Origin of the sequence: Ensifer sp. ZNC0028, from assembly GCF_000799055.1 — a bacterium.
Classification (GTDB): domain Bacteria; phylum Pseudomonadota; class Alphaproteobacteria; order Rhizobiales; family Rhizobiaceae; genus Ensifer.
The window spans coordinates 1-52,109 of record NZ_JTLA01000092.1 but is presented as its reverse complement, the minus strand read 5'-3'; the positions used below and the strand labels follow the sequence as shown (position 1 = coordinate 52,109).

The window sequence follows — 52,109 nt, the reverse complement described above, 5'->3', positions numbered from 1 at the left end:
GACATTCCCGCCGGCACGGCCGTGCGGTTCGAGCCGGGCCAGACGCGCCAGGTGACGCTGATACCGCTTTCCGGCAAGCGCGAGGTCTATGGCTTCCGCCAGCAGGTGATGGGCAAGCTATGAGGGCGCTTCCGGTTCTCGGGCTGCTTCTGCTGCTTGCTGCGCCGGCGCTCGCCGAGGGCGAGCCGGACGCGGATTGTGCGAATGCGATCACTCAGCCGGATCTGAATGACTGCGCCTACCAGGAATATGAAGCGGCCGACGCGGAGCTGAATGCAGTCTACCGGCAGGCGATGACGGCGGCGCAGAATGTCGACAAGGAGCTGGAAGGCGCCGATATTGGCGCGGTCGAGGCGCTGAAGACGGCGCAGCGCGCCTGGATCGGCTATCGCGACGGTCAATGCGAGTTTGCCGGCTTCCAGGCCCGTGGCGGCCAGGCGGAGCCGATGCTGGTTTCGGGCTGCCTTGCCCAGCTCACGCAGAAGCGCACCGCCGAACTCAACGAATTTCTCGAAACCCAAGGGAACTGATCATTGCAGGCTCGCCGCGTCATCATGATCGTGGGCAATGGCGAGGTGCCTGACGGCGCCGGCGCGACGATCGATGGTGCCGATCTCGTCGTGCGCTTCAACGATTGCCGCTCTGTCGGCTCCGGCGGCCACAGGACCGATATCGTCGCCGTCTGCAACACCGGGCGACCGGGGATTTCCATGCTGGGCGGTGGCCGCTGGAAGACGAATGCCGCGGTGCGCCAGGCGCGGGAGATCTGGTGCGTTCGTTCCGGCGCGAAGTTTGCCGCGATGCGCGCCGGGCTTGCGGAAACGCATCCGGACCTCGACGACTTCTGCGACGATTACACTGTCGGTTTCGAGAGCTTCGCCCGCTCGACCAACCGCGGCTTTCGCGTCGTTCCGGTCGATGTGCACGAGCAGGTGGAGCAGGATCTCGCCGGCTTTTCGCCAGATCCTTACGTCGTTCCGTCGAGCGGGATGATCGTCATTGCCGATATCCTCGCGCATCTTGCGACGCCTGACGACGATGTCGTTCTTGCCGGCTTTGGTCATGTCGGCTGGGAATGGCATCCCTTCGCCGCCGAGCGCCGCCATGTCGACGCGCTTGCGGCTGGCGGCCGTCTTCGCCGCCTCCATCTCGTTTCTTCTTCGTCCCAAGGAGCCTGAACCATGCCCTACAAGATGTCGCGCGCGGCCTATGCCAACATGTTCGGCCCGACGGTCGGCGACAAGGTGCGGCTCGCCGATACCGAACTCTTCGTCGAGGTGGAAAAGGATTTCACCACCTATGGCGAGGAGGTGAAGTTCGGCGGCGGCAAGGTCATTCGCGACGGCATGGGGCAGAGCCAGATGACGCGCGCCGAGGGTGCCGTCGACACTGTCATCACCAACGCGCTGATCGTCGACCACTGGGGCATCGTCAAGGCGGATATCGGCCTCAAGGACGGACGCATCGCCGGCATCGGCAAGGCCGGCAACCCGGACACGCAACCGGGCGTCACCGTCATCGTCGGTCCCGGCACGGAGGTCATTGCGGGCGAAGGCAAGATCATCACCGCCGGCGGCATGGACAGCCACATCCACTACATCTGCCCGCAGCAGATCGAGGAAGCGCTGGTGAGCGGGCTGACCACCATGCTCGGCGGCGGCGCCGGGCCGGGGCATGGCACGCTTGCAACCACCTGCACCTCCGGTCCCTGGCATCTCGCCCGCATGATCGAGGCGGCCGATGGCTTCCCGATGAATATCGCCTTTGCCGGCAAGGGCAATGCTTCGCGGCCGGGTGCTCTGGTGGAAATGGTGCTTGCCGGCGCCACCTCGCTGAAGCTGCACGAGGACTGGGGCTCGACGCCGGCGGCGATCGACTGCTGCCTCGGCGTTGCCGACGAATACGACGTTCAGGTGATGATCCACACGGACACGCTGAACGAGAGCGGCTTCGTCGAGGATACGATTGCGGCGATCAAGGGCCGCACCATCCATGCCTTCCATACGGAAGGGGCGGGTGGCGGCCACGCGCCTGATATCATCAAGATTTGCGGCCAGCCGAACGTCATTCCGTCGTCCACCAACCCGACGAGACCCTACACCAAGAATACGCTGGCCGAGCATCTGGACATGCTGATGGTCTGCCATCACCTGTCGCCGTCGATCCCCGAGGACATCGCCTTTGCCGAGAGCCGCATCCGCAAGGAAACGATCGCGGCCGAGGACATCCTGCACGATATCGGTGCCTTCTCGATCATCTCGTCGGACAGCCAGGCCATGGGCCGCGTCGGCGAGGTGGCGATCCGCACCTGGCAGACCGCCGACAAGATGAAGCGCCAGCGCGGGCCGCTGCCGCAGGAAACCGGCGACAACGACAATTTCCGAGTGAAGCGCTACATCGCCAAATACACGATCAATCCGGCGATCGCCCACGGCCTCAGCCACGAGATCGGCTCGATCGAGGTCGGCAAGCGTGCCGATCTCGTCCTCTGGAACCCGGCCTTCTTCGGCGTAAAGCCCGACTTCGTGCTGCTGGGCGGCTCGATCGCGATGGCGCCGATGGGCGATCCGAACGCCTCCATTCCGACGCCGCAGCCGGTGCACTACCGGCCGATGTTTGCCGCTTATGGCAAGAACCGCACCAGCTCCTCCGTCACCTTCGTGTCGCAGGCCTCGCTCGATGCCGGCCTTGTCGCCAAGCTCGGCGTCGCCAAGCAACTCGTGGCTGTCCGCAACACCCGCGGCGGCATCGGCAAGGCGTCGATGATCCACAACAACCTGCTGCCGCATATCGAGGTGGACCCGGAGACCTACGAGGTGCGCGCCGACGGCGAACTTCTGACCTGCGAGCCGGCGACGGTCGTGCCGATGGCACAGCGCTACTTCCTGTTCTAGAGCAGGCAGGGACGGGGAATGAAGCGTGGCCTGAAATGGGCTTTCCTCGGCTTGATGGCGGCGGTACTTGCCGTCGTCGCGGGAACCCTGCTGCCGCGGCCACTCCTGCCGGTTTCCGCCGCTGCGGCTGGAACGGGGGGCACCCGCATCCTTCTGCTTTCCGGCCCGATCCACACGGACATCGCCATACCTCTGACGGACGAGACCCGGGCGCGGTTCGGGTTTGTCGAGGCGGCCGGCGTACCGCTTGCGCATCCGCAGGCCGAATGGCTGATCTTCGGTTGGGGCGGGCGCTCCTTCTATCTGGAAACGCCGACCTGGTCGGAGCTGAAGGCCGGGCCGGTGTTCAAGGCGCTGACGCTCGACCGCTCGGTCATGCATGTGGATATCGCCGGCCGGATTGTAGAACCGCAGGCGGCCGTCGCCGGCTTCGAGCTGAACGCAGCGGGATACGATCGGCTGCTCGACTTTGTGGCCGAGAGCTTCACCCGCGAGGCCGGAGCCGTCGTTCCGGTCGAGGGCTTTTCCTACAATGGCAACGACCGCTTCTTCGAGGCTGGCGGCAGCTTCAACGCGCTCTTCGGCTGCAACACATGGACGGCGCGGGCGTTGCGAGAGGCGGGCTTGCGAACCGGCCTGTGGAACCCGGTTCCGCCAAGTCTTGGGTTGTCGCTGCGGCTCCATAACTGAGCAATGACGGGCCGATTGGAGCCATGCGGTCACCGCATGGCTGCCATGCTTGCATGTGAATTGGGGCCTTTCGTGCTGCGCCGCAGCGCAAGATCCGATAGGAAGACAGCTGACCTTCCTCGGTTGCCAGCAATCCTCCCAAGACCTGCCGACCGAGAGCTGCGCCAGAGCGGCTTGCGGTTTCCCGCATGTATCCCGCTCTAACTTACAAGAGACGATCACGTTGATGATTTTGGTCGAGCCGACCCAGATCATCGTGGTCCAAAGGAGATGACGATGCTTGGCAGAAAAGTACCCGCTGTAACGTTCCGCACCCGCGTTCGCGACGAGGCCGTTGGCGGCTCGAACCCGTTCCGCTGGGAGGACGTGTCCTCCGACGATTACTTCGCAGGCAAGCGCGTCGTGCTGTTCTCGCTGCCGGGCGCGTTCACGCCGACCTGCTCGACCTTCCAGTTGCCCGATTTCGAGAAGCTGACGGCCGATTTCCGCGCCGAAGGCGTCGACGAGATCTACTGCATCTCGGTCAACGATGCTTTCGTCATGAACGCCTGGGGCAAGTCCCAGAGCCTCGAAAACGTCAAGCTGATCCCGGACGGTTCGGGTGAGTTCACCCGCAAGATGGGCATGCTCGTTGCCAAGGACAACCTCGGCTTCGGCATGCGCTCCTGGCGCTACGCTGCCGTCGTCAACAACGGCGTTGTTGAGCAGTGGTTCGAGGAAGAAGGCTATTCCGACAACTGCGACAGCGACCCCTATGGCGTTTCCTCGCCGCAGAACATTCTGGAGACACTGAAGTCCCAGAAGCTCGCCGCCTGATGGCAGCGACCTATCGTTCCTGATTGGAAAGAGCCCGAAGATCGGATCCGGTCTTCGGGCTTTTTCTTGCGCGGTCCCAGTCGCCGCAGGCGTGTGAAAAGCCGTGCTCCCCGCTGGCGCCAGTGCTTTTTCTTGCTAAAGTAGCCGACAGAAAAGATATCGAGGGTTCAATGGTTTACATTATCGCCTACCTGACCGCACACCCGGGCAAGGGGGAGGAAGTGGTGTCGCTTGCAGCACCGCTGATCGAGGCCACGCGGCGCGAAGCCGGCTGCATCACCTACGATCTCTACCGCAAGCCGGCCGAGCCCGATGCGCTGGTTTTTGTCGAAACCTGGAAGGATAAGGCAGCCGTCGACGCGCATTTCGAGGAACCGCATCTGAAGGCCTTTCAGGCGGCGATGGCCGACCTGCTGGTCGAGGCGCGCATCGAACTCGTGACGCCGGAAAAGGTCGAGGTTCTCTGACGATGCCCTATCGTTCGACGGAGGTTCTTTCGCCCGGCCCTGCCGAAATTGCGCCGCTTCATAGCGTGACATTGACGCATGACGCGCGGCATCTGCGCCGCAAGTTGCTGCATCTCGAAAACGACGATGTGGTGATGCTCGATCTCAAGGAAGCGGTGATGCTTGCCGATGGCGACCTCCTGGTGCTTGAGGGCGGCGGCCATATCCGCATCGTCGCGGCACCGGAAGCGCTCTATGAAATTTGCCCACGCGACGCGATGCATCTGATCGAGCTTGCCTGGCATCTCGGCAATCGCCATTTGCCGGCACAGTTCGAAGAAAACCGCATCCTGATTGCCCGCGATCCGGTGATCCGCCAGATGCTCGAAGGCCTGGGCGCGGCGGTGAGCGACGTATCGTTGCCTTTCCATCCGCTGCGCGGCGCCTACCATGCCGGCGGCCACAACCATGGCCATAGCCATCACCACCATGGCTGAGCGGGTCGACACGCAAGCGCTGCTTCGCCTCGCGACATGGATGTCGCCGGCCTTTCCGGTCGGCGCCTTTTCCTATTCCAGCGGGCTCGAGCAGGCGGTTCACGACCTTCTGGTGACCGACGCCGGCGCGCTTCGTACCTGGCTTGAGACCGTCGTCTCTCAGGGCTCCGGCTGGAACGACGCGCTGCTTCTGGCCGAGAGCTATCGCGCCGTGAACGACCATGCCCGTCTGGCTGCGGCGGCAGAGCTTGCCGAAGCCCTGGCGGGAGGCCGAGAGCGCCATATGGAAACCATGCTGCAGGGCCAGGCGTTTCTGGCAGCGGCGCGCTCATGGCCGCATCCGGTTCTCGATGCGCTGCCTGAAAGTGTCGCCTATCCGGTCGCAGTCGGTGCCGTCGCCGGCGCCCATGAAACGGGCCTCGAGCCGGCGCTTGCCGCCTATCTCAACGCCTCGGTCTCGAACGCCGTCTCGGTGGCGATCCGTTGCGGCGTGACCGGCCAACGCGATGGCGTCGGTGTCATCGCAGCGCTCGAACCGGTCATCGCGGCGACAGCCGTCAAGGCCGCCGGCGCCTCGCTCGACGATCTCGGCTCGGCCACGATGACAGCGGATATTTCGGCGCTCAGGCACGAGAGCCTGCATTCGCGGCTCTTCCGTTCGTAATCTATAGAACTGCGCAATTTCAGACGGAAAGCTGCTTCACACTTTCCCGGAATTGCTTCCACCTTGAAAGGACATCCAGATGGCATCGAAGAACGGTCCCCTTCGCGTCGGCATCGGCGGGCCGGTGGGCTCGGGCAAGACGGCGCTGACCGACAAGCTCTGCAAGGCGATGCGGGAGAAGTACTCCGTCGCCGTCGTCACCAACGATATCTACACCAAGGAAGATGCCGAGGCGCTGGTGCGCATGCAGGCGCTGCCGTCCGATCGCATCGTCGGGGTGGAGACCGGCGGGTGCCCACACACGGCGATCCGCGAGGACGCCACGATCAATCTTCAGGCGATCGCCGATCTCAACCGCCGCATCCCCGATCTCGATGTCGTCTTCATCGAATCCGGCGGTGACAATCTCGCGGCGACCTTTTCGCCTGATCTCGCTGACCTGACGATCTATGTCATCTCGGTCTGCCAGGGCGAGGAGATCCCGCGCAAGGGCGGGCCGGGCATCACCAAGTCCGACCTTCTGGTCATCAACAAGAAGGATCTCGCCCCTTACGTCGGCGCCGATCTCGACGTGATGCAGCGGGACGCGACGCGCATGCGGGCGGAAAAGCCCTTCGTCTTTACCGACATGAAGCGCGGCGACGGCATCAACCGGATCGTCGATTTCCTGACGCTGCACGGTGGGCTTTGACGCTTTCCGCTTTTGTTGCTTCTGGCGCCTGAGCTTGTCAGTGCGTCAGAAGCGCTCCAGCGCCTGCCGGTCGTGGATCTCGATGACGCGACCCTTGACGGTGACGCCGGAGCGGCGAAGGGCCGAGAAGGCGCGCGAGAGTGCCTCGGGCGCCAGGCCAAGCTTGCCGGCCAACACATTCTTCTGGAAGGGCAGGCGGAAGGAAAAGTTGGTGATGCCATCGGGGCAATTGCCGAGAATATAGCTTGCGACCCGCTGCGGCGCCGTCAGCAGCCGGTCTTCGGCCAGGCAATCCTCGGCCATTTGCGCGTGCCGGCACAGAAGCTGCATCAGCGCGTCGGCGATCTCGGGTGACTGTTCGGCCAGCTTGCGGAGCCTGCGGCTGTCGATGCGGGCGAGCATCGTCGTCTCGATCGCCTGGGCGTTGGCGGTGGCGCGGTTGCCAAGGAACATCGCGCTTTCGCCGAACAGCTCGCCCTTCGGGAAGACGGCGATATCCGCTTCGCGACCGTCCTTGCCCAGCCGGTAAAGCCGCACCAGGCCGGAAAGCACGAAGAAGACATGGTCCAGCGCCTCGCCCTGGCCAAACAGTATGTCGTGCTCCTCGTGGGTGGAAACCACGATATCATCGAGAATGGCGCTCGATGCCGCCGCCGGCAGCTTTTCGAAAAAGCAGGAGCCGAGCAGCACCGCCCTGTCGTTCGAGTTCAATCGCAACGTCTTCATCGTACCCGTCCTGAGTAAAATCCGGTGTCAGGGTAGTGGGCTTTGCGGATCGTGGTTTGACCTCGATCAAATAGAAACAACAAAAAGCCCGCGCTTGCAGGGCGCGGGCTTGCTTTGGAATTGTGGCAGCCCAGGGTGGAGGGCCACGCCGCTGACGATTTACTCGGCTGCGAGCGCCGGATGATTGATGACCTTGCCGCCGGACCGTGCCTTGGCCTGGTCCGTTTCCAGGGTCTTCAGCCGGTCTTCCAGGCCCTCGATCGTCTTGCCTTGTTCGTGCACGAGGCCCGTGAGGGCTTCGCGGTCGAGCGGCAGGTTTTCCTCATCCTTCTTGCCGACGAAGCGTCCGAAAGCCCAGGCGAGCAGGCGCGACAGGTCGTCCATGATCAGGAAGAACGATGGTACCACGACGAGGCTGAGGACCGTCGAGACGATGATGCCGCCGATCACTGCGATCGCCATCGGAGCGCGGAACGAGCCGCCTTCGCCGACGCCAAGCGCGGAGGGCAGCATGCCCGCCGACATGGCGATCGATGTCATGATGATCGGGCGGGCGCGCTTGCGGCCCGCTTCGATCATCGCCTGCGTCCGGTCCATGCCGTGATGCATCATCTCGATACCGAAGTCGACGAGCAGGATGGCGTTCTTGGTGACGATGCCCATCAGCATCAGGATGCCGATCAGCACCGGCATCGACAGCGAGTTCTGGGTCAGGATCAGTCCGGCTGCCACACCACCCATGGCAAGCGGCAGCGAGAACAGGATGGTGAACGGCTGGATCACGTCCTTGAACAGGAGGATCAGCACCACCAGAACCAGCATCAGGCCGAGTAGCATCGCATTGACGAAGCTTTGCTGCATCTCCTCCTCGACCTCCGCGTCACCGCTCTTCAGCAGCTGAACCGTGGACGGCATCTTGGCTTCGTCGGCAATCTGCAGAAAGCGGGCGGAGGCGGTGTTGAGCGCCACGCCGATCGGCAGGTCAGCGCCGAGCGCCACGACGCGGTTGCGGTCGTAGCGTTTGATCGAGCTCGGGCCTTCGGAATAGTTAATGTCGGCGACACTCGACAACGGTACCGTCAAGCCAGAAGCGGTCTGGATCTTCAGATTGCGGATCGCGGCGATATCCGTGCGGAAGTCGCGGTTGATCTGCACGCGGATCGGGATCAGCCGGCCGTCAAGGGCGATCTTCGTCAATGCAGCGTCGATATCGCCGATGGTGGCGACGCGGATCACTTCGGAGATCTGTGCCGTGGTGATGCCGAGGCGCGACATCTGCTCGTCGCGCGGACGGATCTGCAACTCGGGACGCGGAAGGGCGCCGTCCGGGCTGACATTGGCCAGCAACGGATCGCTGCGCAGCTTTCCTTCCAGAATGCCGACCGCCTTGTCGAGATCGGCTTCGTTGTTGGACAGCAGATTGAACGACAGTTCCCGCTCGCCGCGGTCGTTGAGCTTGATTACCCGGACATCCGGCAAATCGCGAACGCGGGCAAAGATTTCCTTCTCGATCTGCGACTGCGGAATGATGCGGCCCGATGGCGGCAACTTCGGCAAATATGGGCCAACGACCGGCAGTTTGCCGAAGACGTCGTTGACCACCTTGTTGAGGAGCGAGTGGTCGCGCTTTTCGAGCAGCACCGTCACGGTGGCTCGGCGCAGTTCCAGGTCACCCTTGGGCGAGGCGCCGCCAAGCACGAACACGCTTTCCACGCCGTCCAGGTCCTTGACCCTTTCGTAGATCTGCGCGGTCGTCCGGTCGGTGTCTTCCAGCATAGCGTCAGGCGCCAGTTCGACCGACAGGCTGACTCGCGACGTGTCGTCCGGAGGCAGGAACCCGCCGGGTACAAACATGAACAAGGCGGCCACGGAGGCCACGGTGACCCCGATCGCGATGAGCACCGTCAGGTAGCGCATGTACCAGCGTTTCGTCGTCGCATGAACCAGACGCGTGTAGCCGCGCATCAGGGTGCCGTCTTCGGCATGATGCCCGTCAAGTTTGGACGGACGCATCATATAGGCGGCCATGACCGGCGTAATCAGGCGTGCAACGAGCAGCGAGAAGAAGACCGAGACGGCGACGGTTAGGCCAAACTGGATGAAGTACTGGCCAACAATCCCCGGCATGAACGACACCGGGATGAAAACCGCGATGATCGTGAACGTGGTTGCGATCACCGCGAGGCCGATTTCATCCGCCGCTTCGATCGCTGCCCTGTAGGGCGACTTGCCCATATGGATATGCCGCTCGATATTCTCGATCTCGACGATGGCGTCGTCGACAAGGATGCCGGTTGCGAGCGTCAGTGCGAGGAAGCTGACGAGATTGAGCGAGAAGCCGAGCAGTTCCATGACCCAGAAGGTTGGAACGGCCGACAACGGCAGGGCGACGGCGCAGATCAGCGTGGCGCGCCAGTTGCGCAGGAACAGCATGACGACGATGACGGCGAGCAGCGCGCCTTCCATCAGCGTGTGCAGCGCCGCTTCGTAGTTGCCGTAGGTGAAGTAGACGGAATCGTCGACCATCTCGATGGTGACGTCCGGGTTCGCCGCGCGGATCTTCTCGAGCGATTTGGCGACCGTCTCGGCGACGCTGACTTCCGAGGCGCCCTTGGCGCGGAAAACTGCGAAGGTCACGCCGGGGGTGCCGTTGAAGCGCGAGAAGGAGCGTGGCTCCTCATAGGTGTCTGTGACCGTGCCCAGATCGGACAGCCGCACGAAACGGCCGCTCGGGACCGAGATCATCGTGTTGGCGAGTTGGTCGACATTGCGGGCGTCGCCGAGCGTGCGGATCGCCTGTTCGCTGCCGCCCACCTGGCCGCGGCCGGAGCCGAGGTCCATGTTCATGCGGCGCAGCTGGCCATTGACGTCGGCGGCGGTGATGCCGAGCGAATTCAGCTTGTCTTCGTTGAGTTCGACACGCACTTCCCGATCGGCTCCGCCGTAGCGATCGACGCGGCCGATGCCGCTCTTGCCCTGGATTTCACGCTTGATGACGTCGTCGACGAACCAGGAGAGCTCTTCGAGCGACATGCCGGGCGCCGAGACGGAGAAGGTCTGGATCGCCTGGCCTTCGACATCGACCTTGGAGACGATCGGCTCTTCGATCGAGGTCGGCAGGTCGCTGCGGATACGGTCGATCGCATCCTTCACGTCCTGCACAGCCTGGGTTGTCGGCACTTCCATGCGGAAGATCACGGCGGTGGTCGATGTGCCGTCGTTGATCGTCGACTGGATATGGTCGACACCGGTGACGCTGGCGACCGCGTCCTCGATTTCCTTGGTGACCTGCGTTTCAAGCTCGGCAGGCGAGGCACCGCTCTGGGCCACGCTGATCGAGACGATCGGCACGTCGATGTTGGGGAAGCGGGTGATAGGCAGGCTATTGAACGACTGATAGCCGAGAACCATCAGCACGAAAAAGGCAAGGATCGGTGCGATCGGATTGCGTATGGACCAGGCTGAGAAATTCATGGTCACGGTTCCTGTCAGTTTGTCGCTGGTTCAGCAGACTTGACGGGGTTGATGTGGTCGCCGTCGCGGACATAGGCGCCGGCTCTTGCCACGACTTCCTCTCCCGCCGTCAGGCCTTCGAGCACCTCGACGAACTTGCCGTCCGAGATCCCTGTCTTGACCGGCAGAATACGGATGACGCCGTTTTCGACCTTGCGAACGATGGTGCGGCCATCCTCGTTGGTAACGGCTGTCTGCGGCAGGACCACCGCCCGCTTCTGCTCGGCGGTAATCAGCGCGCTTGCATACATGCCCGCGCGTGCCTTCGTGGTGTCGTTGAGGCTGATGAAGACGGTGCCGAGCCGGCTCACCGGATCGACCGTCGGAGCGATCAGTCGGATCGATCCTTCGACTTTGGTGTTGCCGCCCGCAAGGGTCACGGTCGCAGGCTGACCGACCGCGAGCTTGATGATATCGGCCTCGGCAACGTCTGCCTTCATTTCGATCGCCCCGTCGCGGATCATCGCAAACAGCGGCTCGCCGCTGCCATTGGCAATGGCGCCGATCTTGGCGTTCTTGGCAGAAATCACGCCGGCGACCGGGGCTTTCACTTCCGAGCGCGTCAAGCGAAGGTCGATGTCTTCGATCTGCGCCTCAGCCACCTTGATGTCGGCGGTTGCGACAGCGACCGCCTGCTCGGCGGAACGAACCCTGGCCTGCATCGCGATGTAGAGCGCCCGGACCCGATCCGCTTCGGCGGTCGAAACCGTTCCGTTCTTGGAGAGCCCGGCGGCGCGATCGCTGACCCGCTTGGCTTCGTCGTTGTTGGCCCTGGTTTCGGTGAGCTGGGCGTTCAATTGCGCCAGTCCGGCCTCGGCCTTGGCGAGCGCCGCCTCGAGCTCACTTTTTTGCAGGCGAAGCGCGTCGTCGTTGAGAACCACCAGCACGCTGCCGGCCTCGACCTTGTCGCCGACGTCGACATTGAGCGAACGAATGGAGAGGCCGTCGACCATCGGCGCGACATAGACCTGCTCGACCGCCTGTATGGTGCCAGTTGCAACCACCCGGTCGCTGATCGGCTTGTCGACCGCCGCCGTCACGACGATGGAGGGAAGGCTCGGCGCTGGTTTCGGTTGCGCTGCTTCCTCCGCCCGGGCGAAGGAAAGCGAACCAAGTGTCATCGCAGCGCACACGCTGAGAACAGGCAATACTTTTTGAGCCATCGGCTTTACAGTCCCGGCAATGGAAACAACATCGAGCGGATCACCGCTTAAGGCAGGATCCACGGGCAATCAGGCGATTTTATCGCGCCGACATCGCGCCCCGTCGATTGCACGGGGACAGAAGACTGCGCTTCTCCTCACTTCGCGCTCCGCGTGCACGGTATCAGACCGTAGACGCGGGCGGAACTGGGACCGGTTACCGCAGGCATGGCACTGGAAAAAGGACGTCCTCCATCATGCCTGCCTCCAACAAACATCGTCGCCTATGTAATCTCGGCCTTGCACGCTTACAAGAGTGCTCGAAGCGATGGTGCCTCAATATTCAGTTCGTTCTGCGGTTATGGTTGCGATCTTGACACGATCTTGACAGTGGCAAGCAAAGGTAGCGCCGTTGCTTGCCGCGTTACCACCCCCACGCCCGGTACCCGGCAGCAGCTTGGCGGATGCGAACGACCGCTAAGAAAACGGAAGAGGGCCGCACGATACTGAGCCGTGCGACCCTCTTTTGCTTTGTGGAAACAGGTCCTATTTCAGCGCGGCGTCGGTGATCTCGTGGGTCCAGGCGCCCTCAGGCTCCTTGGAAATCACGGGATCGGAACCGCCCGAAAGCAGCGACTGCACGGTGCGCTTGTAGTCTGCCTCGTCGAGCGAACCGTTGGAGCCGGCGGTGAGCTTCGCCACTTCGCTCATCATGCGCTTCTGGTGCTTCTCCGTCTGGGCGCCGGTGGAGTCGTTCTCAAGAACGATATCGGCGGCCTCGTCTGGGTTCTGCTCTGCGTACTTCCACCCCTTCATCGAGGCACGGACGAACTTGACCATCTTGTCCTTGAAAGCCGGATCCTTGAGCTTGTCCTCAAGCACGTAAAGGCCGTCTTCAAGCGTCGCCACGCCCTGGTCTTCATACTTGAAGGTCACCAGGTCGTCCGGCTTGATGCCGGCGTCGATGACCTGCCAGTACTCGTTGTAGGTCATGGTCGAGATGCAGGCGGCCTGCTTCTGGATCAACGGGTCGACGTTGAAGCCCTGCTTCAGCACGGTGACGCCGTTCGGCCCGCCGTCGGTCGGGATCTTCAGGTGTGACATCCAGGAGAGGAACGGATATTCGTTGCCGAAGAACCAGACACCCAGCGTCTGGCCCTTGAACTTGTCGGGGCTGGTGACGCCGGTTTCCTTCAGGCAGGTCAGCATCATGCCCGATTTCTTGAACGGCTGGGCGATGTTGACGAGGGCCACGCCCTTTTCGCGGGTCGCAAGGGCCGACGGCATCCAGTCGACGATGACGTCGGCGCCGCCGCCAGCGATCACCTGGGCCGGTGCGATGTCCGGACCGCCGGGCTTGATGTCGACGTCGAGGCCTTCTTCTTCGTAGAAGCCCTTGTCCTTTGCGACGTAGTAGCCGGCAAACTGCGCCTGGGTCACCCACTTCAGCTGCAGCGTCACCTTTTCGGCGGCTTCAGCCTGGAACGCTGCGAGCGAAAAGACGCCTGCGGCGAGAAGCGATGCAAGTCTTTTGTTCATGTCAGTTCCCTCTTGTTTTTACTTCGTTTTATTTAAGTTCTTCAAGCAGGCTCAGGCGCGCCCTCCGCGGATGGAGGGATGCCAGAAGGTGACGGCGCGCTCGATGAGTGCGACCACCCCGTAGAAGGCGGAACCGGCGACCGCCGCAACGGCAATCTCGGCCCAGACCATGTCGACATTCATGCGTCCCACTTCCGTGGAAATCCGGAACCCCATGCCGACGATGGGGGTCCCGAAGAACTCGGCGACGATGGCGCCGATCAGCGCCAGCGTCGAATTGATCTTGAGCGCGGTGAAGATGAACGGCCAGGCGGCCGGCAGGCGCAATTTGACCAGCGTCTGCCACCAGGAGGCGGCATAGGTGCGCATCAGGTCGCGTTCCATGTGGCTGGCGGCGGCGAGGCCGGCAACCGTGTTCACCAGCATTGGGAAGAAGGTCATGATAACGACGACGGCAACCTTCGACTGCCAGTCGAAGCCGAACCACATGACCATGATCGGGGCGACGCCGATGACGGGAAGGGCCGAGACGAAATTGCCAAGCGGCAGGAGGCCCTTCTGCAGGAAGGGCGACCGGTCGATCAGGATCGCGACGGCAAAGCCGAGACCGCAGCCGAGCGCATATCCGATCAGCACCGCCTTCAGGAAGGTCTGGCGGAAATCGGCGCCAAGCGTCGGCAGCGAGTTGATCAGCCTCTGCCAGATCATCGAGGGCGCCGGCAAAAGCACGGACGGAACCTGGAAGCCGCGCACGATGCCTTCCCAGAGGACGAGGATGGTGATGCCGAAAAGCAGGGGCACGGCAAAGCGGGCGGCGCTGTTGGCGATATCGCTTTCAAATTTCTGGCGTACCAGCCATTCGTTGAAGGCCCAGGCGGCGAGCCAGAAGATGATCGCAGCAGCAAGGACGGGGAGGTTCATGGCTTGGCTCCCATGCGCTTGAGGACGGCGGTGTGGGCGAAGCCGACGATCATGACGAGAACGGCTGCAAGAGCCGCCGCCATGAACAGCGCCGCCCAGATCTGGACCGTCTGGCCATAGTAGGAGCCGGCAAGCAGCCGCGCGCCGAGGCCGGCGACAGCACCGGTCGGCAATTCGCCGACGATGGCGCCGACCAGCGAAATGGCGACGGCGACCTTCAGCGAAGTGAAGAGATAGGGCATCGACGACGGCCAGCGCAGCTTCCAGAAGGTCTGGGCCGAGGAGGCATTGTAGGTGTGCATCAGGTCGAGCTGGATCGTCTCCGGGCTGCGCAGGCCCTTCACCATGCCGACGACGACAGGGAAGAAGGAGAGATAGGTCGAGATCAGCGCCTTCGGCAACAGCCCGGAAATGCCGATGGCGTTGAGGACGACGATAATCATCGGCGCGATTGCGAGGATCGGGATCGTCTGGCTGGCGATGACCCAGGGCATCAGCGAGCGGTCCATGGCGCGGTTATGCACGATGCCGACTGCCAGGAGGATGCCGAGTGCTGCACCGATGCCGAAGCCGAGCAGGGTCGCCGAGAGCGTGATCCAGGCGTGGTAGACGAGGCTGCGCTTGGAGGTGATCGCCTTGTTGAAGGTGGTGTCCCAGATTTCGGCGATCACCTGGTGCGGCGCCGGCAGGACCGGACGTTCTTGCACCATGGTGTTGCGCACGATGTCGGAAAAGCTGATCTCGGTGCCGGCGCGGGCTGCCGTATCACGCTCGAACGGCGCGTTGAGGAAGACGACCGCGACATACCAGATGGCGATCAGCAGCAGGACGACGGTGCCGACCGGCACCAACTTGTCCCTGATGAAACTTGGTTCCTGCATCGTCACGCCTTTCCGCTTGCGGGCAACAACATCAGGCCCATGGCGACGATGCCGAGAAGCACGCCGGCGGCCTGGGTGAGGCTCAGTCGTTCGCCGAACACCGTGAAGGCGATGACATTGACCATCACGAGCTGCACGATCGCCGACAGCGAGATGGCAAGGCCGAGGCCGCCCTCGCGCATGAGCTTCACCATGATGATGTTGCCGACCACGTAGAGCCCGAGTGCCAGGAAGAGCATGCCGAGGTTATTGTTGGAGACATAGGCGCGCGAGGCCGTGGCGCCGCCAAGGAAGATCGTCGTTGCGAGCAGCATCCAGAGGCCGAAGGCAAGGTTCATGCCCGCACCTCCCTGCCGCGCCAGCGATAGAGGATATCCGGCAGTTGCTCTTCGTTGTCGCCGTCGGTCCGCCGTACCGCCTTAAAGCCCTGGTGCTCGTAGAAGCGCTGGGCGTCACGGTTGTTTTCGAAGGTCCAAAGGCTCAACTCGTCCGGTGACATCGCCTTGGCGGTGTCGATCAGCCGGGCGCCAATGCCGGCGCCACGGTGCCTCTCGTCGATGTAGAGCGCAGTGACGTGGTGGTCGTCGGAGAGGGAGAGGAAGCCGGCGATCTTGCCATCCTCCTCCGCCAGGAACACGGTGCGTTCGGCAAAGACGGTTTCGGCGTAATAGCGTTCGACATCGGCATGCTCGTGCACCCGCGGCATCCAGGCCGTCGCGTCGATCCAGCGGTTGAGAATGCCGGCGCAGGCGGCCATGTCGGTCTGTTCGGCCCGGCGGATGCCGATGCTATTCGTCATAGCTGTGTCCCGCGCGCAGGCCTTCGCGGACGCGATGGGCGATTTCGAGGAACTCGGGCGTTTCGCGAATGCCGAGCGGCCGTTCGCGCGGCAGCGGCGATTCGATCACGTCGGTGACGCGGCCGGGACGGGGGCTCATCACCACGATCTTGGTTGAGAGGTAGACGGCCTCGGGGATCGAATGGGTGACGAAACAGATCGTCTTGTTGGTGCGGGCCCAGAGCTTCAAGAGCTGTTCGTTGAGGTGGTCGCGCACGATCTCGTCGAGTGCACCGAAGGGCTCGTCCATCAGAAGCAGATCGGCGTCGAAGGCGAGTGCGCGGGCGATCGAGGCGCGCTGCTGCATGCCGCCGGAGAGCTGCCAGGGATATTTCTTGCCGAAGCCCGTGAGGTTGACGAGGTCGAGCGTGCGCTCGATGCGCGCCTTCTTCTCTTCCTTCGAATAGCCCATGATCTCGAGCGGCAGGGCGATGTTGTTTTCGATCGTGCGCCAGGGATAGAGCGCGGCGGCCTGGAAGACATAGCCATAGGCGCGCTCCTTGCGCGCTTCCTCGGGCGTCATGCCGTTGACGCTGATCTTGCCGGACGTCGCTTTTTCAAGATCGGCGATCACGCGCAGGAAGGTCGTCTTGCCGCAACCGGAAGGACCGATGAAGGAAACGAAGTCACCCTTGGCGACATCCAGGTTGACGCCGGTCAGCGCATGGACGGGGCCATCGGCGGTGTCGAAAGTCAGGCAGAGGTCCCGGGCCGAAACCACGGATGCGGTATTGGACGTCATCGGCGAATACTCATTCTGGCTGGTCTGTGTCAGACTGCTATCCGGACCGGCAACATGCAATCGCGGATTTGGGTGCGAAGCCGTTTGTTGCTGGTTTTTCAGGGAATTCTGGAGAACGCTCATGTCTCGATCATCCAATCCGGGCTGTCGCGTGGTTCGTCCTGAAGGCGCCGTGGCCGGCCAGCAGGGGCTCAACTATTTCGAGGGCATTGCGGCGGAGACCGTCGGGGCGACAGGGCTCTGCATGCACATCGTGACGATCCCGCCCGGCGCGCGCGCCAAGGCGCATCTGCACGAGAGCCACGAGACGGCGATCTACGTGCTTTCCGGAGAGGCCTGGACCTGGTTTGGCGAGAGGCTTGAGGAGCACGTCGTCGCTCGGGCCGGCGAGATGGTCTACATCCCCGCCGGCGTGCCGCACCTGGCGGAGAACCGCTCGAACGCGCCCTGTTCGGCCGTCATCGCGCGCACGGACCCGAACCAGCGCGAAAGCCTCGTGCTGCTGCCCGAGCTCGATCACCTCGTGCCCGGCTGACGGCTCCCAGGCCGAAGCGCCCCGCCAAGGTGGCGGGACATGTCCGGTGGGACAGAGCGGCGCGAAGACGTGCAAGCCGCGAAACATGAGGCCTCAGACGCCCGTGGCCGGAATGCCGGTGCGCTGGACAGCGCGGGGGGCAGTGACTTCCTTCCAGGTCGAAAGGGCGGAGCTGACGGCCGGGAAGGGGTCGCGTCGGACGAACTCGCCGTGGCCCTCGCGGGTCTTGATCGTGCTTTCCTCGATCGCGACGACGCCGCGGGTGAGGGTGAAGCGTGGCAGGCCTTTGACTTCCTTGCCCTCGAAGACGTTATAGTCGATCGCCGACTGCTGGCTTTTGGCGGAGATCGTCTTGGTGCGCTTCGGATCCCAGACGACGAGGTCGGCATCGGCGCCGACGAGGATCGCGCCTTTCTTCGGATAGATGTTGAGGATCTTGGCGATGTTGGTCGAGGTCACGGCCACGAACTCGTTCATGGTGATGCGGCCGGTGTTGACGCCGTGGGTCCACAGCATCGGCATGCGGTCTTCGAGGCCGCCGGTGCCGTTCGGGATCTTGGTGAAATCACCGACGCCGAAGCGCTTCTGCTCGGAGGTAAAGGCGCAATGGTCCGTCGCCACCACCTGCAGCGAGCCCGAAGCAAGGCCGGCCCAGAGCGAATCCTGATGCAGCTTGTTGCGGAAGGGCGGTGACATCACGCGGCGGGCCGCATGGTCCCAATCCTTGTTGAAATATTCGGTCTCGTCGAGCGTCAGGTGTTGGATCAACGGTTCGCCGAAGACGCGCATGCCCTTGGAGCGGGCGCGGCGGATCGCTTCGTGCGCCTGTTCGCAGGACGTGTGGACGATGTAGACGGGGCATCCCGCCATGTCGGCGATCATGATCGCGCGGTTGGTCGCTTCGCCTTCGACTTCGGCAGGACGCGAATAGGCGTGCGCTTCAGGGCCGTTGTTGCCCTCGGCGAGCAGCTTTGCCTGCAGCTGGGCGACGACGTCGCCGTTTTCGGCGTGCACCAAGGGCAGCGCGCCAAGGGCGGCGCAGCGCTGGAAGGACGAGAACATCTCGTCGTCATCCACCATCAGCGCGCCCTTATAGGCCATGAAGTGCTTGAAGGTGTTGATGCCCTTGTCCTTGACGATGGTCTCCATCTCGTTGAAGACCTGCTCGCTCCACCAGGTGATCGCCATGTGGAAGGAGTAGTCGCAGTTGGCGCGGGTGGACTTGTTGTCCCACATGGTGAGCGCTTCGAGCAGCGACTGGTTGGGCGAGGGCAGCGCGAAATCGACCACCATGGTCGTGCCGCCGGCAAGGGCCGCACGCGTGCCGCTTTCGAAATCGTCGGAGGAATAGGTGCCCATGAAGGGCATTTCGAGATGCGTATGCGGGTCGATGCCGCCGGGCATGATGTAGCAGCCGCTCGCATCGAGCGTTTCGTCGCCCGACAGGTTCGGGCCGATCTCGACGATCTTTCCGCCCTCGATCTTGACGTCCGCCTTGTAGGTCAGGTCGGCCGTGACGATGGTTCCACCCTTGATGACAGTGCTCATGATTGTTCCTCGCGATTGCGCTTCCGGCAGCCAGGCAGCCGCCACGAAAAAGGGCGGAACTTTCGTCCCGCCCGCAAACTCATTCGACGATTTCGGCCGTTTCGACGACGGCGTGGAAGAGGACGTCGGCCCCGGCGCTGGCCCACTCCCTGGAGATGTCCTCTGCCTCGTTGTGGCTGAGGCCTCCGACGCAGGGGCACATGATCATCGTCGTCGGCGCGACCTTCGCGGCCCAGCAGGCGTCATGCCCGGCGCCTGAGATGAGGTTCATGTGGCTGTAGCCGAGGTGCTCGGCGGCGTTGCGCACGGCACTGACCAGCTTCGGGTCGAAGGTGACCGGCTCGAAGTGGCCGATCGCCTCGATGGAACAGCCGACGCCGAGCACGTCGGTGATTTTTGGCGCTTCGGCCTCGATCTTGGCGCGCATGCGGTCGAGCTTGGCCTTGTCGGGCGAGCGGATGTCGACGGTGAAGACCACTTTGCCCGGCAAGACGTTGCGGGAGTTGGGCGAGAAAAACACCTGGCCGACGCCGCCGACGGCGCCCGGCTGGTTTTCCATCGCGACGCCCTGGACCATTTCCAGGATGCGGGCCATGGCAAGGCCGGCGTTGACGCGCATGTTCATCGGGGTCGAACCCGTATGGGCTTCGCGGCCGGTCAGCGTGAACTCCAGCCACCACAGGCCCTGACAGTGGGTGACGACGCCGATGTCCTTGCCCTCGGCTTCGAGGATCGGGCCCTGCTCGATGTGATATTCGAAATAGGCGTGCATCTTGCGGGCGCCAACTTCTTCGTCGCCGAGCCAGCCGATGCGCTTCAACTCGTCGCCGAAGGTCTTTCCTTCCGGGTCCTTGCGGCCATAGGCGAAGTCCTGGGTAAGCACGCCGGCAAAGACACCGGACGCAAGCATGGCCGGCGCAAAGCGCGCGCCTTCCTCGTTGGTCCAGTTGGTGACGACGACGGGGTGCTTGGTCTTGATTCCGAGATCGTTCATCGAGCGAACGACCTCAAGGCCGGAGAGCACGCCGAGCACGCCGTCATACTTGCCGCCGGTCGGCTGGGTATCGAGGTGTGAGCCGATATAGACGGGCAGGGCATCCGGGTCGGTGCCGGGGCGGGTGAAGAACATATTGCCCATGGTGTCTACGCCCATGGTAAGGCCGGCCTTTTCGCACCAGGACTGGAACAGCCGGCGCCCTTCGGCGTCCTCGTCGGTCAGTGTCTGCCGGTTGTTGCCACCCGCGACACCAGGGCCGATCTTTGCCATTTCCATAAGTGAATCCCACAGGCGGTCGGCATTGACGCGCATGTTCTCGCCAGGTGCAGCCACGGCGGTCTCCTCATCTTTTCAGGGCTTTGCCTTGATCGGCGCGCCCTTATGTTCCCGTGGTCAAATCCAGGCTTGGTTTTTTCTGGTGCCCTTCGATCAGCCGTTGCCTTTGGCGGTGAACTGGCTGATAATTTGACCGGTTGGTAAACATTACAACTTCCGTTGCGGCACTCAAGCCGGAAAAACAAAAAAACGAAGTTGTTGCCCAAGAAGATGGCGAGGCCAGAAATTGGGCAGCCGGTTCCTGCGCGACGAGGCGCGGGCATCGCCAGGGGGACAGATGGTATTACCGAGAGCGGCCAGGACCCAGAGGCGGACCCGGATACAGGGGGAGAAGGAAGAGCGCATTCTCGAGGCGGCGCTCGAAGTCTTTTCCGCCAACGGTTTTCGCGGCTCGACCGTCGACCAGATCGCCGAAGTGGCGGGCATGTCGAAGCCCAATCTGCTCTATTATTTCCGCACCAAGGAGGCGATGCACCGGGCGCTGATCGACCGCGTGCTCGACACCTGGCTTGACCCCTTGCGGGAGTTCAACGCCGAGGGGAACCCGGTCGCCGAGATCCGCAGCTATATCCGACGCAAGCTCGAAATGGCGCGCGACTATCCGCGCGAAAGCCGGCTCTTCGCCAACGAAGTGCTGCAGGGGGCGCCGCATATCGAGGACGAACTCAAAGGGCCCTTGAAGTCGCTGGTCGACGAGAAGGCCGAGGTGATCCGCGCCTGGGCCAAGGCGGGCAAGATCGCCAAATGCGATCCCTATCACCTGATCTTCGCGATCTGGTCCACCACCCAGCATTACGCCGACTTCGACGTGCAGGTGCGCGCCGTGCTCGGCCAGGGCAATGCCGGGGATGGACGTTTCGAGGATGCGGCACGCTTTCTCGAGCGGCTGTTCGTCGACGGGCTGCAGGTGAGCGAGCAGCCGGCGGCCTGAGCCGCTCTTTCTGATTTTCAATCGGGCAGCAGCGCCATCAAGAGCAAGCCGCAGGCGGTGGTGAGCGCGCCGGCAAGCACCGGCAGGCTGGTCCAGCCGTGACCGAGCAGACCTTCGAGCAGGATGATGAAGCTCGGCGTCAGGTAGCCGTAGCCGAGCACCTTCGATGCCGGCAGCCGCATCGAGGCGTATTGCAGGAGCAGGAAGGTGATCGCGGTCGTAACCACGGCAAGATAGAGCACGGCCATCCAGACGATTGCCGGAAGTGCGGCAAAATCGGCGGTGACGAGGCCGACGCCGCCGGGCACCAGCAGCCAGGGCACGGTGAAGACCGCTACCCAGAAGCCGAAGGCGAAGGGACTTTCCTCTCGGCCGAACTTGCGGATCAGCGGCACATAGACCGCGTGGCAGACGACGCCAACGAAGAAGATCAGTTCGCCCTGGCCGACGTCGAAGGCAAGGATCGCGCCGACATCGGCGCGAAAGATCACCCAGACGGCGCCAAGGGCGGCGATGATGAGCCCGGCGAGCACGCCCGGGCGGGTATGCTGACCGAGCAACACGAACGCGAATCCGGCGCTCAAGAGCGGCATCAGCGTGAAGACCGCGCCTGTCGAAACCGGGCTGGTGAACTCCAGCGCCTTGAACATCGTCAGCATGTAGACAGCGATCAGCCCGCCGAGGATCACAAAGCGCCATGCTTGCCTGGGGAAATGAAGGGGAACGCGGGCATAGCCGAAGGTGAGCAGGCCAAGGACCACGACGGTCAACAGATAGCGCCAGAGCGTCAGCGGCCCGGCGCCCATATGTTGGGTGGCAAGGCCGCCGAAGGAAAAGGAGCCGGCGATCAGGACGGCGAAGGTCATCATCGCCAGGTGCGCCTTCAGCTTCTCGGCGCCTTTCGCATGAACCTGGTGCGCGGTTTTCGGGGAGACGTCCTGTTTCATGCGGGCTTCCGGATTGGATCGGCGGCGAGGGCGGGAAGGATCTCTACTACTAGATCATTTCAGCGCCTGATTGAAACCGTGAAAAGATCCAACGGCTTGAACGTATGCAACGTCGGGCGTGAAACTGTTTCACGCTTTCAAGCGTTGCCTTACGCGTTTGACGGGGCTGGCTGCAAGGCCTCGGAGATGCGTGCGGCGTCCTCGACGATCCAGGTTTCGAGCGTCGCCTGCCGGCCGCGCAGGCCGATGTCCAGTCGCTCGTGCCCTTCGATCACCAGGCCCGCACGGTTGACGAGCTCGGCCGAGACGGCCAGTTGCACGTCATGTTCCTTGGCGAGGCCCTCCAGCCGGCTCGCGGTGTTGATGGTATCGCCGACCGCCGTCAGCGATGTCGCCTGGCCGTAGCCGATCTCGCCGATGATCGCCGGGCCTGCGTGCAGGCCCATGGCGATGCGCAGCGGTTCGTCGAGCTCGCCGCGGAAGGTCTGGTTCAGCGTCTCGAGGCCCTTGGATATGCGCACGGCGGCGGCAAGCGACTGACGGCAGGCCTCGGTATAGGTGCTCTTCAGGCCGAAGATAGCCAAAGCGCCGTCGCCAATGAACTTGTCGATGACGCCACCGGAATCCTCGACCGCTTCGCCCACCATCTCGAAGTAGCGGTTGAGCAGGAACACGGTGTCGAAAGGCAGCTTGTGTTCGGCAATGCTGGTGAAGCCGCGCAGGTCGCAGAAGAGCACGGCGATGCGCCGCTCGCGGCCTTCGCCGCCTTCGCGTCCGATCTGCTTCTTGATGCCGAGGCTGTCGCTGTCGAGGATCGGCACGACCGTCACATTGTGCACCGGGCGGAACTGGCAGGCGAGGCGGACATTGTCGGGTGCGCCGATCCGCGTGAGGGTCGCAAGCTCGGCATCCTCGGGCGGCGGCTGGTCTTCGAGGCCCTGGATGATGCGCACGCGGCAGGTCGAGCATCGGCCACGGCCGCCGCAGACCGAGACATGTGCAATGCCGGCCGCGCGGCTTGCTTCGAGCACGCTGAAGCCGAGATTGACGGTGGCGACCCGGCCGTCGGGGTAGCGGACGCGAATGCGCCCACCCTTCGGCATGGCCCGCAGCAGGAAGGTGCCGGCGATCAGGCCGCCAAAGCCGAAATAGAGGCCGAGCCGAATATCCTCGAGGAGCGTCAGGTCGAACTGAGGCTTCGAATAGGAACGGTCGCCGTAGCCGCCATGTTCGGCGTAACCGTCCTCCATCGAGCGGGCGCCGCTGACGAAGCCGAGCAATGCGAAGATCGGCACCAGGATCGCGACCGTGTAGAGCAGGATTTCGTAGCGCGGGAACCAGGCCCGGCCGCGCATCCAGAACCAGGCCCCGAGGCAGCCGTGGCCCCAGACGAGCAGCAGGGCGACGGACTGCCTGATGGCGTTGAACGAATTCGACCAGAGCGTGCGGAGCATGTCCGGATAGTCGGCGTCGATCCCGGTGAGGAGCGGCTCGACGCGCGCGGCGGTGACATGGCCGATCAGCAGGAAGGGCAGGCTGAGACCGAAGACGATCTTCAGCGCCTCGCGCGCCGGCATCCTGAGCGTCTGCCGGCGATAGATGCTTTCGAGCGCCATGACGAAGTGCAAAAGCAGGGCGCCATAGAGCAGCACCGTGCCGGGCAGGCTGTGCCAGATGAGATTGAAGCCCCTGCGGGCGGTTTCCATCGCCTCGATGGAGATCAGGCCGAGCGAATGATTGAAGAAATGCGCCAGGACGAACGTACCGAGGATGGCCCCGGAGACGAGGTGAATTCGCTTGCGTCGGTTGGCCGAAATGATCGTCAAGCAACAAGTCCGGCTCTGCCGGAGCGTCGTCCGGCTGCAGTGTCAAAACCGTCGGAGACAGCGCTACGGCCCTGATCGAGCCGGCGGCGCACCCCGTATGAGTTCTCCCTTATTATCCAGATCGTGCGAGCCGACAACTTACCATTTTTACACAATCTGTTTCGTTTTCGTGTCCTGTTCGTTATCGGCTGGGAAGGCTATTCAGCTCTGTTGGCCACCTGCTTCGATCGTCTTGGCGCCCATCCAACGCAATGCCGCCTCATTCCATCATCGGCGGCAGGCGTGCGGCCAGCGTATCGATGAGCAGCCGCAGCTTTGACGGCATGTACTGGGTCTTCGGCCAGACGACATAGGTGCCGTAGGACAGCGCCGGCGTGTCCGTGAGTATCCGCACCAACGAGCCAGAGGCGATGGCGTTGCGAACGAGCCAGCAGGGCAGCCAGGCTATGCCGAAGCCGCCGGCTGCCGCATCGGCGATCGACGTCAGGTCGTCGAGCCGCAGCCGCGATGGCGGCGTGACGGTTCGCACCTGCGTCCCCTTTCCCGGAAAGGACCAGGCGTGCGGCTGACCGCTGCGCCGATACAGGATCGCCTGATGGGACATCAGGTCGTCGATCGTTTCCGGGGTGCCGTTTGCTTCGAGATAGGCCGGCGAGGCGCAGACGGTCATGCGCTGGTCGACGATCTTTCGCGTCATCAGGTCCGGTTCACTGCGCAGCGGACCGGTGCGGATGGCGAGGTCGAAGCCGTCCTCGACGAGATCGACGTTGCGGTCGCTGAAATTGAGGTCGAACTCCAGGCGCGGGTGTGTCCGCAGCAGTTCCGACAGCAGCGGCATGACGCATTGGCGTCCGAAATGCACCGGCATCGACAGGCGCAGGCGGCCCTGGATCTCCTGCTTGCCGGATTCCAGCAACGCTTCGCCGGCCCGGATTTCACCGAGCGCCCGCAGGCAGTTTTCGTAGAAAAGCTGGCCCTCGTCGGTGAGGCTCTGGGTGCGCGTGGTGCGGTGGAAGAGGCGGACGCCCAACCGCTGTTCGAGCTTGGCAACGGTCTTACCAACCGCGGAGCGCGACAGGTTGAGCCTTTCGGCAGCGGCGGAAAACCCGCCGGCGTCAGCCGCTTCCACGAACACCGAGACACCATTGAGGTCGCTCATATTTGTATCCTTCAGGGAACCAATATGTCGAAATCATATCGCAACTGGAGAGATAATTTCAACGCTATGGTTTCTTCATCTGATCGAACCGATGAAAGGAAAGACCATGGCAAGACTGATGAAGGAATGGACCATCGACAGGTTCGGCGCCGCCAACCTGAAACTTACCGAACGGCGCGTTCCGGAGGCCGGTCCGGGCGAGGTGCTCGTTCGCACGACCGCCCTGTCGCTCAATTTCCGCGACAAGCTGGTCCTGGAAAACGGCATGGGCATGCCGCTTTCCTTCCCTTTCGTGCCGGGCTCCGACATGGCCGGCGTGGTCGAAGCGGTCGGCCGGGGCGTCACCCGCTTCCAGCCGGGCGATCGGGTCATCTCCGTCTTCGATCCCACCTGGATCGACGGCCAGAAGCCGGGCACGGCCCGTCACCCCACCTCCTTCGCGCTCGGCGGTCTCAATCCGGGTGTCGCTTCGCAATATGTCGCCTTTCCGGAGGGCTGGTTCGTGAAGGCGCCTGAAAGCCTTGACGACGCTGAGGCGAGCACCTTGCCCTGTGCCGGGGTGACGGCCTGGTTCGCACTGGTCGAGAAGGGGCATCCGAAGGCCGGCGACCGCGTCGTCGTGCAGGGCACCGGCGGCGTATCGCTGTTCGGCCTGCAGATCGCAAAGGCACATGGCGCCGAGGTTATCGTCACGTCGGCGAGCCAGGAAAAGCTCGAGCGCGCGCTTGCTCTGGGCGCCGACCATGGCATCAACCGCGTGAGCGAGGATTGGGCGGAGCGCGTTCTTGAGATCACCGGCGATCGCGGCGCGGACCATATCCTGGAGATCGCCGGTGGCGCCAATCTCGGCAAGTCGCTGCAAGCTGTGGCCGTGCAAGGGCGGATTTCGGTCATCGGGGTATTCGAGGGCGCCGAGATCTCTGCGCCGGTGACCCCGGTTCTTCTGAAATCGCCCGTGATCCAGGGCATCGGCGTCGCCCATCGCCGGGCATTGGAAGATCTTGTCGGCGCCATCGATCGGACAGGGATCAAGCCGGTGATCGACGCGCGCTACCGGTTCTCCGAATTGCCGGACGCGCTGGCGCATCTCGACCGCGGTCCGTTCGGCAAGGTGGTCGTCGAGGTCTGAGTTGAACGACGAAGCCGCCGGCTGGAGGCCCGGCGGCTTCGTTCGATGCGGTGCGGGCAAACCCGCTCGGGTACCGTTATTCCGCGGCCTGGCGGGCCATCGGGTTGTTCGGGTGCGTGGTCCAGTTGGCGTAGTTCGGATCAACCGGCTTGCCGGTACGCTGATCGATCGTGCCGACCGGCAGCTCTTCCATGGTGATGCAGTTTTCGACGGGACAGACGTTGACGCAGAGATTGCAGCCGACGCATTCGTCTTCCATCACCTCGAAGTGGCGTACGCCGTTGACGAACTGCGTGATCGCCTGGTGCGAGGTATCCTCGCAGGCGATGTGGCAGCGACCGCACTTGATGCAGGCATCCTGGTCGATCTTCGCCTTGGCGATGTAGTTGAGGTTCAGGTACTGCCAGTCGGTGACGTTCGGGACCGCGCGCCCGGTGATGTCGTCGAGGTCGCGGTGACCCTTGGCGTCCATCCAGTCGGAAAGGCCCGAGATCATTTCCTGGACGATCTTGAAGCCGTAGGTCATGGCTGCCGTGCAGACCTGAACGTTGCCGGCACCGAGCGCCAGGAACTCGGCTGCATCGCGCCAGGTGGTGATGCCGCCGATGCCGGAGATCGGCAGGCCATAGGTTTCCGGATCGCGGGCGATCTCGGCGACCATGTTGAGCGCGATCGGCTTCACCGCCGGGCCGCAATAGCCGCCGTGGGTACCCTTGCCGCCAACCGTCGGGTTCGGCGCGAAGTTGTCGAGATCGACCGAGACGATCGAGTTGATCGTGTTGATCAGCGACACGGCGTCGGTGCCGCCGGCCTTGGCGGCACGGGCGGGCTTGCGGATGTCGGTGATGTTGGGCGTCAGCTTGGTGATGACGGGCATGCGCGTGTACTGCTTGCACCAGCGCACGACCATTTCGATATATTCCGGCACCTGGCCGACCGCAGCACCCATGCCGCGCTCGGACATGCCGTGCGGACAGCCGAAGTTGAGTTCGATGCCGTCGGCACCGGTTTCCTCGACCAGCGGCAGGATCGCCTTCCACGCCTCTTCCTCGCAGGGCACCATGATCGAAGCGATCAGGGCGCGATCCGGCCAGTTCATCTTCACCTGCTTCATTTCGCGCAGGTTCACATAAAGGTCGCGGTCGGTGATGAGCTCGATGTTGTTCAAGCCCAGCAGCCGGCGGTCGGCGCCCCAGATCGCGCCGTAGCGCGGTCCGTTGACGTTGACGACCGGCGGGCCCTCCTCGCCGAGCGTCTTCCAGACGACGCCGCCCCAGCCCGCCTTGAAGGCGCGCTCGACGTTATAGGCCTTGTCCGTCGGCGGCGCGGATGCCAGCCAGAACGGGTTCGGGGATTTGATGCCGACGAAATTGTTGCGAAGATCAGCCATTGGTTTCTCCTCCCGATCCCTTAGGCAACTGCGCTCGCGCGCGGCTGAGCCGCGGCGAAGGCCCGATTGATCGATTCAGCCGCGTCGCGGCCCATGGCGACGGCCGAGACCGTGAGGTCTTCACCGCCGAGCACACAGTCGCCGCCGGCCCAGACGTTGGGGAGCGACGTGCGCCCTTCGGCGTCGGCAACGATCCGGCCGCCTTCGAGCTGCAGCGCGCCGAGGCCGGCGCCGAGGAAGCTCTGGCCGATCGCCTTGAAGATCTGGTCGGCGGCAATGATACCGGTTTCCCCGGTTGCCGTCAGCTTTCCGTCTTCAAGCGTCGTATATTCCAGCTCGATGCCGGCGACCTTGCCGTCCTTCTCGGCGATGCGCTTGGGCTGCAGCCAATGGCGGATAGTGACGCCCTTGGAGGCCGCCAGGTCCTGTTCGAACTCGGAGGCGTTCATGTGTTCCTTGCCGCGGCGATAGCAGATCGTCACCTCTTCGGCGCCGAGCAACTTGGCTTGCACCGCCGCGTCGATGGCGGTCATGCCGCCGCCGAGAACGACGACGCGGCGCCCGACCGCAATGTCGGCCTTGGTCTTCGACTGGCGAAGCGCTGCGATGAAGTCGACGGCGTCGTCAACGCCTTCGGCATTTTCACCTTCGAGGCGCAACGCGTTGACGCCGGCGAGGCCGAGGCCGAGGAAGACGCCGTCATATTGCTCCGAGAGGTCGGCAAGGGTGAATTCGCGGCCGAGTGCCTGCCCATGGCGCACTTCGATGCCGCCGATCGCCAGCACGTAGTCGACTTCCTTCTGGGCGAAGTCATCGACCGACTTGTAGGCGGCAATGCCGTATTCGTTGAGGCCGCCGGACTTCGGACGGGCATCGTAGATCACGACGTCGTGGCCCTTGATGGCGAGCCGATGGGCGGCAGCAAGACCGGCCGGGCCGGCGCCGACGACGGCGACCTTATGGCCGGAGCTTTCCGCGCGGGTGTAGAACTGCTTGTTTTCCTTCATCGCCACGTCGGTCGCATAGCGCTGCAGGCGGCCGATCTCGACCGGGCGCTCCTCGGCGGCGTTGCGAACGCAGGCCTGTTCGCAGAGCGTCTCGGTGGGACAGACGCGGGCGCACATGCCGCCGAGAATATTCTGATCGAAGATCGTCTTGGCCGATCCGATCGGATTGCCCGTCGATATCTGCCGAATGAACAGCGGGATATCGATGGAGGTGGGACAGGCCGTCATGCACGGCGCGTCATGACAGAAATAACAGCGGTCGGAAGCGACGAGGGCCTCGTGCTTGTCGAGCGGCGGATGCAGGTCGGAGAAATTGCTCTCGTACTCCCCGAGCGGCAGGCGGCCGCCGAGGATCCCAGATTGTGTCGTTCCCATTTTTGGCTCCCAATGTTTTCTCAGGATGATGGAACGGTAACACGCTTTATTTTTTTATCAAACGGTAAAAATTTGGGGCCGAAACGGGCAAAAAGCCTTGTGCTCCCGGGCTTTGGAGCAGACCTGCCAAGCCCTTGTTCTTGGCCGATGTTTGACAGCGCGGGGCAATAGTGGCAGCAGATCATGGGGGAACGGAGAACAGCGATGGCGCGCAGGGGCGAGGCGAACAACAGGCTTGACGATGCTGCCCGGGCTGGCTGGCTATACTATGTCGCCGGCCGAACCCAGGACGAGATCGCGACCGTCATGGGGATCTCGCGCCAGTCGGCGCAGCGGCTGGTTTCGCTCGCCATGTCCGAGCGGCTGATCAAGGTCCGGCTCGACCATCCGATCGCGGCCTGCCTGGAAGCGGCGGCAGGTCTTCGCGACAAATACGGGCTGAAACATGTGGAGGTGGTGCCGAGCGATCCGGGCTCGACCTCGACGACCGTCGGCATCGCGGAGGCGGGTGCTGCCGAGATCGAGCGCTGGCTGAAATCGCCGGAGCCGCAGGTGCTGGCGATCGGTACCGGCCGCACGCTGAAGGCGGCGGTCGACCAGTTGCCGCCGATGGAATGTCCGCAGCACCGGATCGTTTCGCTCACCGGCAATATCGGCCTCGACGGTTCGGCCGCCTATTACAACGTCATCTTCAGCATGGCCGATGCGGTCAAGGCGCGGCATTTTCCGATGCCGCTGCCGGTGCTTGCCGCTTCGGCCGAGGAGCGCGAGGTGCTGCACAGCCAGAGCCTGGTGCAGGTGGCGCTCAAGCTCGGCGCCGAGGCCAATGTCGCCTTCGTCGGTGTCGGCGAACTCGGGCCCGATGCACCGCTCTGCCAGGACGGGTTTCTGGCGCAAGAGGAGATGGCCGGCCTGACCAAGGCGGGTGCTGCGGGCGAGATCTGCGGCTGGATGTTCGATCATGACGGCGCGTTGCTCTCGGGCAGCTTCAACGAGCGCGTCGCCTCCGTTCCCTTGCCGCCGCGCGACAAGGCCTCGGTGATCGGGCTTGCCAAGGGCCGGCGCAAATATGAGGCGCTGAGGGCGGCGGTAAAGGGCGGCATCATCAACGGCCTTATCACCGATGAGGCGACTGCGAGCTATCTGCTCAACGCTTGAGCGTAATGCGAAACGTTTGAAAAGGCCGGCCGATGCGCCGGCCTTTCGCATTTGCGTAACGAAAAAATCGGCAGTCAAAACAATCTTCTAATGTTCCCGTGTGCAGCGCAGCAACGATTGCACATTGACATTTTGTCACGAGAAGTGAGTAATTGCCCATGAGCGAGGCAAATGCTCAATTTCTTCTGGGAGGAAGTCGATGAACTTGAGAACTTTCCTGCTGGGCACGTGCTCGGCAGTCGCACTGTCGGGTCTGGCCCAAGCAGAAACCCTGACGATCGCGACCGTGAACAACGGCGACATGATCCGGATGCAGAAGCTGACGGAAGATTTCACGTCCAAGAATCCGGACATTCAGCTCGAGTGGGTAACGCTTGAGGAAAACGTGCTGCGCCAGCGCGTGACGACCGATATCGCCACCAAGGGCGGCCAGTACGACATCATGACGATCGGCACCTATGAAGTGCCGATCTGGGCGAAGCAGGGCTGGCTGCTGCCGCTCGACAATCTCGGCGCCGACTACGATGTCGACGACCTGCTGCCGGCAATCCGCTCGGGCCTCACCATCGACGGCAAGCTCTATGCAGCACCCTTCTACGGCGAAAGCTCGATGGTGATGTATCGCAAGGACCTGTTCGAAAAGGCCGGGCTGACGATGCCCGACGCGCCGACCTGGGACTTCATCGCCGACGCGGCGCGCAAGATCACTGACAAGAACGCCGAAGTCTACGGCATCTGCCTGCGCGGCAAGGCCGGCTGGGGCGAGAACATGGCCTTCCTGACGGCGACCGCAAACGCCTTCGGCGCCCGCTGGTTCGACGAAAACTGGAAGCCGCAGTTCGACCAGCCCGAATGGAAGAACGCGCTCGACTTCTACGTCAAGCTGATGAACGACGCCGGACCGCCCGGCGCATCCTCGAACGGCTTCAACGAGAACCTGTCGCTGTTCCAGACGGGCAAGTGCGGCATGTGGATCGACGCGACGGTGGCTGCGTCCTTCGTCACAAATCCGAAGGAATCGACCGTTGCCGACAAGGTCGGCTTTGCGCTTGCTCCCGACACCGGTCTTGGCAAGCGCGGCAACTGGCTCTGGGCCTGGAACCTCGCGATCCCCGCCGGCTCGCAGAAAGTCGCCTCGGCCGAGAAGTTCATCTCCTGGGCAACCGGCAAGGACTACCTGAAGCTGGTCGCCGACAAGGAAGGCTGGGCGAACGTGCCTCCGGGCACGCGCACCTCGCTCTACGCCAACCCCGAGTACCAGAAGGCGGCACCGTTCGCGAAGATGACGCTCGACTCGATCAACGCGGCCGATCCGAAGAACCCGGCGGTCAAGCCGGTTCCCTATGTCGGCGTGCAGTTCGTGGCGATCCCGGAATTCCAGGGTCTCGGCACGGCGGTCGGCCAGCAGTTCTCGGCAGCGCTTGCCGGACAGATGAGCGTCGACCAGGCGCTTGCCAGCGCCCAGCAGCTCACCGAGCGTGAGATGACCAAGGCTGGCTACATCAAGTGAGGCTCCCAAGGGCCCGGGGTGCTGGCCGCGAATGGCCGGCGCCCCGGTAATTCTCCTCCGGGCAGCTCTCCTGGAGGATTTTCCGCGGCGCGCGCGGCGAGCCCCGCGCGCCCGGTCCGAGCTCTCGAACACGCGTTGAATTCCATCATTTGGGGGACGCCATGGCGACCTTGCACACACGCTCCGCCGCGCGGCTGATGATCGCGCCTTCGGTGCTTCTGCTTCTGGCCTGGATGATCGTTCCCCTGGCCATGACGATCTATTTCTCGTTCCTGCGCTACAATCTGTTGATGCCGGGCATGGAAGAGTTCACCGGCTTCACGAACTACAAATACTTCCTGACCGATCCTGCTTTCTTCCAGGCGATCTTCAACACGCTGGCGATCGTGCTCGGCGTCTTGTTCATCACCGTCGTCGGCGGCATCGCACTTGCGCTGCTTCTCGACCAGCCGATGTTCGGGCAGGGGATTGTGCGCATCCTCGTCATTGCTCCCTTCCTGATCATGCCGACGGTGGCAGCGCTCGTCTGGAAGAACATGTTCATGAACCCGGTCAACGGGCTCTTTGCCTGGATCGCCAAGCTCTTCGGGCTGCAGCCCTTCGACTTCCTCGCCAATGCGCCGTTGATGTCGGTTATCCTGATCGTCGCCTGGCAATGGCTGCCCTTTGCGACGCTCATCCTTCTGACGGCACTGCAGTCGCTCGACGAGGAGCAGAAGGAAGCAGCCCAGATGGACGGCGCCGGCGCCTGGAGCCGCTTCATCTACCTGGTGCTGCCGCATCTTTCCCGCGCGATCACGGTCGTCATTCTCATCCAGACGATCTTCCTGCTCTCGGTCTTTGCCGAAATCCTGGTCACCACCAATGGCGGCCCGGGCACGCAGAGCACCAACCTGACCTTCCTCGTCTATGCGCAGGCTCTGCTGCAGTTCGACGTGGGTGGTGCTTCGGCTGGCGGCATCATCGCGGTCATCCTCGCCAACATTGTCGCATTCTTCCTGATGCGCATGATCGGCAAGACGCTGGAGGCTTGAGAACCATGGCACGCAACGTCTCCACCCAAAGAAAGATCGTCGTCACCGTCGTCGCCTGGACGATCGGCATCCTGATCTTCTTCCCGATCCTCTGGACGTTCCTGACGAGCTTCAAGACCGAGGCCGAGGCGATCGCTTCGCCGCCGTCGCTGTTCTTCTTCGACTGGACGACGGAGAACTATCACGAGGTGCAGAGCCGCTCGAACTACTTCCTGCACTTCATGAACTCGGTCGTCGTCTCCTTCGGCTCGACGCTGATCGGCCTGATCATCGCCATCCCGTCCGCCTGGGCGATGGCGTTCTCGCCGACCAAGCGCACCAAGGACGTGCTCATGTGGATGCTGTCCACCAAGATGATGCCGTCGGTCGGCGTGCTGGTGCCGATGTATCTGTTGTTCCGCAACACCGGCCTGCTCGACACCCGCACCGGCCTCGTGATCGTGCTGACGCTGATCAACCTGCCGATCATCATCTGGATGCTCTACACCTACTTCAAGGAGATCCCGGGCGAGATTCTCGAAGCGGCCCGCATGGATGGCGCCTCGCTCTCCAAGGAGATCATCTATGTGCTGACGCCGATGGCGATCCCCGGCATTGCCTCGACGCTGCTCTTGAACATCATCCTCGCCTGGAACGAGGCGTTCTGGACGCTGAACCTCAGTGCCGCCAAGGCGGCGCCGCTGACAGCCTTCATCGCCTCCTATTCGAGCCCCGAAGGCCTGTTCTACGCCAAGCTTTCGGCCGCCTCGACCATGGCGATCGCCCCCATCCTCATACTCGGCTGGTTCTCGCAGAAGCAGCTCGTGCGCGGCCTTACCTTCGGCGCGGTCAAATAAGGGATACGACAATGGGAAGCATTACACTCAGCAAGGTTTCGAAGGTCTTCGGCGCCCATGCCGTCATCCCCTCGATCGACCTCGACATCAACAATGGCGAGTTCGTCGTCTTCGTCGGCCCGTCCGGTTGCGGGAAGTCGACGCTGCTCCGGCTGATCGCCGGCCTGGAAGACGTCAGTGACGGCGATATCGTCATCGACGGCAAGAACGCCACCGAACTGCCGCCGGCCCAGCGCGGTCTCTCGATGGTGTTCCAGTCCTACGCGCTCTATCCGCATATGAGCGTGCGTTCCAACATCGCCTTTCCGCTGAAGATGGCGGGCGAAGACAAGGCCGTCATCGACAAGAAGGTGTCGGATGCAGCCCGCGTGCTGAACCTCACCGACTATCTCGACCGCAAGCCACGGCAACTTTCCGGCGGCCAGCGCCAGCGCGTGGCGATCGGCCGGGCGATCGTTCGCCAGCCGAAGGCGTTTCTCTTTGACGAGCCACTGTCGAACCTCGACGCGGCGCTGCGCGTCAACATGCGGCTGGAAATCAGCCAGCTGCACCAGGACCTGAAGACGACGATGATCTACGTCACCCACGACCAGGTGGAGGCCATGACCATGGCCGACAAGATCGTGGTGCTGAACCGCGGCCGCATAGAGCAGGTCGGCTCGCCGCTCGACCTCTACCACAAGCCTGACAATCTGTTCGTTGCCGGCTTCATCGGCTCGCCGCGCATGAACATCGTCAGCGGTGCGGCGGCTTCCGCCTATCAGGCGCATACGATGGGCATTCGTCCCGAACACCTGGCGCTTTCAAAGGAAAGCGGAACCTGGCAGGGCACGGTCGGTGTCGCCGAACATCTCGGCTCCGACACCTTCCTGCATGTCAATGTCGACAATGTCGGCACGGTGACGGCACGCGTCAGCGGTGACTTCGCGGTGACCCACGGCGACCGCGTCTTCCTGACGCCCGATCCGCAGCGCGTCCACAGGTTCGATGAAAAGGGGCTGGCAGTTCGATGAAACGTCTTGAAGGAAAGAGCGCGCTGATCACCGGGTCCGCGCGGGGGATCGGTCGTGCCTTTGCGGAGGCCTATATCCGCGAGGGCGCCACGGTCGCGATCGCCGACATCAACATCGAGCGGGCGCGGCAGACGGCCTCCGAAATCGGTGCCGGCGCCTATGCGGTCAAGATGGACGTCACTAGCCAGGCGTCCATTGATGCGGCGATCGCCGCGGTCGTCAAGGAAACGGGCGGGCTCGACATTCTCGTCAACAATGCCGCGCTCTTCGACCTGGCGCCGATCGTCGAGATCACCCGCGACAGCTACGACCGGCTGTTTTCGATCAATGTCGCTGGAACGCTGTTCACCATGCAGGCGGCCGCAAAGCAGATGATCGTGCAAGGGCGCGGCGGCAAGATCATCAACATGGCGAGCCAGGCCGGACGCCGCGGCGAAGCGCTGGTCGCGATCTATTGCGCCACCAAGGCGGCGGTCATCAGCCTCACCCAGTCGGCCGGCCTCAACCTCATCAATCACGGCATCAACGTCAACGCGATCGCGCCCGGTGTGGTCGATGGCGAACACTGGGACGGCGTCGATGCGCTGTTCGCAAAATACGAGAACCGTCCGCGCGGCGAAAAGAAGAAGCTCGTCGGCGCAGAGGTGCCCTTCGGCCGGATGGGAACGGCCGAGGACCTGACGGGCATGGCGATCTTCCTCGCGTCAGCCGAGAGCGACTACGTCGTCTCGCAGACCTACAACGTCGACGGCGGCAACTGGATGAGCTGAACCGGCGTCAGCCGGTGAAGCCTCGAAAGGATACGGGATCATGACGACCAAACTCTCAACTGCCGCCCTCGACACGATCAAGGCCAAAGCCGGCGTGCCGGCCTATGACCGATCGCAACTGACGGCGGGCATCGTGCATTTCGGCGTCGGCAACTTCCACCGGGCGCACCAGGCCGTCTATCTCGATGATCTCTTCAACGCCGGCTTCGACAGGGACTGGGCCATCATCGGCGCCGGCGTCCTTCCCTCCGACGCGACAATGCGCGCCAAGCTTGCCGCGCAGGATTTCCTGACGACCGTCGTCGAGCAGGACAACAACCGCACAGGCGCCCATGTGACCGGCGCAATGATCGACTATCTGGAACCGGGTGACGTCGCCGGGATCGTCGCCAGGCTCGCCGATCCCTCGATCCGCATCGTCTCCTTGACGATCACCGAAGGCGGCTACTTCATCGATCCGGCCTCGGGCGTGTTCAACCCGACCCATCCGGACATCGTCGCCGATGCGCGGAACCCGGCCGCTCCCAAGACCGTGTTCGGACTGATCGTCGCCGGCCTGAAGGCGCGCCGGGACAGGAACGTGCCGCCGTTCACCGTGATGTCCTGCGACAACATTCCGGGCAATGGCGAGGTTACCCATGCGGCAGTGTCCGGGCTTGCCCGCCTCCATGATCCGGCCTTCGCCGACTGGATCGACGCCAACGTCGCTTTCCCGAACGGCATGGTCGACCGCATCACGCCGGCAACCGGCGCGCGCGAGATCGGCATCGTTGCCGACGACTACGGCATCGAGGATGCCTGGCCGGTGTTTTGCGAGGAATTCAAGCAGTGGGTGCTTGAGGACCATTTCCCGCTCGGTCGCCCGGCGCTGGAGAAGGTCGGCGTCCAGTTCGTGCCTGATGTCGCGCCCTACGAGCACATGAAGATCCGCATCCTCAATGGCGGCCATGCGGCGATCGCTTACCCCGCCGCTCTTCTCGACATTCATTTCGTCCACGAGGCGATGGAGGAGCCGCTGATCCGCGCCTTCCTTGCCAAGCTCGAGCATGACGAGATCATCCCGGTCATTCCGCCAGTGCCGAACACCGATCTCGGCGATTACTACAAGCTGATCGAGACGCGTTTTTCCAATCCGAAGATCGGCGACACGATCCCGCGGTTGGCGCAGGACGGCTCCAACCGCCAGCCGAAATTCATCCTGCCCTCGACCGCCGATCGGCTGGCGCGCGGCGAGGATGTCGTCGGGCTGTCGCTCGTCTCTGCGCTGTGGTGCCGATACTTCGCCGGCACGTCGGACAGCGGCAAGACGATCGCCTTCAACGACCAAAGCGCCGACCGGCTGAACAGGGCGGCGCTTGCCGCCAAGGACGATCCCATGGCCTTCCTGGCGCTTGGCGACATCTTCGGCGACGTCGCGCGCTCCGATCTCTTCCGTCGTCGTTTCGCCCATGCATTGAAAACCCTCTGGGAAAAGGGTACGCGCGCTACGCTCCAGCTTTATCTGGACGGCAAGCTTGAGGGATGAAGTGCGATGGCGGATGCGGCGTCGGGGTTGGTGATCTTCGATTGCGACGGGGTGCTCGTCGATAGCGAGCCGATCTCGCTGGAGGTGCTGGTAGACGTGCTCTCGGCCGCCGGCGTCTCGATGACCACCGAGGAGGCGACCGAACGCTTTCTCGGACGCAGCCTCAAAAGCATGTCGGCGACCCTGCATGACGAATACGGGCTTGCGACCGACGATGCGTTTCTGGAAGGCATGCGCCTTCGCCTTTACGACCGTTTTCGCACCGAGCTGCAGCCGATCGCCGGCATCCGGGGCGCCGTCGAAGGCCTGAAGGGCGCCTGCTGCGTCGCTTCGTCCAGCCAACCCGAGCGCATCCGCCTGTCGCTGACCGTCACCGGGCTCATCGATCTCTTCGAGCCCAACATCTTCTCCGCCACCATGGTGAAACACGGCAAGCCGGCGCCGGATCTCTTTCTCCACGCGAGCCGCCAGATGGGCTTCGAACCTCACGACTGTGTCGTCATCGAGGACAGCCCGGCCGGGATAGAGGCGGCGAAGGCGGCGGGCATGCGGGTCTTCGCCTTTGCCGGCGGCAGCCATGCGCGTACCGACAAGCATCGGCAGAGTCTTGCCGCCCTCAGTCCCGATGTGCTGTTTGACGACATGGGCGAATTGTTACAGTTTGTCGGCCGGTAGCAGCAGGGACGAAACGGGAGCGGGACGAGGAACATGTGCGCGGTTTTCCGCCTGCACGTCCGCTCTCCTTCATGACAATCGATCACGGTTGTGACGGGGTCTGGCAGATCCTAAATCAGCGTGATCTTGGGGGCGGGGACTTTCTTTGATGCGTGAATTCGTCGTTGCGGTCGATGTCGGTACCGGCAGTGCGCGCGCCGGTATTTTTGACGGCAAGGGCAGGTTGCTTGCGCGCGCCGACCTGCCGATCGCCATGAACCGGCCGGAAGAAAACCACGCCGAGCACGATTCCGAAGATATCTGGCGCGCCGTCTGCGGCGCCGTCAAAGCGGCGAAGGAAAAGGCCGGGATCGCTGCGGAGGATATTGCGGCGATCGGCTTCGACGCCACCTGCTCGCTGGTGGTGCGCGACCGTGAGGGCAAGCCGCTTTCGGTCAACCGCAAGGGCGAGGCGCGCTGGGACACGATCGTCTGGCTCGACCACCGGGCGCTCGCCGAGGCGGATTTCTGCACGGCGACCGGTCATCCGGTACTCGACTTCTCCGGCCGCGTGATGTCGCCGGAAATGGAAATGCCGAAGCTCATGTGGCTGAAGCGGAACCTGCCGCAGCAATGGCAGAAGGCCGGCTTCTTCTTCGATCTTGCCGACTATCTTTCCTGGCGGGCGACCGGCAGTGCTGCGCGCTCGCGCTGCACGCTGACGGCCAAATGGAATTACCTGGCGCATGAGAAGCGCGGCTGGCAGCCGGACTATCTCGCAAAGATCGGGCTCGAGGATCTCATCGAGCGCGGCGGCCTGCCGGAAGAAACCCTGCCGATCGGAAGCTCCGTCGGCCACCTGAGCGCTGCAGCCGCTGCCGAGCTTGGCCTCGACGAGGCCTGCCAGGTGGCGCCCGGCATGATTGACGCCTATGCCGGCGCGCTCGGTGTTGTCGGCGGCTTCATCGGCAAGCCGGAGAAGCTCGAAAGACAGCTGGCGCTGATTGCCGGCACGTCGAGTTGCATCGTCGCCTTTTCCAAGGACATGAAGCCGGGCTTCGGCATGTGGGGGCCGTACTACGAAGCGGTGCTGCCCGGCGCTTGGCTGATCGAGGGCGGACAGTCGGCGACCGGCGCGCTGCTCGATCATATCGTGCGGCTGCATGGCGGAGGCCTTGAGCCAACCGCCGAAACCCATGGCCGGATCATCGCGCGGGTGCAGGAACTGCGCGCCGAGCAGGGCGTGACCTTTGCCGAGCGGCTGCATGTGCTGCCCGATTTTCACGGCAACCGCTCGCCGCTCGCCGACCCGCACGGCCTCGGCGTCATCAGCGGTCTGCCGCTCGATTCCTCCTTCGACGCGCTCTGCCGTCTCTACTGGCGCACTTGCGTCGCGATCGCGCTCGGCATCCGCCACATCCTGGAGATGATGCGGGAGGTCGGCTACCAGCTCGACACGCTGCACGTCACCGGCGGCCATGTCCGCAACGCGCTGCTCATGGAACTCTATTGCGACGTCACCGGCTGCCGGGTTGTGGCGCCGGAGGCGCCGGATGCCGTCCTGCTCGGTACGGCGATGGCGGCAGCAGTTGCCGGCGGCATGCATGCGGATCTCGCCGCAGCCGGCGCCGAAATGGCGTCGGGTGGGCACGAGCGCCTGCCGAACGCGGCGGTTCGCGACGCCTATGATCGCGACTATCGCCGCTTCCTGGCGCTCTATCGCCACCGTGACGAGCTCGACAAAATGGAGTGACGGCTGCAGCCGAAAAGCTTGTTGCGGGGCCGTGGAACCTTTTTCCGTGTCGCGCATTTTGTTGTTGACCGGACGGTGGCGCGCATAGCCCCCAATGCGGCGCCGGAGGCAGACCGCCGGCCTACAACTCACACTCCCCGAGTGAGTTGCACATACCAGCCAGTGCCTTCCCTCGGCACTGGCTGTTGTGTTTTCAGGTGGCTGTCTCTTGCGAGAAATCTGACAGCATCTGGTGACGCGCGACGGGAACAAGCCGCCGGTCACCGCGCAGGGCGAGTGATGAAATTGCCGATGTCAGGTCAGAGATTTCTCGTCGGGACGTTCCGGCAATCTTGCCGAACCAGCTCCCAAAACGACCTGCAGCGGCCACACGCCGGAAGACGCGGAGCCGCTGCAGGATCTTGATTGGCTGCATGCCCCCTCGACCTTTACAGTCGAGGGAAACATGCAGTCGCGCTCAGGCCGCCGCCTTGGTGGATTCGTTGAAGAACAGAGCCTGGCTGATCAGCGCCTTGACCATGTCCGGATTGAACGGCTTGGTGACCAGGAAGGTCGGTTCCGGCCGTTCGCCGGTCAGGAGCCGCTCCGGGAAGGCGGTGATGAAGATCACCGGAATGGCGCTCGTCTTCAGGATGTCGTTGACCGCGTCGATGCCGGAGCTGCCGTCGGCAAGCTGGATATCGGCAAGCACCATGCTGGGCCGTGTCTTCTTGTAGAGTGCGATTGCTTCGTCGCGCGTGCGGGCGATGCCGGTGACGCGATGGCCGAGGCTTTCGACCATCTGTTCGATGTCGATGGCGATCAGCGGTTCATCCTCGATGATCATGATGTCGGTTGCAACCTGGCGCGAGATTTCCTGCGAGGCGCGATCGAGCAGGCCGCCGACCTTGTCGGTGCTGACGTCGAGAACTTCGGCCGCTTCCTCGGGCCGGAAGCCTTCGACCGAGACCAGAAGGAATGCCTGGCGGGCAAGAGGCGAGACGGTTGCCAGATTGATCGATGCGCGCTGCTCCCAGGCAAAGGGTGAGACCGGTTCCGGGACGAGCACGGACGAAGATCCGAAGAGCGAGGTGAACAGGCGGAACAGGCCAACGCGGTCATTGCTTGCTTCGGGGAAAATCGACGTGTCGGCGATCAGCGCTTCGAGAACGGCGGCCACATAGGCGTCGCCTGATGTCTGCGAGCCGGTCAGCGCGCGTGAATAGCGGCGCAGGTACGGCAGGAGCGGTGCGATCCGCGTGGACAATGTCATAGAGGAACTCCCTCGAAAATCGTTTTACGGTGACGTTGCGAGAACGCTCTTCGTAAAAAAAGGTTCCGCGAGGGAACATTTCAATTTTCAGCGGCGTTATGGCGGCTAAGGACAGTTTTGGCGATTACGGACAGTTGAAGGCGACAGTTTGAAAATGAAACATAAAACAGGGGCAGGGCGGACCACCGGCACGACCTTATGGACAGAAGATCCAAATGCGCAAATTGCAGCGAAGCTGAAGGCGCTCTATCAGTCCGTGCAGGAAGAGGCGATACCCGCGCGTTTTCTCGATCTTCTGGAAAAACTCGACGCGGCCGAGCAGCAATCGGCGCTGCAGGGCAGGGAGTGAGTACCGGAATGTCATCCGAAAATAATGATTTCAAACGTGAGATGCTGGCCGCGTTGCCGAGCCTTCGTGCCTTCGCCATGTCGTTGATCGGCCGTCACGATCGCGCCGACGACCTGGTCCAGGATACCATCATGAAGGCCTGGGCGAAGCAGGATCACTTCGAGATGGGCACCAACATGAAGGCCTGGCTCTTCACCATCCTGCGCAACGAGCTCTATAGCCAAATGCGCAAGCGCGGACGCGAGGTTCAGGACAGCGACGGGCATTTCACCGAGTCGCTTGCCCATCATCCCGAGCAATATGGTTCGCTGGACCTGCAGGATTTCCGCAAGGCGCTCGAGATGCTGCCGCCCGACCAGCGCGAAGCCATCATCCTCGTGGGCGCCTCCGGCTTTTCCTACGAGGAAGCGGCCACGATCTGCGGCTGCGCGCTCGGAACGATCAAGAGCCGCGTCAACCGCGCGCGCCAGCGCTTGCAGGATATTCTTCAGGTGAAGGGCGAAAACGACTACGGCCCCGACGAGACGTCGGCCCCGATCACGTCGCGCGCCTTCGTTTCCTGAGGAAGTTTCGAACTGGACACCGTTGCAAAAGCGACGGTGTCCTGCTTTCACTGACGCTTGCGCCCGAGAGGGAAGAGCGCAATCATGACGATTTTGGGTCGATATGCCCAGAACCGAGCGAGATGCGGGTGCAGCTCTCAAGGGGCTCCCCAGCCCGCTCAGATTGGGAATTGAGACCGAATGCGCATGAGGACTGAAAGGACAGACCCGCCCGTCACGAGGCTGCTCGACGCGCCCGAGCGTCTGAGCGTCCTGCACGCGACCGTGCCCGACATGGCGGTGCCGGACCGGGATTTCGATGGCATCGTTGAAATTGCGGCCGGCCTCTTCGAGGCGCCGATTGCGCTGGTAACCTTGATCGATCGCGAATGGCAGTGGTTCAAGGCGGCGGTCGGAACCACGGAGAGCCGGGCGTCGTCGGAGGAGTCCTTTTGCGTGCAGGTGGCGGCCGAGGCGGGTGCCAGCCTTGTCGTGCTCGACGCATCGACTGATCCGCGGTTCATGCGGCGCTCGCGGGTGGTCGGCCCGCCGTTCCTGCGGTTTTATGCCGGCGCGCCGATCATGCTCGAGGGGCAGGCAGTCGGCACGGTCTGCGTTCTCGACGACAAGCCGCGCGCCGACGTGCCGCAGGCGCTGATGGACCAGCTGGGGCGGCTCGCCGGGCTTGCTGCTTCCCTCTTCAAGATCAAGGACGAAGCGCGCCGGCGCGCGCTGAAAGAGGCGGCGCTGTCACGCGAGGAGCAGCGCCACGCCATGGCGCTCGAAGCGGCGAACATCGGCAGCTGGCTGTGGGACATCCGCTCCGGGGCCATTGCCGGCAACAGCGCGATGAAACGCATGTTCGGCTTGCCGGCCGACAGTTTCGTCGGCGCCCGCGAGATCTTCGGAGCGATTCATATCGACGATCGCGGCGCGACCTTTTCAAAGCTGCGCCAGGCGATGAAGGCCGATGATGAGTACGACGGCATGTTCCGTGTCGGCGACACCGGCCGCTGGCTGCTCGGGCGCGGCCGCGTGCATGATCGTGACAGCAAGGGCAATCCGTTGACGTTCATCGGCGTCACCATCGATGTCACCGACCAGCAGGCGTCGGTGCAGCGCACCCGGCTGTTGCTGAAGGAGCTCAACCATAGGGTCAAGAATACGCTCGCGATGCTGCAGTCGCTTGCCCGCCAGACATTGCGCCAGACGAGCGATCCGGCGGAATTCATGACCGCCTTTGCCGGCCGTTTGCAGGCGATCTCCGAAGCGCACGGGCTGCTTTCCGACCATGAATGGGGCACGATCCGGCTTGCCGACCTCATCGCCAAGCAGCTGCTGCCGCATGTCAATTGCTATGCCGAGCAGATCGAGATCCACAAGGACGAGATATCGCTCGGGCCTGACCAGGCGGTCGGCCTCGGTCTGGTTCTGCACGAGCTTGCCACCAATGCCGTCAAATACGGGTCGCTGTCGGTGCCGAAGGGGAAGGTCGTTCTGACGGCGCGCAACATGATCGAGGATGGCGAAAGCGTTCTGCATCTCACCTGGACCGAAGTCGGCGGGCCGCCGGTGCGCGAGCCGAAGCGGCGCGGCTTCGGCTCGATCCTGATCGAGCGGAGCCTCGATAAGGTCTTGGGCAGCTCGGTCAAGGTGGAGTATCTGCCAGCCGGCGTTACCGCGCTTATCCGCCTGCCGCTTTAAGGCGTTGATCGCAACCGACGCAAGCGCGCAAGCTTCTCCGGCCAGACACCAACGGTCTTCGGAGCGGGGAAAGTTCGAAAACGGGCTGGGAAGCCCGTGCTTGATCGTCAGTCGTCGCGCCGGCGCTCGCGCCGTTTGCCGGTTCCGACCAGTGCTCCGATCGCAAGTGCGGTAGCGACAGCCAGCAGCGGTTGTTTGCGCAGAATGCCCGCGGCGGCAAGCAGTGTCAGGTTGGTTTGCACTTGTCTGCGTCGGCGACGTTCTTCGGCCAGGCGGCGGTCGCGACCTTGCAGCATCGCCATGATGCCGAACAGCACCAGCGCGGTCACGAAAAACGCGATCGCGATCGCGACGGAGGCCGTGACCGGACTGTACACTTCGCTGAGATAGAGGAATGTGGCCGCGAGGCCGAAGACATAAGCTGTGGCAAGCAGCAATCCCATGATGCCCCACAGGATCGCGTTGCGTTTCACGCGCGCAGTGGCCGCGCCGATATCGGCGCTCATCAGCGCGGTCAGGGCTGCAGTCAATGGTCCCATGAATTGCCCCCGGTCATCTGCCCCTCGATCTCAGCGGATGGGTTGCACCCATCCGCCTTAACGGCTCGCATCGTCGTCAGCGACGAAGAAGAGCGGCGATCGCCAGACCGATCAGGGCGGCGGCACCGAGGGTGGCAACGGGATGCTCGCGCACGGCGTGCCGAACCTGCTTTTCCGTGCCGGCGTAGCGATCGCGAAGCTCGGCCAGCAGATCTTCACCGCTTGCCAACAGCTCGCTGAGGCCCGCTTCGGCCTGCTCGCGGGCGTCCTGCGCCTTGCTGCGGGCCTGTTGCGAAGCCGTCGATCCGCGATCGGCCAGGAGGGCGACGAGCGTCGCCACATCATTGCGCAGTTCGCCCAGTTGTTCCTCGATGGAGATGTCGGCGAGCTTGCCGTTGCTTTTTGTCGAACGCGAGCTCGAACCGGAGAAGAGGCCTGACGCCATGACGAATACTCCCTTTCACACATGCGCCGGCCGCGAACGGTCGGCGCTTCCTGATCAAACCGGCGGGCACAACTGCAGGCCTGCGCCGGCGCTTCGGGAAGACAACGCGCAAGTGCGGAAATTGTTTCGATAAATCTTGGTGTTGGCTCTCGGAAGAATCCGGGCGTGCGCTCGCGTCAGAGCGATGCGGTTTGCGGCAGCACGAAGGGCACGGGTGCGGGCGGCGCGACGCCCACCCGCATGCGGCAGCCGAAGACCGCTTCCATCGTCTCGTCCGTCAGCACCTCGGCAGGCGCGCCGCTGGCGCGGACCTTGCCGGCCTTCATCATGACCATATGGTCGGCGAACATGGCGGTGAGATTGAGGTCATGCATGACGGCGACCACACCGCCGCCGCGTTCGCAAAAGTTGCGCGCAAGCTGCATGATGCCGAGCTGGTGGCGGATATCGAGGCTGGAAACGGGCTCGTCGAGCAAGAGATACCGCGGCTCGCCATCGGCAACGGGTTCCGAGATCTGGCAAAGCACGCGGGCAAGCTGCACGCGCTGTTGCTCGCCACCGGACAGTTCCTGGTAGAAGCGCCCGGCAAAACCACCGAGATCGACCGCTTCGAGCGCTTCCGCAGCGATCCGGTCGTGCAGCGCTGCGTCGGCGTTTGCGCCTGCGGCAAGTCCGAGCCGAACCACTTCGCGCACCGTGAACGGGAAGGAGATGACGGTCGATTGCGGCAGCACGCCACGCATCGACGCGAGCTCCCAGGGCTTCAGGCCGCGCAGGTCACGGCCGTTGATGCGGATCGTCCCGCCCGCTGGCGCAAGCTCTCCGGAAATGGCCTTCAGCGTCGTGGTCTTGCCGCAGCCGTTCGGGCCCACGATCGCCGTCAGCGCGCCAGGTCGTGCGTCAAGCGAAACGCCGTGGAGGACCGGTCGCCCGCCGAGGCGGACGGAGAGATTGGAAACGTTGATCATGGCTTTGCTCACAATCCCATGTTCGAACGGCCGCGCAGCAGGATCCAGAGGAAGAACGGTGCGCCGATAAAAGCGGTGACGATGCCGATCGGCAGCTCCGCCGGGGTAACGATGGTGCGGGCGATCATGTCGGCAAGGATCAGAAGCGTCCCGCCGAGCAGAGCCGAGGCCGGCAGAAGGTAGCGGTGATCGGGGCCGATGACGAGGCGCAGCAGGTGCGGCACGACGATGCCGACGAAGCCAATGCCGCCGCTGACGGCAACCGACGCGCCGGTCGCCGCAGCAACACTGACGATCGCGACGTTCTTCAGCCGCTGGACAGGAATGCCCATATGGAAGGCTGCCGCCTCGCCAAGCGTGATCGCGTTGAGGCCGCGGGCAAGGAACGGCGTGACGGCGAGGGAAAGCAGGATGATCGGCGCCGATGCCAGGATCTTCGTCCAGTTGGCGCCGGCCAGCGACCCGAGGCCCCAGAAGGTGAGGTCGCGCAACTGCTTGTCGTCGGCCATGAACACCAGCACGCCGGTGACGGCGCCGGTCAGCGCACCAAGCGCGATGCCGGCCAGAAGCAGGGTGGCGATCGAGGTCTGTCCGCCGCGCGTGGCAATGCGGTAGAGCAAAAGCGTCGTGACGAGGCCGCCGAAGAAGGCGGCGACCGGCAGCGCATAGAAACCGAACAGGGCAAACAACGGCCCGAAGGTGGTGGTGCCAAGCACGATCAGCAGCACGGCGCCTAGGCTTGCGCCCGAGGAAACGCCGACGAGGCCGGGATCTGCCAGAGGATTGCGGAACAGCCCCTGCATGACCACGCCGGAAACCGCGAGCGACGCGCCGACGAGCATGCCGAGCACGGCGCGCGGCAGCCGGATATCGAGAATGATGATGCGGTCGCGGATGCTCAAGGCCTGGTCGGCCTCGCCGATCAGCCAGCGCCAGACATTGGCGAGCGACGCGTCGGCCGCACCGGTCATGATCGAGCCGACGAAGGTGGCGATGGCGATGACCGCTAGGGCGACGACGAGAAGCCGGGCGAGCCGCGAGCGATTGCCCGCACGCCATTCGTCGCGGATGTCGGCGGCCAATCCGGTCAGGCGCATGCCGCGGTCCAATGCCTCACTGCGAGGCATTGGCCTTCTTCCCGTAGATGGCGGCATTCAGTTCGCGAACGGCGCTTGCCGTGCGCGGGCCGAAGCCGAGCAGGTGCAGCCCGTCCATGCGCACGAGCGCCTTGTTCTTGGCCGCAGGGGTCAGGCTCAACGCCGGCATGGCGAAGAGTTCTTCCGCCTTGGCGGAGTGTTCGCCGCCGCGATCCATCATCAGGATGACGTCGGGCTTGGCTTCGACGATCGCTTCGTCGCTGAGCGCCTTGTAGCCGGGGAAGGTGCCAACGGCGTTCACCGCGCCGGCGAGTTCGATGATGCCGTTGGCGGCGGTACCCTGACCGGAGGCCATGACCTTGCCGCCCTGGGTGCTCAAGATGAAGAGCACGCGCTTGCGCTCGCTGTCTGCACGCGCGGAACCCTCGGCCACGGCCGCATCGAGATCGGCTTCGACGCTCTTGGCGAGCGTTTCGGCCTTGTCCTCGACGCCGAGGAAGGCGCCAACGGCACGGATCTTGGCGGGAATGCCACCCTTGTCGAAGGTCTCCGGCACGCTGGTGAAGGCAATGTTGGCCCCCTTCAGCACGGCCAGCGCCTCCGGCGGGCCGCTGCCTTCGACGGCGACGATGGCGCTCGGGTTGACGGCGATGATGCCTTCGGGCGCGAGCTGGCGCATATAGCCGACGTCCGGAAGCGTCTTTGCCGCTTCCGGATAGGTGCTGGTGGAATCACGCCCGACGAGACGGCCCTCTTCGCCGAGCGCATAGATGATCTCGGTGACGGCGCCGCCGACCGAAACGACACGCGAGACGTCGGCCTTCTGCGCATCCTCGGCCATGGCCGCCCGGATGAAGGCGGGGGCATCGGGTGCCACCGCCGGCAGCAGGAATGTCGCCGAAAGGGCGAAGGCGCCGAGCGCCAGGCCCGAGCGGCGAAGGCGACGGAAGTCGAGACCGTTGATCATCTTGCGTATCCTATTCTCTCGCTCAGGCGGCGACCGTCGTATCGAGGCGCGGCAGGCCCTCGGCGATCGAGCGCCATTCCGGACGCTCGGCCAGACCCTCTTTGCGCTTGCCGAAGAACTGGATGATCATCTCGCCCTTGGCGTCGAGCGCCTCGATCGAGGTGACATGGCCGTCGGCCGTCGGCTTGCGCACGGCCCAAAGCTCGGCGATGTGGTCGGTGCGCAGGTGCAGGTGGAAGGTCGGATCCATGATGTTGAGCCAGGGGCCCATCGTCGCGATCTTTTCGATCGGGCCGGAATGGATCTGGATCATGCCGCGGTTGCCGACAAAACACATGATCGGCAGTTCGACTTCGGCGCTCGCCTGCATCATCGCTTCGACGCTCTGCGGATCGAGCTGCCAGGCGAAATCGTCGCCGATGTTGCTCAGCGCCTGGCGGCGACCGATCTTCAGCTTGCGCAGAATGCCGTGGAACTGGTGGGTGTCCGTCATTTTCGTCCAGCGGTCACGCAATTCGACGACGTCGACGACGGTTTCAGGCTTGTCGTCCGTCGGCTGAACGCTGGTGTCGGCGACAAACGCCTGCGTTTGGTCGTCCAGGCGGAAGTCCGCGACGATCTTTTCATAGGCCGCGTCGTTCGATGCGGCGCGCAGGTGCACCTTGTGTACGGCGTTGCCCCACTTGTCGAAGAACTGCAGGCTCTTGCGCACTTCGCCCTTGTCGTCCTTCTTCGTCACGGCAAAGGCGTGTGCCCAGGCGCTCGGGAAAACGCGAAGGTCGATTTGCTCGCCAAGCACGATGCTTGCCATCTCGCCGGTGGTGATCTTCTCGTAGACACCGATCTTTTCGTGAACGGCGCTCTCGTTTCGGGTCAGCGCCATGACTTCGCCGAGTTCCTCGACGCGCGACAGGAAGCGGTTGGCGTCGGCATCGATGCGCACGGCCGTCAGCCCACATTCGGCAGCAACCAGCGCGGCTTCGGAAACGCCGAGCTGGGCTGCGATATCACGCTCGCGCATCTTCGGGTTTTCGGCGCGGTAGGCGCGGATTTCGGAAGGAGTGGGGCGAAGGCTCTCGGTCATTTTCATCTGCCTATTTGTTCAGGATCAGCTTGCCTTGACGGGTGATCTTCATGCGGTAGATCGCGCCGTCGTGGGAAATGAGAATCTCGTTTTCGGTGCCGAAGAGCTCGCGACTTTCGATGATCCTTTGCGCCCGTCCGGTCAGCACCGGAAGCTCCGAGGGGCGTGCGAGATTGTTGTCGTTGGTCACTGTGTTTCGGCCGTTTCGAGTGGGCAGGCCGCGCTGATTTCCCCGCATTTCCCGCCGTGCAATTCGATTACTATCTTGACTTCATTACTCATATTTATTTATGGACGCAATACCGGACTTATAAACTCAAGTTAGTTGCTGCCGGCTTGTGGACAAGGGCGTGCGGCCGGCGTTCGGTGGTGTGCTCGATCCTTTGGAGTGGTGTCGTCATGAAGTTTCCCAGCCTTCCGATTGTTTCCGTTGCTCTTGCGGCTCTCGTTGCCGCAACCGCCGCCAAGGCGCAGGAGACCGCAGCGGCCGGGGGGCTGACGATCGAGCTCAACGAGGTGGCGCCGTCGCAGAAGGGTTGCAAGCTCACCTTCGTTGCCGGCAACGAATTTGCGCAGTCGTTGAGCAAGGTTTCCTTCGAGTTTGTGATCTTCGATCAGAAGGGGCTGGTCGAGCGCATGGCCGTGCTCGATTTCCGTGATCTTCCCGCCGGCAAGACCAAGGTTCGCCAGTTCGATCTGCCCGGCACCAATTGTGATGCGGTGAAGAGCCTGCTGATCAACGATGCGCCGGCCTGTGTCGGCGACGGCGTTCAGCCGGGTGCGTGCATGAGTGGGATCAAGACCGGCTCCAAGTCGTCGGTCGAACTCAAGGGGTGAGCGGGACGGGGGCTGAGCGCGTCCGGCAATCCGAGCATGAGGTTTGCGTCGCCCTGGTGCGACGAAGGTAAGGCTGCAATGAAGCGTATCGTCATCTGGACCGGGGCCGCCGTCTTATCGCTTGCAACACATGGCGTCGTGCTCGCGACGCTGTTCGGCGGCAACCCGCCCGAGACGCAACTGGATCTGATCCAGGGCGGCGAAAGCGTCGAAGTGGCGCTCCTTGGCGATGCTTTCGAGGAAACGCTGCAATCGGGCGAAGTGTCCGATGTCGTCGAGCCCACGGACGATCTGCCCGAGGAGGTTCAGCCCGCCGAGATCCAGCCGGTCGAGGATGTCGCCCCCACGCAGGAGATCGCTGCAGAGCAGCCCCACGATCTGACGGCGACCGAGGCGGACGTGATCCTGCCGGCCGAGGAAATGCCTACCCTGCAGGTTGCCGAGGCGGTGGTGACGGCGAGCGTCGCGCCGGTCGAGACCGTCGTGCCGGAAGAAAAGCCCGAGGAGCCGAAGAAGGAAAAGGTCGAAAAACCGGAGCCGAAGAAGGAGCCGGTGAAAAAGAAGAAGGTGACCCGCAAGAAAGCGGGCGACCAGGGTGAGCAGGCGCAGAACCAGGTCAAGGGTAAGCAGGACGGCCAGGAGAATGGCAGTTCATCCGCAGCAAATGGCAACAGCCGCGCGTCCGAGGTCGGCAACGCCAACATGGAGAATTACGGCGGCAAGATCCGCAAGCGGATCACGCGCCGGTTCAAGGTTCCGGCCGCCGCACGGCGCGACGGTGTATCCGGCACGGCGACCGTTCGTTTCACGCTGACATCGAATGGAAACCTGACGCGTGTCAGCCTCGCGAGCAGTTCCGGCTCGCCGGCGATCGATGAGGCTGCCATCGATGCGGTTCGCCGCGCTGCGCCATTCCCGGCGTTTCCGGCCGGAGCGCCAAGCTCCGAATCCTTCATCGTGCCGATGGTTGCGAGCGTCCGCTGATCTTCTCCTCTTGCGGCAGAATTCGCGCAGAAGCTGCAAGAAAAAAATATGATTAGAAAACTCATGTTTATACTTTACTCTGTTTATCAAGTTTAATAGGTTGCCCTCGTCACGCAGCCGAAGGGTGTGTGTCGAGAGGATTTCCCGATGCGACCGGCTGCCTGACGAAGGCCCTTGTCGCGCGACCAGGCGGAGAAGATTGCATGCGCGGCAAGCGTCACCAGAATGCGGCGAAGAACGGCAAGGGTCGCTCCGGTTCGGAACCGGTCGAGCCCCGCCAGGAGGCCGGCAAGGCGACGCTCGAAGGGCGCAGCTTCCTCTATGTCGGCGGCCGTGATTGCCAGGTGGCGCACTTGCGCGAAATCGCCAGCTCCTTCGGCGCCGAACTGCTGCACCACGATGGGGGCCTGCGCGAGGCCGTATCGCGCATCGACCGGGTGTTGCCGTCCGTCGACTGTGTCTTCTGCCCCATCGACTGCATCAGCCACGACGCATGTCTTCGCGTGAAGACTGGCTGCAAGAAGTGGGGCAAGGCCTTCGTGCCGCTGCGCAACGGCTCGAAGTCGAGCCTGGAGCGCGCGCTTCAGGACCTGACCACCAGCCGCAACGAGCGGTAATCCTCCCAAGACCAGACGAGAATTTGCAATGAACGAAGAACGTCCCGACCTTGCCATGATGATCGGCTTGCACAAGCTGGCCGCCCAGCAGGGCGACGGCCTGGTGCCTGAACTCTACGAGATCCTGACGCGACGGGCGCGCATGGTGGAAGAGAATGCCAATGTCGCGGAGTTCCCCACCTGGCAGGCCCGCCCGCCGGTGCGCGACCCGCTCGGGCTTGTGGAGCCGAAGGAAGGAACTATCCTCGCCTTTCCGCGTGCCGCCAACGACGCCGCCCGAAAAAAAGAAAGCGCCTAGGAGTTCCTGATGTTTGTTGCCATGAACCGTTTCCGTATTGCCGTCGGCCACGAAGAGGCTTTCGAGGCCGTATGGAAGGGGCGGGATTCCAGCCTTTCGGAAATGCCCGGCTTCGTTTCCTTCCACCTCTTGCGCGGCGACAGCGTGCCGGAGGAGGGCTACACGCTCTTCGTCTCGAACTCGGTCTGGAAGGACAGGGATTCGTTTTCCGCCTGGACGAAGTCGGACAACTTCCGTGCGGCGCACAAGAATGCCGGTGAGAACAAAGCGATGTATCTCGGTCCGCCGAAGTTCGAGGGTTTTTCGGCCGTCGAAGGCGCCTGATCCGCGCGCTAGCGCTGAGATATGATCCTGATTTCGCGTGTCATTCGCCTCCCGGATGGATCTCTCCGGGAGGCGAATTGTTTTTGTGTCAGGCCGTCTTCTTCGGCAGGAAGGCGCCGAGCGAAACGGCGAGCCAGCCTGCCATGATCGTCGTGCCACCAAGTGGAGCGGACATCGGGAAGAGGCCGTGGCCCGCAACATGGCGCATGGCAAGGTCCGCCGAGAACAGCGCTGTTCCGGCTGCGATCAGGAGCGCGGCAACGGCTGCGGTTCGAAAGTGTGGCCAGGCTGCGTAAAGCGCTACCAATGCCGGGGCGTGGGCGAGGCACATCGCCGAAATGCCGGCAAGCAGCCGCGAGTCTTCGCCATGCGAAGCGGCGGCCGCGCTGACAACGCCGGTCAGGCCCATCAAGCCGGCAACAAATAGCGTCGTTGCGCGAAATCCGCTGTGCGACATGGTCATTCCTTGTTTTGCATATGAAGGGCGAGACGGGTGATCGGGTCGAGGATGATCTGCCTGAGTTTTGGATGCTCGATGGTTTCCTCAAGCGCCCGGGTGAAGCAGAGCAGCCACTCGTCCCGCTCTTGCGGCCCGATCTCGGCGACGAAATGGCGGCGGCGCAGCATCGGATGGCCACGCTTTTCGACGTAGATCGGAGGCCCGCCGAG

56 protein-coding genes and 1 pseudogene are annotated in these 52,109 nt (G+C 63.4%); 30 read left to right on the top strand and 27 right to left on the bottom strand.

The genetic code is table 11. The annotated features are described in order from the left end of the window. From L981_RS21480 to ureG, 10 genes are all read left to right on the top strand, one after another. Positions 1 to 123, top strand: a 123-nt coding sequence (locus tag L981_RS21480; protein WP_043620788.1) for an urease subunit beta, incomplete at its 5' end; no start/stop codon positions are given. Then, the gene (locus L981_RS21475; RefSeq protein ID WP_043620786.1) at positions 120 to 530 is read left to right on the top strand and encodes a lysozyme inhibitor LprI family protein; all 411 of its coding nucleotides are present in this window, start codon (positions 120 to 122) and stop codon (positions 528 to 530) included. The genes L981_RS21480 and L981_RS21475, both read left to right, overlap by 4 nt. A gap of 3 nt (positions 531 to 533) precedes the next feature. Next, positions 534 to 1,178 carry a Urease operon accessory protein gene (locus L981_RS21470; RefSeq protein WP_082006112.1) on the top strand — a complete coding sequence of 215 codons (645 nt, stop codon included), beginning with the start codon at positions 534 to 536 and terminating at the stop codon, positions 1,176 to 1,178. A 3-nt stretch (positions 1,179 to 1,181) separates the two neighbouring features. After that, positions 1,182 to 2,894: an urease subunit alpha gene (ureC, locus tag L981_RS21465; protein ID WP_043620783.1), complete on the top strand. Its 1,713-nt coding sequence runs from the start codon at positions 1,182 to 1,184 to the stop codon at positions 2,892 to 2,894. An 18-nt stretch (positions 2,895 to 2,912) separates the two neighbouring features. Continuing rightward, a complete protein-coding gene (locus L981_RS21460) occupies positions 2,913 to 3,584 on the top strand; it encodes a TIGR02117 family protein (RefSeq protein WP_043620782.1) in 672 nt (223 codons plus the stop codon). Between the two features lie 276 nt (positions 3,585 to 3,860). Further along, positions 3,861 to 4,400 carry a peroxiredoxin gene (locus L981_RS21455; protein ID WP_034794163.1) on the top strand — a complete coding sequence of 180 codons (540 nt, stop codon included), beginning with the start codon at positions 3,861 to 3,863 and terminating at the stop codon, positions 4,398 to 4,400. Between the two features lie 170 nt (positions 4,401 to 4,570). Further along, positions 4,571 to 4,867, top strand: coding sequence for a putative quinol monooxygenase (locus tag L981_RS21450; protein ID WP_052201929.1), 297 nt, complete (start codon positions 4,571 to 4,573; stop codon positions 4,865 to 4,867). A 2-nt stretch (positions 4,868 to 4,869) separates the two neighbouring features. Continuing rightward, positions 4,870 to 5,343 carry an urease accessory protein UreE gene (gene ureE, locus L981_RS21445; RefSeq protein WP_043620778.1) on the top strand — a complete coding sequence of 158 codons (474 nt, stop codon included), beginning with the start codon at positions 4,870 to 4,872 and terminating at the stop codon, positions 5,341 to 5,343. After that, complete coding sequence (locus L981_RS21440) at positions 5,336 to 6,007, top strand: urease accessory protein UreF (RefSeq protein WP_043620776.1); 672 nt, start codon at positions 5,336 to 5,338, stop codon at positions 6,005 to 6,007. The genes ureE and L981_RS21440 overlap by 8 nt, the downstream gene beginning before the upstream one ends. Before the next feature lie 79 nt (positions 6,008 to 6,086). Further along, complete coding sequence (gene ureG / locus L981_RS21435) at positions 6,087 to 6,698, top strand: urease accessory protein UreG (protein WP_034794155.1); 612 nt, start codon at positions 6,087 to 6,089, stop codon at positions 6,696 to 6,698. A 45-nt stretch (positions 6,699 to 6,743) separates the two neighbouring features. Here ureG and L981_RS21430 read toward each other — a convergent pair whose 3' ends face one another. The 9 genes from L981_RS21430 to L981_RS21390 all read right to left on the bottom strand — a co-directional run bounded on the left by L981_RS21430 (position 6,744) and on the right by L981_RS21390 (position 17,000). Beyond that, positions 6,744 to 7,424, bottom strand: coding sequence for a Crp/Fnr family transcriptional regulator (locus L981_RS21430; RefSeq protein WP_043620773.1), 681 nt, complete (start codon positions 7,422 to 7,424; stop codon positions 6,744 to 6,746). A gap of 159 nt (positions 7,425 to 7,583) precedes the next feature. Next, positions 7,584 to 10,898, bottom strand: coding sequence for an efflux RND transporter permease subunit (locus L981_RS21425; RefSeq protein ID WP_043620772.1), 3,315 nt, complete (start codon positions 10,896 to 10,898; stop codon positions 7,584 to 7,586). A gap of 14 nt (positions 10,899 to 10,912) precedes the next feature. After that, positions 10,913 to 12,100 (bottom strand): efflux RND transporter periplasmic adaptor subunit, encoded by a 1,188-nt coding sequence (locus L981_RS21420; protein ID WP_043620769.1) that lies wholly within the window; start codon positions 12,098 to 12,100, stop codon positions 10,913 to 10,915. 525 nt (positions 12,101 to 12,625) lie between these two features. Beyond that, entirely contained in the window at positions 12,626 to 13,618 is a 993-nt protein-coding gene (locus tag L981_RS21415; protein WP_043620767.1) for an ABC transporter substrate-binding protein, read from the bottom strand. Between the two features lie 51 nt (positions 13,619 to 13,669). Further along, positions 13,670 to 14,539: an ABC transporter permease gene (locus L981_RS21410; RefSeq protein ID WP_043620764.1), complete on the bottom strand. Its 870-nt coding sequence runs from the start codon at positions 14,537 to 14,539 to the stop codon at positions 13,670 to 13,672. After that, entirely contained in the window at positions 14,536 to 15,420 is an 885-nt protein-coding gene (locus tag L981_RS21405; protein ID WP_043620762.1) for an ABC transporter permease, read from the bottom strand. The genes L981_RS21410 and L981_RS21405 overlap by 4 nt, the downstream gene beginning before the upstream one ends. Before the next feature lie 2 nt (positions 15,421 to 15,422). Then, the gene (locus L981_RS21400) at positions 15,423 to 15,758 is read right to left on the bottom strand and encodes a hypothetical protein (protein ID WP_043620760.1); all 336 of its coding nucleotides are present in this window, start codon (positions 15,756 to 15,758) and stop codon (positions 15,423 to 15,425) included. Then, positions 15,755 to 16,219, bottom strand: coding sequence for a GNAT family N-acetyltransferase (locus L981_RS21395; protein WP_043620757.1), 465 nt, complete (start codon positions 16,217 to 16,219; stop codon positions 15,755 to 15,757). The genes L981_RS21400 and L981_RS21395 overlap by 4 nt, the downstream gene beginning before the upstream one ends. Beyond that, a complete protein-coding gene (locus L981_RS21390) occupies positions 16,209 to 17,000 on the bottom strand; it encodes an ABC transporter ATP-binding protein (protein ID WP_043620799.1) in 792 nt (263 codons plus the stop codon). The genes L981_RS21395 and L981_RS21390 overlap by 11 nt, the downstream gene beginning before the upstream one ends. 121 nt (positions 17,001 to 17,121) lie before the next feature. Between L981_RS21390 and L981_RS21385 the strand changes: the two genes are divergently transcribed. Continuing rightward, positions 17,122 to 17,535: a cupin domain-containing protein gene (locus L981_RS21385; RefSeq protein WP_043620754.1), complete on the top strand. Its 414-nt coding sequence runs from the start codon at positions 17,122 to 17,124 to the stop codon at positions 17,533 to 17,535. 93 nt (positions 17,536 to 17,628) lie between these two features. Here L981_RS21385 and hydA read toward each other — a convergent pair whose 3' ends face one another. Then, positions 17,629 to 19,083 carry a dihydropyrimidinase gene (gene hydA / locus L981_RS21380; protein ID WP_043620751.1) on the bottom strand — a complete coding sequence of 485 codons (1,455 nt, stop codon included), beginning with the start codon at positions 19,081 to 19,083 and terminating at the stop codon, positions 17,629 to 17,631. Positions 19,084 to 19,162: 79 nt separating this feature from the next. Further along, positions 19,163 to 20,413: a Zn-dependent hydrolase gene (locus L981_RS21375; RefSeq protein ID WP_156134183.1), complete on the bottom strand. Its 1,251-nt coding sequence runs from the start codon at positions 20,411 to 20,413 to the stop codon at positions 19,163 to 19,165. Between the two features lie 280 nt (positions 20,414 to 20,693). On the opposite strand from L981_RS21375, the gene L981_RS21370 reads away from it, so the two are divergent. Then, positions 20,694 to 21,347 carry a TetR family transcriptional regulator C-terminal domain-containing protein gene (locus L981_RS21370; protein WP_034794116.1) on the top strand — a complete coding sequence of 218 codons (654 nt, stop codon included), beginning with the start codon at positions 20,694 to 20,696 and terminating at the stop codon, positions 21,345 to 21,347. A 17-nt stretch (positions 21,348 to 21,364) separates the two neighbouring features. Here L981_RS21370 and L981_RS21365 read toward each other — a convergent pair whose 3' ends face one another. From L981_RS21365 to L981_RS21355, 3 genes are all read right to left on the bottom strand, one after another. Further along, the gene (locus tag L981_RS21365) at positions 21,365 to 22,294 is read right to left on the bottom strand and encodes a DMT family transporter (RefSeq protein ID WP_052201928.1); all 930 of its coding nucleotides are present in this window, start codon (positions 22,292 to 22,294) and stop codon (positions 21,365 to 21,367) included. A gap of 149 nt (positions 22,295 to 22,443) precedes the next feature. Next, entirely contained in the window at positions 22,444 to 24,120 is a 1,677-nt protein-coding gene (locus tag L981_RS21360) for an adenylate/guanylate cyclase domain-containing protein (RefSeq protein WP_043620745.1), read from the bottom strand. Positions 24,121 to 24,379: 259 nt separating this feature from the next. Next, positions 24,380 to 25,279 carry a LysR family transcriptional regulator gene (locus tag L981_RS21355; RefSeq protein WP_043620744.1) on the bottom strand — a complete coding sequence of 300 codons (900 nt, stop codon included), beginning with the start codon at positions 25,277 to 25,279 and terminating at the stop codon, positions 24,380 to 24,382. Positions 25,280 to 25,385: 106 nt separating this feature from the next. Between L981_RS21355 and L981_RS21350 the strand changes: the two genes are divergently transcribed. Further along, a complete protein-coding gene (locus L981_RS21350; RefSeq protein WP_043620741.1) occupies positions 25,386 to 26,408 on the top strand; it encodes an NAD(P)-dependent alcohol dehydrogenase in 1,023 nt (340 codons plus the stop codon). 76 nt (positions 26,409 to 26,484) lie between these two features. Here L981_RS21350 and preA read toward each other — a convergent pair whose 3' ends face one another. Continuing rightward, a complete protein-coding gene (gene preA / locus L981_RS21345) occupies positions 26,485 to 27,798 on the bottom strand; it encodes an NAD-dependent dihydropyrimidine dehydrogenase subunit PreA (protein WP_043620738.1) in 1,314 nt (437 codons plus the stop codon). 20 nt (positions 27,799 to 27,818) lie between these two features. Then, positions 27,819 to 29,180 (bottom strand): NAD(P)-dependent oxidoreductase, encoded by a 1,362-nt coding sequence (locus L981_RS21340; RefSeq protein ID WP_043620736.1) that lies wholly within the window; start codon positions 29,178 to 29,180, stop codon positions 27,819 to 27,821. Between the two features lie 204 nt (positions 29,181 to 29,384). On the opposite strand from L981_RS21340, the gene L981_RS21335 reads away from it, so the two are divergent. The 9 genes from L981_RS21335 to L981_RS21295 all read left to right on the top strand — a co-directional run bounded on the left by L981_RS21335 (position 29,385) and on the right by L981_RS21295 (position 39,433). Then, positions 29,385 to 30,338 (top strand): sugar-binding transcriptional regulator, encoded by a 954-nt coding sequence (locus L981_RS21335; RefSeq protein WP_043620734.1) that lies wholly within the window; start codon positions 29,385 to 29,387, stop codon positions 30,336 to 30,338. A gap of 199 nt (positions 30,339 to 30,537) precedes the next feature. Then, a complete protein-coding gene (locus L981_RS21330) occupies positions 30,538 to 31,848 on the top strand; it encodes a sugar ABC transporter substrate-binding protein (RefSeq protein ID WP_043620732.1) in 1,311 nt (436 codons plus the stop codon). A gap of 161 nt (positions 31,849 to 32,009) precedes the next feature. Beyond that, positions 32,010 to 32,882 carry a carbohydrate ABC transporter permease gene (locus L981_RS21325; RefSeq protein ID WP_043620731.1) on the top strand — a complete coding sequence of 291 codons (873 nt, stop codon included), beginning with the start codon at positions 32,010 to 32,012 and terminating at the stop codon, positions 32,880 to 32,882. 5 nt (positions 32,883 to 32,887) lie between these two features. Further along, positions 32,888 to 33,718 carry a carbohydrate ABC transporter permease gene (locus tag L981_RS21320; RefSeq protein ID WP_034794097.1) on the top strand — a complete coding sequence of 277 codons (831 nt, stop codon included), beginning with the start codon at positions 32,888 to 32,890 and terminating at the stop codon, positions 33,716 to 33,718. A gap of 11 nt (positions 33,719 to 33,729) precedes the next feature. Continuing rightward, a complete protein-coding gene (locus L981_RS21315; protein ID WP_034794095.1) occupies positions 33,730 to 34,731 on the top strand; it encodes an ABC transporter ATP-binding protein in 1,002 nt (333 codons plus the stop codon). Continuing rightward, positions 34,728 to 35,501: an L-iditol 2-dehydrogenase gene (locus L981_RS21310; RefSeq protein ID WP_043620728.1), complete on the top strand. Its 774-nt coding sequence runs from the start codon at positions 34,728 to 34,730 to the stop codon at positions 35,499 to 35,501. The genes L981_RS21315 and L981_RS21310 overlap by 4 nt, the downstream gene beginning before the upstream one ends. A 40-nt stretch (positions 35,502 to 35,541) precedes the next feature. Next, positions 35,542 to 37,026 carry a mannitol dehydrogenase family protein gene (locus L981_RS21305; RefSeq protein WP_043620725.1) on the top strand — a complete coding sequence of 495 codons (1,485 nt, stop codon included), beginning with the start codon at positions 35,542 to 35,544 and terminating at the stop codon, positions 37,024 to 37,026. Positions 37,027 to 37,032: 6 nt separating this feature from the next. Next, positions 37,033 to 37,701 (top strand): HAD family phosphatase, encoded by a 669-nt coding sequence (locus L981_RS21300; RefSeq protein ID WP_043620722.1) that lies wholly within the window; start codon positions 37,033 to 37,035, stop codon positions 37,699 to 37,701. Between the two features lie 148 nt (positions 37,702 to 37,849). Next, on the top strand, positions 37,850 to 39,433 hold the full coding sequence (locus L981_RS21295; protein ID WP_043620719.1) for an FGGY-family carbohydrate kinase: 1,584 nt from the start codon (positions 37,850 to 37,852) through the stop codon (positions 39,431 to 39,433). A 193-nt stretch (positions 39,434 to 39,626) separates the two neighbouring features. Here L981_RS21295 and L981_RS34650 read toward each other — a convergent pair whose 3' ends face one another. Together L981_RS34650 and L981_RS21290 are read right to left on the bottom strand one after the other, a co-directional pair. Further along, on the bottom strand, positions 39,627 to 39,848 hold the full coding sequence (locus L981_RS34650) for a hypothetical protein (RefSeq protein ID WP_156134182.1): 222 nt from the start codon (positions 39,846 to 39,848) through the stop codon (positions 39,627 to 39,629). 42 nt (positions 39,849 to 39,890) lie between these two features. Beyond that, positions 39,891 to 40,685, bottom strand: a complete 795-nt coding sequence (locus tag L981_RS21290; RefSeq protein WP_043620716.1) for a response regulator — start codon at positions 40,683 to 40,685, stop codon at positions 39,891 to 39,893. Positions 40,686 to 40,839: 154 nt separating this feature from the next. Between L981_RS21290 and L981_RS21285 the strand changes: the two genes are divergently transcribed. From L981_RS21285 to L981_RS21275, 3 genes are all read left to right on the top strand, one after another. Then, complete coding sequence (locus L981_RS21285) at positions 40,840 to 41,034, top strand: NepR family anti-sigma factor (RefSeq protein WP_034794063.1); 195 nt, start codon at positions 40,840 to 40,842, stop codon at positions 41,032 to 41,034. Between the two features lie 8 nt (positions 41,035 to 41,042). Beyond that, entirely contained in the window at positions 41,043 to 41,597 is a 555-nt protein-coding gene (locus tag L981_RS21280) for an RNA polymerase sigma factor (protein WP_043620713.1), read from the top strand. 180 nt (positions 41,598 to 41,777) lie between these two features. After that, positions 41,778 to 43,280, top strand: a complete 1,503-nt coding sequence (locus L981_RS21275; protein ID WP_043620710.1) for a sensor histidine kinase — start codon at positions 41,778 to 41,780, stop codon at positions 43,278 to 43,280. A 107-nt stretch (positions 43,281 to 43,387) separates the two neighbouring features. Here L981_RS21275 and L981_RS21270 read toward each other — a convergent pair whose 3' ends face one another. From L981_RS21270 to hemP, 7 genes are all read right to left on the bottom strand, one after another. Continuing rightward, positions 43,388 to 43,819, bottom strand: coding sequence for a hypothetical protein (locus L981_RS21270; RefSeq protein ID WP_043620707.1), 432 nt, complete (start codon positions 43,817 to 43,819; stop codon positions 43,388 to 43,390). Positions 43,820 to 43,895: 76 nt separating this feature from the next. Continuing rightward, positions 43,896 to 44,264 carry a DUF883 family protein gene (locus L981_RS21265; RefSeq protein ID WP_034794036.1) on the bottom strand — a complete coding sequence of 123 codons (369 nt, stop codon included), beginning with the start codon at positions 44,262 to 44,264 and terminating at the stop codon, positions 43,896 to 43,898. A gap of 176 nt (positions 44,265 to 44,440) precedes the next feature. Then, entirely contained in the window at positions 44,441 to 45,232 is a 792-nt protein-coding gene (locus L981_RS21260) for a heme ABC transporter ATP-binding protein (protein ID WP_043620703.1), read from the bottom strand. Between the two features lie 8 nt (positions 45,233 to 45,240). Then, positions 45,241 to 46,359 (bottom strand): iron ABC transporter permease, encoded by a 1,119-nt coding sequence (locus L981_RS21255; protein ID WP_043620700.1) that lies wholly within the window; start codon positions 46,357 to 46,359, stop codon positions 45,241 to 45,243. Beyond that, a complete protein-coding gene (locus L981_RS21250) occupies positions 46,346 to 47,296 on the bottom strand; it encodes a hemin ABC transporter substrate-binding protein (RefSeq protein ID WP_043620697.1) in 951 nt (316 codons plus the stop codon). Before L981_RS21250 ends, L981_RS21255 begins: the two co-directional genes overlap by 14 nt. A gap of 22 nt (positions 47,297 to 47,318) precedes the next feature. Continuing rightward, positions 47,319 to 48,380 carry a hemin-degrading factor gene (locus L981_RS21245; RefSeq protein WP_043620792.1) on the bottom strand — a complete coding sequence of 354 codons (1,062 nt, stop codon included), beginning with the start codon at positions 48,378 to 48,380 and terminating at the stop codon, positions 47,319 to 47,321. Positions 48,381 to 48,390: 10 nt separating this feature from the next. Then, entirely contained in the window at positions 48,391 to 48,528 is a 138-nt protein-coding gene (gene hemP / locus L981_RS21240; protein ID WP_034794249.1) for a hemin uptake protein HemP, read from the bottom strand. A gap of 251 nt (positions 48,529 to 48,779) precedes the next feature. On the opposite strand from hemP, the gene L981_RS21235 reads away from it, so the two are divergent. The 5 genes from L981_RS21235 (at position 48,780) to L981_RS21215 (ending at position 51,440) form a co-directional block, all read left to right on the top strand. Then, complete coding sequence (locus tag L981_RS21235; RefSeq protein ID WP_043620694.1) at positions 48,780 to 49,217, top strand: hypothetical protein; 438 nt, start codon at positions 48,780 to 48,782, stop codon at positions 49,215 to 49,217. A gap of 78 nt (positions 49,218 to 49,295) precedes the next feature. Beyond that, complete coding sequence (locus L981_RS21230; protein WP_043620691.1) at positions 49,296 to 50,201, top strand: energy transducer TonB; 906 nt, start codon at positions 49,296 to 49,298, stop codon at positions 50,199 to 50,201. A 203-nt stretch (positions 50,202 to 50,404) separates the two neighbouring features. After that, positions 50,405 to 50,818: a DUF2325 domain-containing protein gene (locus tag L981_RS21225; RefSeq protein ID WP_043620688.1), complete on the top strand. Its 414-nt coding sequence runs from the start codon at positions 50,405 to 50,407 to the stop codon at positions 50,816 to 50,818. Positions 50,819 to 50,846: 28 nt separating this feature from the next. Next, entirely contained in the window at positions 50,847 to 51,116 is a 270-nt protein-coding gene (locus tag L981_RS21220) for a hypothetical protein (RefSeq protein WP_043620684.1), read from the top strand. Between the two features lie 9 nt (positions 51,117 to 51,125). Continuing rightward, the gene (locus tag L981_RS21215; RefSeq protein WP_043620682.1) at positions 51,126 to 51,440 is read left to right on the top strand and encodes an antibiotic biosynthesis monooxygenase; all 315 of its coding nucleotides are present in this window, start codon (positions 51,126 to 51,128) and stop codon (positions 51,438 to 51,440) included. A gap of 88 nt (positions 51,441 to 51,528) precedes the next feature. Here the strand turns inward: L981_RS21215 and L981_RS21210 are convergent, their stop codons facing one another. Together L981_RS21210 and L981_RS21205 are read right to left on the bottom strand one after the other, a co-directional pair. Further along, positions 51,529 to 51,897, bottom strand: coding sequence for a DUF423 domain-containing protein (locus tag L981_RS21210; protein ID WP_043620790.1), 369 nt, complete (start codon positions 51,895 to 51,897; stop codon positions 51,529 to 51,531). Between the two features lie 2 nt (positions 51,898 to 51,899). Continuing rightward, positions 51,900 to 52,109: pseudogene (locus L981_RS21205) on the bottom strand (globin); the annotation flags it as partial.

Excerpts from the sequence above, each read along its gene's own strand:
- L981_RS21225 (WP_043620688.1), top strand. The coding sequence starts at position 50,405 with ATGCGCGGCAAGCGTCACCAGAATGCGGCGAAGAACGGCAAGGGTCGC.
- preA (WP_043620738.1), bottom strand. The coding sequence starts at position 27,798 with ATGGCTGATCTTCGCAACAATTTCGTCGGCATCAAATCCCCGAACCCG.
- L981_RS21270 (WP_043620707.1), bottom strand. The coding sequence starts at position 43,819 with ATGGGACCATTGACTGCAGCCCTGACCGCGCTGATGAGCGCCGATATC.
- L981_RS21400 (WP_043620760.1), bottom strand. The coding sequence starts at position 15,758 with ATGAACCTTGCCTTCGGCCTCTGGATGCTGCTCGCAACGACGATCTTC.
- L981_RS21395 (WP_043620757.1), bottom strand. The coding sequence starts at position 16,219 with ATGACGAATAGCATCGGCATCCGCCGGGCCGAACAGACCGACATGGCC.
- L981_RS34650 (WP_156134182.1), bottom strand. The coding sequence starts at position 39,848 with ATGCAGCCAATCAAGATCCTGCAGCGGCTCCGCGTCTTCCGGCGTGTG.
- L981_RS21455 (WP_034794163.1), top strand. The coding sequence starts at position 3,861 with ATGCTTGGCAGAAAAGTACCCGCTGTAACGTTCCGCACCCGCGTTCGC.
- ureC (WP_043620783.1), top strand. The coding sequence starts at position 1,182 with ATGCCCTACAAGATGTCGCGCGCGGCCTATGCCAACATGTTCGGCCCG.
- L981_RS21245 (WP_043620792.1), bottom strand. The coding sequence starts at position 48,380 with ATGACCGAGAGCCTTCGCCCCACTCCTTCCGAAATCCGCGCCTACCGC.
- L981_RS21280 (WP_043620713.1), top strand. The coding sequence starts at position 41,043 with ATGTCATCCGAAAATAATGATTTCAAACGTGAGATGCTGGCCGCGTTG.
- hydA (WP_043620751.1), bottom strand. The coding sequence starts at position 19,083 with ATGAGCACTGTCATCAAGGGTGGAACCATCGTCACGGCCGACCTGACC.
- L981_RS21365 (WP_052201928.1), bottom strand. The coding sequence starts at position 22,294 with ATGAAACAGGACGTCTCCCCGAAAACCGCGCACCAGGTTCATGCGAAA.
- L981_RS21425 (WP_043620772.1), bottom strand. The coding sequence starts at position 10,898 with ATGAATTTCTCAGCCTGGTCCATACGCAATCCGATCGCACCGATCCTT.
- L981_RS21305 (WP_043620725.1), top strand. The coding sequence starts at position 35,542 with ATGACGACCAAACTCTCAACTGCCGCCCTCGACACGATCAAGGCCAAA.
- L981_RS21460 (WP_043620782.1), top strand. The coding sequence starts at position 2,913 with ATGAAGCGTGGCCTGAAATGGGCTTTCCTCGGCTTGATGGCGGCGGTA.
- L981_RS21320 (WP_034794097.1), top strand. The coding sequence starts at position 32,888 with ATGGCACGCAACGTCTCCACCCAAAGAAAGATCGTCGTCACCGTCGTC.
- L981_RS21370 (WP_034794116.1), top strand. The coding sequence starts at position 20,694 with ATGGTATTACCGAGAGCGGCCAGGACCCAGAGGCGGACCCGGATACAG.
- L981_RS21420 (WP_043620769.1), bottom strand. The coding sequence starts at position 12,100 with ATGGCTCAAAAAGTATTGCCTGTTCTCAGCGTGTGCGCTGCGATGACA.
- L981_RS21285 (WP_034794063.1), top strand. The coding sequence starts at position 40,840 with ATGAAACATAAAACAGGGGCAGGGCGGACCACCGGCACGACCTTATGG.
- L981_RS21290 (WP_043620716.1), bottom strand. The coding sequence starts at position 40,685 with ATGACATTGTCCACGCGGATCGCACCGCTCCTGCCGTACCTGCGCCGC.
- L981_RS21410 (WP_043620764.1), bottom strand. The coding sequence starts at position 14,539 with ATGAACCTCCCCGTCCTTGCTGCTGCGATCATCTTCTGGCTCGCCGCC.
- L981_RS21340 (WP_043620736.1), bottom strand. The coding sequence starts at position 29,180 with ATGGGAACGACACAATCTGGGATCCTCGGCGGCCGCCTGCCGCTCGGG.
- L981_RS21415 (WP_043620767.1), bottom strand. The coding sequence starts at position 13,618 with ATGAACAAAAGACTTGCATCGCTTCTCGCCGCAGGCGTCTTTTCGCTC.
- L981_RS21385 (WP_043620754.1), top strand. The coding sequence starts at position 17,122 with ATGTCTCGATCATCCAATCCGGGCTGTCGCGTGGTTCGTCCTGAAGGC.
- L981_RS21325 (WP_043620731.1), top strand. The coding sequence starts at position 32,010 with ATGGCGACCTTGCACACACGCTCCGCCGCGCGGCTGATGATCGCGCCT.
- L981_RS21430 (WP_043620773.1), bottom strand. The coding sequence starts at position 7,424 with ATGAAGACGTTGCGATTGAACTCGAACGACAGGGCGGTGCTGCTCGGC.
- L981_RS21265 (WP_034794036.1), bottom strand. The coding sequence starts at position 44,264 with ATGGCGTCAGGCCTCTTCTCCGGTTCGAGCTCGCGTTCGACAAAAAGC.
- L981_RS21450 (WP_052201929.1), top strand. The coding sequence starts at position 4,571 with ATGGTTTACATTATCGCCTACCTGACCGCACACCCGGGCAAGGGGGAG.
- L981_RS21440 (WP_043620776.1), top strand. The coding sequence starts at position 5,336 with ATGGCTGAGCGGGTCGACACGCAAGCGCTGCTTCGCCTCGCGACATGG.
- L981_RS21220 (WP_043620684.1), top strand. The coding sequence starts at position 50,847 with ATGAACGAAGAACGTCCCGACCTTGCCATGATGATCGGCTTGCACAAG.
- L981_RS21250 (WP_043620697.1), bottom strand. The coding sequence starts at position 47,296 with ATGATCAACGGTCTCGACTTCCGTCGCCTTCGCCGCTCGGGCCTGGCG.
- L981_RS21295 (WP_043620719.1), top strand. The coding sequence starts at position 37,850 with ATGCGTGAATTCGTCGTTGCGGTCGATGTCGGTACCGGCAGTGCGCGC.
- L981_RS21255 (WP_043620700.1), bottom strand. The coding sequence starts at position 46,359 with ATGCCTCGCAGTGAGGCATTGGACCGCGGCATGCGCCTGACCGGATTG.
- L981_RS21330 (WP_043620732.1), top strand. The coding sequence starts at position 30,538 with ATGAACTTGAGAACTTTCCTGCTGGGCACGTGCTCGGCAGTCGCACTG.
- L981_RS21260 (WP_043620703.1), bottom strand. The coding sequence starts at position 45,232 with ATGATCAACGTTTCCAATCTCTCCGTCCGCCTCGGCGGGCGACCGGTC.
- L981_RS21335 (WP_043620734.1), top strand. The coding sequence starts at position 29,385 with ATGGCGCGCAGGGGCGAGGCGAACAACAGGCTTGACGATGCTGCCCGG.
- L981_RS21315 (WP_034794095.1), top strand. The coding sequence starts at position 33,730 with ATGGGAAGCATTACACTCAGCAAGGTTTCGAAGGTCTTCGGCGCCCAT.
- L981_RS21275 (WP_043620710.1), top strand. The coding sequence starts at position 41,778 with ATGCGCATGAGGACTGAAAGGACAGACCCGCCCGTCACGAGGCTGCTC.
- L981_RS21300 (WP_043620722.1), top strand. The coding sequence starts at position 37,033 with ATGGCGGATGCGGCGTCGGGGTTGGTGATCTTCGATTGCGACGGGGTG.
- ureE (WP_043620778.1), top strand. The coding sequence starts at position 4,870 with ATGCCCTATCGTTCGACGGAGGTTCTTTCGCCCGGCCCTGCCGAAATT.
- L981_RS21230 (WP_043620691.1), top strand. The coding sequence starts at position 49,296 with ATGAAGCGTATCGTCATCTGGACCGGGGCCGCCGTCTTATCGCTTGCA.
- L981_RS21210 (WP_043620790.1), bottom strand. The coding sequence starts at position 51,897 with ATGTCGCACAGCGGATTTCGCGCAACGACGCTATTTGTTGCCGGCTTG.
- L981_RS21310 (WP_043620728.1), top strand. The coding sequence starts at position 34,728 with ATGAAACGTCTTGAAGGAAAGAGCGCGCTGATCACCGGGTCCGCGCGG.
- L981_RS21355 (WP_043620744.1), bottom strand. The coding sequence starts at position 25,279 with ATGAGCGACCTCAATGGTGTCTCGGTGTTCGTGGAAGCGGCTGACGCC.
- L981_RS21350 (WP_043620741.1), top strand. The coding sequence starts at position 25,386 with ATGGCAAGACTGATGAAGGAATGGACCATCGACAGGTTCGGCGCCGCC.
- L981_RS21390 (WP_043620799.1), bottom strand. The coding sequence starts at position 17,000 with ATGACGTCCAATACCGCATCCGTGGTTTCGGCCCGGGACCTCTGCCTG.
- L981_RS21405 (WP_043620762.1), bottom strand. The coding sequence starts at position 15,420 with ATGCAGGAACCAAGTTTCATCAGGGACAAGTTGGTGCCGGTCGGCACC.
- L981_RS21475 (WP_043620786.1), top strand. The coding sequence starts at position 120 with ATGAGGGCGCTTCCGGTTCTCGGGCTGCTTCTGCTGCTTGCTGCGCCG.
- L981_RS21215 (WP_043620682.1), top strand. The coding sequence starts at position 51,126 with ATGTTTGTTGCCATGAACCGTTTCCGTATTGCCGTCGGCCACGAAGAG.
- ureG (WP_034794155.1), top strand. The coding sequence starts at position 6,087 with ATGGCATCGAAGAACGGTCCCCTTCGCGTCGGCATCGGCGGGCCGGTG.
- L981_RS21235 (WP_043620694.1), top strand. The coding sequence starts at position 48,780 with ATGAAGTTTCCCAGCCTTCCGATTGTTTCCGTTGCTCTTGCGGCTCTC.